Origin of the sequence: Bacteroides xylanisolvens XB1A (assembly GCF_000210075.1) — a bacterium.
GTDB lineage: Bacteria > Bacteroidota > Bacteroidia > Bacteroidales > Bacteroidaceae > Bacteroides > Bacteroides xylanisolvens.
This window is the reverse complement of sequence record NC_021017.1, coordinates 2,565,436-2,623,106: the sequence shown is the minus strand read 5'-3', so window position 1 is coordinate 2,623,106 and position 57,671 is coordinate 2,565,436. Positions and strand designations below refer to the sequence as shown.

Below are 57,671 nucleotides of genomic sequence, written 5' to 3'. Positions count from 1 at the left end.
CCTGTATTATTGCCAATATACATCTCTCCGTTCTTTCCTTGGGCTAAAGCCCAGTTTTGTAATCCCGCCTGATAGTCTTTGGCAGTATAGTTGGTAACGATGGGCATGAATGTAGATGCATGACTTATTACCGGGGATAAACATCCTCCTATGAAAATAAATAATAAATAGATAAAATCAGTGCGTCTCATAGAATACTCTCTCTATTATAGTGATGGAAAATAATTTCAAATATAATACCAAATAATTAAAAAATCCCAAATCAGCGAAAAAACATGCCAAAATAAGTGTCTACAAGCGATAAACGTACTAAAAACGTAGTGTTGTACAGCATAAAAGTAGTAGCGTAGTATGCGTTATTTTGCAAGAATTTTAAAAACTCCATTCCTTTGTTGCATTGATTTTTTAGCAACCTTATTATCAACTAATACGTAAAAAAATGAAGAGAAAGATTACTTTTCTTGTAGTTGCAGTGTTGTGTTTACAAACACTGCTTGCTCAAAACAAAACAATCAGAGGTACTATTGTTGATTCCTTTAGTGAACCGATCATTGGTGCGTCTGCTCATGTAAAAGGTACCTACACTGGTACTATCTCGGACCTTAATGGTAACTATACTTTGGAAAACGTTCCCGAAGATGCTGTTATTACCTTCTCTTATATAGGAATGATACCTCAAGAAATTGCTGTAAAAGGGAAGAATGTAATCAATGTTCAATTAAAAGATGATGTTCAGAAGCTGGAAGAAGTGGTCGTGATCGGTTACGGTTCAGCCAAAGCCAAGGACTTGACTTCTCCTATTACGGTAGTCAAGGGGGAAGCGTTACTTTCTACTCCCGCCTCTTCACCTATGGCTGCCATGCAAGGGAAAGTGGCCGGAGTAAATGTAACCAATAGCGGTACTCCGGGAGAAGGGCCGAAGGTAGCCATTCGTGGTAAAGGGTCATTTTCCAACAGTTCGCCTCTTTATGTTGTAGACGGTATGTTCTATGATGACATCAATTTCCTCAATAGTAATGACATTCAGGATATGTCCGTGTTGAAGGATGCTTCGGCTGCTGCCATTTATGGTGTGCGTGCCGCTAATGGTGTTGTTATTATCACTACCAAAAAAGGCCAACGTAATCAGAAAGCTAAAATTACCTATAACGGATATATAGGTGTACAGAAAGCTACAAACGTTTTAGAAATGGCTAATTCTCAAGAGTATTCTACTATGCTTCTCGAGGCTAATTATGATGCGTATGTATCTACCATGAAGGCTTCTATTGATAAATTCGGCGGTGACTATTCCGATCCGGATTTTCATAACTGGAAATTCGATTCAGACACAGACTGGTATAAGGAGTTACTGCGGAGTGCGCTTATCACTAACCACAGTTTGGGAATTAGTGGTGGAACAGAGAAAAGCACTTATTCCGTAGGTATGAGTTATTTGTATCAGGATGGTGTAATGGATGTAGAGAATAACTATAAACGTCTCAATTTCCGTGCAGCACTCGATTATGAAGCAGCCAACTGGCTGAAGGTCGGTTTTAATGGTGTATTTAGTAACTCTACCCAAGTGTTGCCACAAAATAAAGCTTGGCAGCAGGCATTTAATGCTCCGGGCATTTATCCGGTTTATGATTCGGCAAATGATAATACTTTCCCCGACAAGTATGCATCACCTGATGCAGTTGGTTTCACTGCTAACTTCTACAATCCTGTGGCAACAGCCAACTATTATGATTCACAAAATGAGAACTATCAGGTATTGACTAACTTCTATGCACAGTTCCAACTCTTACCGGAGAAGTTAAATTTCAGAACAAGTTATAGTTATGATTATTCAGCCATTCGCGGTCGTGAATATATTGCTCCCTACTATGTAAGTAGCTGGCAACAACAGGCCGTTTCAGAATTGACAAAGAAAGATACGAACTATTACAATTACATTTGGGATAATATATTGACTTATAATAATCAGTGGGGAAAACATAACTTTGGAGCCATGTTGGGTTACTCTATGCGGCAACAACAGTACAGATATATGTGGGGAAAAGCTAATAATGTACCGGAAGGAAAAGACGAATGGCTTTATTTGAGTCAGGGAAATGCTGAAGGTGTAACTCTTGGAGATGATGGTTACTGCTATCGCGGTCAGTCTTATTTCACCCGTTTAAGTTATGACTATGCAGGGAAATATCTGTTGACATTCACTATGCGTGCGGACGGTTCTTCCAAATATCAGGAACATTGGGGATATTTCCCATCCGTTGGTGCTGCATGGGTTATCAGTGAAGAAGATTTTATGAAAGATCAAAAGTTCTTTGATTACCTGAAACTGCGTGCCAGCTGGGGGCGTTTGGGTAATGACCACGTAGCTGCAAGTGATGGTTTTGCTTCAATTACCACAGGTAATTCTGCATCCGGTGTATTTGGAAACTCTACTTTCCCAGGCTATCAAAATACAACTTATTTCAGTTATTTGAAGTGGGAGCTGGTAGATGAAACAAACGTCGGTTTGAACTTCTCTACTTTTAAGAATCGTTTGAATGTAGATTTGGACTATTTCTATCGCCTGACAAAAAGAGCTGTTATATCTCCGCGTTTACCGTTCAGCAATGACGTACTTGCCGGAAACTATGGTAAGATTCTGAATTCGGGTTTTGATTTATCACTTAACTGGAATGATAATATCGGAAGAGACTTCAAATATAATTTAGGAGTGAACCTTTCATATTTGAAGAATAAGGTAAAAGACCTTGGAGGATTGAGCTCTATCAAGGGAGGAAAGACCATTAATATGGTAGGTAAAGAAATGAATTCATACTATGGATATAAGGTTGTAGGAGTTTATCAGACTTTGGAAGAATGTGCGGAAGATCCGATTGCCGTAGCCAACAATCTTGTACCGGGTGACTTCAAGTATGAAGATGTAAACGGTGATAACGTAATTGATGGTGATGACCGCCAAGTACTTGGCTCTTACATACCTAATTTTACATACGGCATTAATCTTGGTTTGAACTGGAAGAATCTGGATTTTGAATTGACTACGTATGGTCAAACAGGCGGACAGATATACAACCGTAAACGTGCTTTGCGTTATGCACAGTCTAATTATAACTTTGATAAAGCACAGTATGAGAATCGTTGGACCGGACCGGGTTCTACTAACTCGCATCCGTCTGCAGCAGCATTGGTAAAGGGCTGGAATGTATCCGACCAAAGAGTGAACTCTTATTTTGTAGAAAGTGCTGATTTCTTCCGTATTCAGAACATAACTCTCGGTTATAGTTTGCGTAATATCAAGATGGGAAATTACACATTGCCGGGTATCCGTTTCTCACTAACGGCAGACCGTCCGTTCACGACATTTAAGGCGAATTCATTCACTCCGGAGTTGAGTGATGCTGAAGGATGGGATACAGAAGTTTATCCTTTGACATCTACTTATAGCTTTGGAATCCAGATTGATTTCTAAGCCGGAATGGAAAAATTAATTTTAATCTAACAAAAGAACAAGAAAATGAGAATACTAAAGAATATCTTAATATATGCGTTGCCAGCATTAATGTTATGCAATACATCATGTGATTATCTTGATAAAGAGCCCGAAAATAAGGTTCCGGAAGAGAATGTAGACTTTACTCAAATTGAGAATATGTATCAAGCGGTTTCCGGAGTATATGCTAAAGTTAGAACAGGCGGTATGCATTGGGTGATATGGCCGTTGTCTGTCGTGCGTGATGATGATGTTTGGTCCGGACGTATAGATGACCAGGCAACCCTTGTTGATATGGGTAACTACAACTATGACAGTTCTTTCTGGGGGCTCAACGAGATGTGGAATCAGTACTATGGTATCATAAAAGTGGCCAATGCTGCTCTTGAATCGCTGGATTCCTACGCAGAAAATATCACGTCGGACGATGATATGACTAATTACCGTTCTTACTGTGGTGAAGTGAGGTTCCTTCGTGCTTATGCTTATTACCGGCTTGTACAGGCTTTTGGTCCGGTAACTATTTTGCGTAATAATACTCAAACCGACATGACCCGTTCAACGATCAATGCTGTATATAAATATGTTCTTGAAGATCTACAGTATACGATGGACCATACTCCGAGATTACGTCCGAATGAAATGGCCCATTATGGTGCTGTCACTGCTTTCTCGGCAGAGATGCTTGCAGCAAAGATACATCTGAATCAGGGTAATTATGGAGAAGTTGAAACATTGACAGATGATATTATCGGTAGCAAGAAATTTAAGCTTTATGATGATTACTATAATTTATTCAAGATTCCGGGTAAGGTTTGTGATGAATCGTTATTCGAATGTCAGTGTACTGATTTTGGTCTTGGGTCAGGTGATATGGTAGATGCTGATAACTGGTTTGTATTCCAAGGACCGGCGAACGACGGAAATATTTCAGGCTGGGGATTTATCGGTATATATAAAGATTTCCGTGATTGGGCAGCGGCTCGTGGTGAGACTATCCGTGCTACGACTTCGTTCCTGTTGGCTGGTACAACTACTCCAAGCGGTGATGTGATTCGTGAATTGCAGAACTCTACTCAAACAGATTGCTGGAATGGAAAAGCCTATACTCCGACAGATCAGTTGACACCAGGTCGTACTAAATATGGTGCAAATAACAATGTACGTATATTCCGTTACGCAGATGTACTATTGATGAATGCAGAAGCTAAGGTACGTTTGGGTAAGGATGGTGATGCACCGTTGAAGCTTGTGCGTGACCGCGCCAAGATGTCCGAGATTGATAATGCGACAGTAGACCAAATCCTTGATGAACGCCGTATGGAACTTGTTTGTGAGTGGGGAGAGCGTTACAACGACTTGATTCGTACCGGTAAGGCTGCTTCTGTGCTTGGTTCCAAAGGATGGACTGAAGATAAAACCTATTATCCGCTTCCTTTCGATCAGGTATCTAATATCCCAAGTCTGACGAACGAACCGATTGACGAGTAATTATGTCTAAATAAAATTAGGAAATGACAGGAATAGTAAAAAAGATATTACTAAGTTCTGGGATAGCGTTCTCTGCCTTGGCAGGGAACGCACTACCACCGGAAGATTCTATAAAAGTAGTAAAAGGACAGGTAAGTGACTACTATATCCCGGTAGTAAATCAATACGAAATAACCGGAACGGTTGTAGATGAACAGGGTAATCCGCTTGAAGGGGCTACCGTTATGTTTTTCTCGAGTCCGGTTCATTGTAACACGAACATAGAAGGCCGTTATACGTTGAAGGCTACTGATAACGATGTGCATCTTTATGCCTATTATCCGGGAAAATCTTTTGCCAATGTAAAACGTGCTGTTGACGACCGGCAAGTGAAAATCGTTATGCAATCAGGGAAGCATAAGTCTGTGCAGCGTCAGCCTGCTCAAGCTACAAGGTGGTATGACCCTGCGCATCCTGTCACTCGTACCTATTGTAATCCTATGAATATTAGTTATAACTATGAACCTTATAACAACAATGTTCAGTCTAACGGATCGTTCAGATCTTCTGCCGATCCGATGGGATTAACTTATAAAGATGAGTATTTCCTGTTTTCCACGAACCAAGGAGGCTTCCATTATTCGAAGAATCTAAGTGACTGGGAATTTGCTCCGGCCTCTTTCCAGCGTCGTCCTACGGATGACGATATGTGCGCTCCGGCAGCATTTGTAAGCGGAGATACGTTGTTCTATACCGGTTCTACTTATGAAGGATTGCCCGTATGGTATAGCACATCTCCCAAATCCGGGCGTTTCAAGCGTGCTATCGAACGTAATACGTTACCTTCATGGGACCCTTGCTTGTTTTTGGATGATGACGGTAAACTCTATCTTTATTACGGTTCGAGTAATGAGTACCCTCTTAAAGGCGTACAGGTCAGTCGTGATGATTTTCGTCCGGTCAGTAAGATTTATGATATCATGATGCTTCGTCCGGAAGAACATGGCTGGGAACGGTTTGGCATGAACAATGATGATGAAGTGACGTTGCGTCCGTTTACCGAAGGAGCTTATATGACGAAGCATAACGGAAAATATTATTTTCAGTACGGTGCTCCGGGAACGGAGTTTAAGGTATATGCCGACGGAGTATATGTCAGTGATTCGCCATTAGGACCGTTCACTTACCAGCAGCATAATCCGATGAGCTATAAGCCCGGCGGATTTGTACAGGGAGTAGGACACAGTGGCACTTTTCAAGATTTGAAAGGGAATTACTGGCATGTGGGTACCTGTATGTTATCTCTCAAATATAAGTTTGAAAGGCGTATCGGATTATATCCTACGGCATTCGATCCGGATGGAGTGATGTACTCTACCACAGCATTCGGCGATTATCCTTGCTGGAATGCCGACTACGATATTAAAAATCCGTCTGACCGGTTTACCGGCTGGATGCTCCTTTCTTATGAGAAACCGGTAAAAGTATCCAGTACCGACAGCATCTATTCCTCTTCCAATCTTACCGATGAAAATATGCGTACGTATTGGGCTGCTAAAACCGGGGAACCGGGTGAGTGGATAGAAATTGATCTTGGCGCCATGAAACACATCAAGGCGATCCAACTCAACTACTATGACCATAAAAGTGTGCAGCATAATCGTGCAAACGATTTATACTATCAATATCGTATCTACTCCAGTGATAACGGGACAGACTGGACACTGGCGGTAGATAAAAGTGATAACGATAAAGATGTACCTCATGACTACATCGAATTGGGTGAGACGCTGGATGCCCGTTATCTGAAACTGGAAAACATTCATGTTCCATCCGGCAACTTTTGCCTTTCGGAATTCCGGGTGTTTGGTTTTGCCGATGGAGAGAAACCTCTGCCTGTACGAAACTTCAAGGTAGCACGTGACAAACAGGATAAGCGCAATGCGATGATTTCGTGGAATCCTTCATCCGATGCCTACGGCTATAATATTTATTATGGCATTGCTCCCGAAAAGCTATATAACTGCATCACCGTGAACGGTGCGGATCATTATGACTTCCGGGGACTTGACCTTGGTACGACTTACTACTTTGCCATTGAAGCTTTGAATGAATCGGGACGGTCGGCGTTGTCGAAAGTCGTGAAACAATAATTATTAATCAGAAGAAATACTTTATATGATGATGGAATGGACAAGAACCGGCATATTTATTACTCTACTCGTAGTGGTATGCGCATGTACACAAAAGAACAAGACAGTGACCGATGCGGAGCCTGATCGCCCCGAGGCATTTGCGAACGACGATGAACTACTCGACTATATTCAAAAGACGCATTTCAACTATATGTGGGAAGGTGCGGAAAAGACTTCCGGACTGGCCTGCGAACGTATACATCTTGATAACGTTTATCCACAACAGGACCAGGATGTAATTACGATTGGAGGTAGCGGATTTGGAGTTGCCGGCTTGTTGGTGGCTATCGAACGAAACTTTATCAACCGGGAAGAAGGTGTAGCCCGGTTGACAAAGATTGTAGACTATCTGGCAAAAGCCGATCGTTTTCATGGAGTGTGGCCGCATTGGCTCCATGGTCCTACGGGCAAAGTGAAACCGTTCGGAACAAAAGATGACGGTGGCGACTTGGTAGAAAGTAGCTTCCTTATGCAAAGTCTGCTGTGTGTACGGCAATACGTAAAGGATGGCAACGAGAAAGAAAAAGCACTGGCAGCTAAAATAGACGAACTGTGGCACGGGATGGAATTCGACTGGTATCGCAACGGCGACCAGAATGTATTATACTGGCATTGGTCTCCTAACTATGGCTGGGAAATGAACTTCCCGCTCGAAGGCTATAATGAATGTCTGATTACCTATATCCTTGCAGCCTCATCCCCTACACATTCCGTTCCGGCAGCCTGTTACCATGAAGGGTGGGCGCGTAGCGGTGGCATCAAAAGCGCTTCCAAACCTTACGGTTACCCGCTCGAACTGAAGCATAATGGCGCAGAAGAGAAAGGCGGTCCCTTATTCTGGGCACACTACTCTTACATCGGCCTCGACCCGCGTAACTTGACCGATCAATATGCCAACTACTGGAATGTGGTACGCAATCATGCGATGAGTGATTATCAATATTGTGTCACTAATCCGAAAGGCTACAAAGGATATGGACCTGATTGCTGGGGACTTACAGCGAGTTACTCCATAAATGGCTATTCAGCCCACATGCCCGACAATGATCTCGGTGTGATAACTCCTACTGCCGCTTTATCCTCTTTCCCTTACACACCGGAAGAGTCAATGGCCGCCTTGAAAGGTTTCTATAAACAAGGATCATGGATTTGGGGGAAATATGGATTCTACGATGCATTCTCTCCGAACGAAAAGTGGACTGTTCCGCATTATCTCGCCATCGACCAGTGTACGATTGCGCCAATGATAGAGAACCACCGTACAGGACTACTTTGGCGGTTATTCATGAGTTGTCCGGAAATTCAGGACGGACTGAAAAAGCTAGGTTTCACTTCTACAACAGCCGAATAAAAACAGAAGAAAGAATAATATAAATACAAAACAGAATATGAGAATAGGTAGATTTTTGCTAACAGCAGTGATTACAGCGTCTGCTTTCACTGCTATGGCTGCCCCGCAAGCCGATAAAGATAAAATGGATCAGTTTATTGACAACCTGATGGGGAAGATGACTTTGCAGGAAAAGATCGGTCAGCTCAACCTTCCTGTGTCGGGTGAGATTGTCACCGGGCAAGCTAAGAGCAGTGATGTGGCCGGGAAGATAAGGAAAGGTCAGGTCGGTGGTCTTTTCAATGTAAAAGGAGTGGAGAATATTCGGGAAGTCCAAAAGATTGCCGTAGAGCAGAGCCGTTTGAAAATTCCTTTGTTGTTTGGTATGGATGTCATTCACGGATATGAGACTGTTTTTCCTATTCCTTTGGCACTTTCCTGTAGTTGGGATATGGAGGCTATCAAAGAATCTGCCTGTATAGCCGCAAAAGAATCCAGTGCCGATGGTATTTGCTGGACTTTCAGTCCTATGGTCGATATCTGTCGTGATCCCCGCTGGGGACGTATGGCTGAAGGCGGAGGCGAAGATCCTTATTTAGGTTCGGAGATTTCGGCAGCCATGGTAAAAGGTTATCAGGGTGATGATCTGACAGATAAGAACACCATTATGGCTTGTGTGAAACACTTTGCCTTGTATGGTGCACCCGAAGCCGGCCGTGATTATAACACAGTAGACATGAGTCACCTAAGTATGTTCAACAATTATTTCCCTCCTTATAAAGCAGCTATTGATGCTGGTGTGGGTAGTGTGATGACTTCTTTCAATGTGGTTGACGGTATTCCTGCTACCGGCAACAAATGGCTGATGACCGATGTCTTGCGTGACCGTTGGGGATTTGATGGTTTTGTTGTGACAGACTACACAGCTATTTCCGAGATGATTGCTCACGGAATGGGAGATCTTCAACAGGTATCTGCCATGTCACTTAGTGCCGGAACCGATATGGATATGGTTGCAGACGGTTTCCTTACTACTTTGGAGAAATCTCTCAAAGAAGGGAAAGTGACAATGGCTGAAATAGATAAAGCCTGCCGTCGTATTCTTGAAGCGAAATACAAGCTCGGATTGTTTGATGATCCTTATAAATATTGTGATGCAAGCCGTGTGAAGAAAGATATCTTTACGGCAGAAAACCGTACCGTAGCCCGTAAAATAGCTACTGAAACATTTGTGCTTTTGAAGAATGAAAACAACCTGCTTCCATTACAGCGTAAAGGCAAAATAGCTCTTGTTGGCCCGCTTGCCAATACAAAGGCCAATATGCCGGGTACATGGAGTGTGGCAGCTGCTTCTGACAAATACAATTCCCTGTATGAAAGCATGAAGCAATCATTGGCAGGTAAAGCGGAAGTGCTTTATGCCAAAGGTTCAAATCTGATGTATGATGCTCAAAGAGAGGCGGAAGCTACTATGTTCGGTCGTGAAATGCGTGATCCGCGTAGTGCGCAGGAGTTGCTTGATGAGGCTTTGAATGTAGCTTCCCAAGCAGATGTGATTGTGGCGGCAGTTGGTGAATCGTCTGAAATGAGTGGTGAATCCAGCAGCCGTACTAATCTTGAAATGCCGGATGCGCAGCGTGATCTTCTGACAGCATTGAAAAAGACAGGCAAACCGGTTGTACTGGTCTATTTTGCCGGTCGCAGCACTGTGATGACTTGGGAACAGGAAAATTTCCCGGCTATACTGAATGTATGGTTCGGAGGCAGTGAAGCAGCCGACGCGATTTGTGATGTAGTATTCGGAGATGTTTCTCCGAGTGGAAAACTGACTACGACCTTCCCGAAGAACGTAGGACAAATTCCTTTGTATTACAACCATTTGAATACAGGTCGTCCTTTAGAGGCAGGAAAGTGGTTCAGTAAATTCCGTAGCAACTATCTTGATATAGACAATGATCCTCTTTATCCATTTGGATATGGATTGTCATACACCACATTCCGTTACGGTGATCTTCAACTTAGCAATAACTCAATGAATGAAAGGGGGAAGATAACCGCCTCTGTCACTGTCACCAACACGGGCAACTATGATGCTGACGAAATCGTACAAATGTATATTCGTGATATGGTAGGGAGTGTAGCACGTCCGGTGAAAGAATTGAAAGGCTTCGAACGTATCCATTTGAAGAAAGGGGAAAGCCGCACTGTCTCTTTCGATATCACAGCAAAACAATTGAAATTCTATAACAGTGCGCTGAATTGGGTATGTGAACCGGGAGAATTTGAAGTGATGGTTGGTGGAAATAGCCGCGATGTACAAACAAAGAAATTCAGTTTGCAATAATACATATATGCTAAAATGACGTTTTCACTAAGGTTAGTCTAGGTATATTCATCAAATATGGTCAAACGATAGAAAGAGAATGAAGTCTCAATTTATTGTTTGACCATATTTTAATAAGTATTTTAAATCAGAAGTTGCTTTATAAATTCAAGGCTTTTCAAATACTCTATTCTTTTTAAGTCATCCGGTACAGAATTATTAGTGGTTACTTTTTAGTCTATTCAAGTTTATTGGACCTCAAAACTCCCCTTCAACCGTATATCCTGTGAAGAAGCTCCCACCATCACCGAGAAACTTCCCGGCTCTACCGTAAACTGATTATTCTTGTCCCATAATCCCAAGTCTTGAGGAGTAAGGGTAAAGCTGACGGTTTGTTCTTCACCCGGTTGCAAATGAATACGTTCGAAACCACGCAATACTTTATCGTAGGTGGTAACGCTGCTGAAATCATCCCGGATATAAAGCTGGACTACTTCATCTCCTGCTTTCTTTCCTGTATTCTTCACAGTACATGAAAGAGTGATATTTTCCTGCGGACCGATCACCGGTTTAGATATTTTCAAGTCTGAATATCCGAAGGTCGTATAGCTTAAACCATATCCGAAAGGATAAAGTACACCGTCTACACGGACTTTCCCTTTAGAGTCAGAACCCGGCTTGAATGGGAATGCAAAAGGAATCTGTCCCACAGATTTCGGGAAAGTGACAGCCAGACGCCCTCCCGGATTATAGTCTCCGAAAAGAACTTTAGCGATGGCATCTCCCATAAATTCTCCGGGGAACCAGGCATGGATAATGGCAGGAACGTATTTGTTTGCCCAGTTGATGGTTGCTGCCCTTCCGTCCACCATCACTAGAACGACAGGTTTACCTGTTGCATAAACCGCTTCCAATAATTGTTGTTGCCGTCCGCAGAGGTCAAGATTGGTACGTGAAAACTCTTCCCGAACCGTTTTCTCATTTCCACCCAGTACAAGAATAGCGATATCCGAAGCTTTTGCTAATTCTACCGCTTCATGAATCATCGCCTGCTCTTGTGTATCTAATGGAACATTGTACAGTTCGCTCTCCGGGAAATATTTATCAATAATGTCACAGCCTTTTGCATAGCGAACTTCCGAGTTAGGCAGATATTCTTTGATTCCCTGATATACAGTCTTAATAGACGCATTGGCAGGACCATATCTGCAAGTCAGCTCCTTCACTTCTTCCGCATTCGGACCAATCACAGCTATTTTTTTGAAGTTCTTGGATAACGGAAGCATCTGATTCTTATTCTTCAAAAGAACGACAGACTCCAAAGCGGCTTTCATAGATACTGCTTTATGAGCGTCATTGTGTACGACTGTCTCCGGACGGCGGTCATCACCGGGATATGGATTATCAAAAAGCCCCATCATAAACTTGACACGCAGAATCTCACTGACGCGTTGATCGAGCGTATGCAAAGAGACTTTACCTTCGTCGATAGCACGACGCAACGGAAGAATGAAATCTTGCGGGGGAGTAAAGTTGGTACGGATATTCAATCCTGCATTGACCACTTGTGCCGCCATCTCTTCTTCAGTCGGGGTGATACGATGTTTGGTGTGCAGAAACTCTACCGCCTCACTATCCGATACTACATATCCTTTGAATCCCCATTGCTGACGCAGAATCTCCGTGAGGAAATGATAGCTTCCGGAAACTGGCTCCCCGTCATAATCATTATACGAACTCATCACTCCTAGAGCACCCGCTTCCTGAATACCTTTGCGGAAAGGTTCCAGATAAAGAGTCTTCATCTCACGCGGGGCCACGTGCGGATCCGTACGCGTACCTCCGTCGCGTCCACCGACCGGGATGCTATACACGGCGAAATGCTTGGGAGTAGCAACAATACCTTCGCTTTGCAGACCGAGGATCATCTGTTTTCCCAATTCGCCCGCCAGATACGGATCTTCTCCGTAACTTTCTACCACACGTCCCCAGCGAGGATCTTGTGCAATATCCAGAATAGGAGAATAAATATTGGTATATCCCAATGCTTTTGCCTCATTTGCAGTGACTTTCGCAATTTCCCGGATCAGTTTCTTGTTCCACGTGGCACCTTGCCCGCATTGAGCGGGAAACATGGTAGCCCGGTCGTGACATAATCCGCGTATTCCTTCATTGGTGAAGTCCACCGGAATGCCCAGTCGTGTCTGTTCCACAAACCAGCGTTGAATGGTGTGTCGGTTCTTTACGCTGTTGGCATACGGATAGGAGATTTCAGAACCGAATTTACCCAGTCCGTTCGCCTGCTCATCAATATTTCCGATACCGTCCTTCCAAATTTCCGCTGACCATCCGGCAGTAGGCCATGCATCTTTCAATACCCGTCCCGAACCGTAGAGAGTAGCCATCTGACAGGTTTTCTCTTCCAGTGTCATTTGCGAAAGCAAATCCGCGATGCGGGCTTCGATAGGAGCGGAGGGATCTTCGTATACATCCTTTATACCGTTTTTATTGAAGTCGATCCAGGTTTTTTTGTATATGTCCTTTGAGTTGTTGCCGGATTTGTTATCAGTAGGTTTGTTGTTTGCCGAGATACTTTCGGAGTAGATACTTCCGGCAGATACTAACAGTGCGAGACATAGTAATTTCTTCATAATTTATTTTTTTGCAAGAGTACTTATCTATTTTATTTATGTTGCAAGTATACAAAAAGAATTTGATATGAGAGGATAGAATAGTCTTTATAATCACCTTTACTCTCACACCTGTAATGTCGATGGATAAAGAGATACAGGCAATGGTGGGGGTGTGAGGGTAAAAGTGATCTAAACTTTTGTTTAGAGAAATTAATTTGGAAATACTCTACAATGCTTGTTGAATACTCTACTCAATTATTGTCGAAAGCCGGAAAACCGCTTCATGGCTTTTCGTTGGCTCGCAGACCGAAAACTTTTCCTGTCATCTGATTGATACGTACTTGCCATACTTTGACATTACGTACCGCAGGATCGGAATAGTTGAACTCACTATCTGTGTAATGACGCATGATAATATCCAATGCACGGCGTTTCTCGTCTATCTCTTCGATGAATTCTACTTGCCCCCGACACATCGCGCTTTCCGAACGCATACTGTAACTGCAGGCTACCTTTTCGTGTTGGTAGACAAGTTTATGTCCAACGCTGAAAGTGATGCATACATTATTATTATGTTCTAGCATCTCCAACTTGCTGCCTTCAGGACCCGAATGAAGATATATGATGCCATTCTCATAACCGAAGTTCATCGGAACTACGTAGGGATTACCTTCCAAATCAGTAATGCCTACAAAACAGGCATCGCAATGGAGAATAATGGACTCGATTCGTTGTTTATCTTCAATAATGACAGTTTTCATAATGGCTGTTTGGCTTACCACAGAGGACACGGAGTACACGAAGTCTTTTTACTTCCTGATTTCTTAGCGTACTCTGTGGTGAATTTACTTTTCTATTAATTCAAAATCCAATTGTTTCTTTTCCAGATTGGCACGAGCTACCCGAACAGTAATAGCGTCTCCCAAACTGTATATTTTGTTTTTGCGGCGTCCGCGAAGACAATAGTTCTTCTCGTCGAATTCGTAGTAGTCATCATCCAGATCACGAACAGGGACCAGACCTTCACATTTGTTTTCGTTCAATTCTACATAAAGTCCCCACTCGGTTACGCCGGAGATTACACCGTCGTAAATCTGCCCCAGACGTTCGCTCATAAATTCCACCTGTTTATATTTGATGGAAGCACGTTCGGCATTGGCTGCAATTTGTTCCATGTTCGAGCTGTGGTCGCAGAGGTCTTCGTACTTAGCTTCGGATACGCTGCGTCCTCCGTCCATATACTTCGTCACCAAACGGTGTACCATCATGTCCGGGAAACGGCGGATGGGAGAAGTAAAGTGAGTGTAATATTCGAAAGCTAGTCCGTAGTGACCGATGTTATGGGTTGAGTAACGTGCTTTTTGCATGGCGCGGATGGATACGGTTTCTATCAGGTTCTCTTCTTTCTTTCCGTGTATGTCGTCCAATAAATGGTTGATGGATTTTGAAATATCAGTCTTCGTTCCGCTTGTACGCACTTTGTAGCCGAAGCGTGCGATGAACTGTGACAAGTTCTCCAACTTCTCCGGATCGGGTAGGTCGTGGATACGGTAAGGAAGCACTTTGGCTTTCTTGTTCTTCGGCACACATCCTATCTTTTCTGCTACGGTCTTGTTAGCGAGCAACATGAATTCTTCCACTAGTTTATTGGCATCTTTTGACTCCTTGAAGTAAACGCTGATTGGTTTTCCTTTTTCGTCAATTTCGAACTTCACTTCGTAGCGGTCGAAGTTGATAGCTCCTGCAGAGAAGCGTTTTTCGCGCAGTGCTTTGGCAATCGTATCTAATGTGAGTACTTCTTCTTTGAAGTCTCCTTCTTTTGTTTCTATGATTTGTTGTGCCTCTTCGTAGGTGAAGCGACGGTCGGAGTTGATAACCGTATGTACGATGCGTGAGTCTCTGACTTCTCCTTTTTCCGTAATATCGAAGATAACGGAGAAAGCTAGTTTTTCTTCGTTCGGGCGGAGTGAACAAATGAAGTTACACAACCGTTCGGGAAGCATCGGGATGGTACGGTCTACCAGATAAACGGAAGTTGCCCGCTTTTCTGCTTCCTTGTCGATGATGCTGCCTTCTTTTACGTAATGTGTCACGTCGGCAATGTGTACACCTACTTCCCACAATCCGTCCTTTAGCTTACGGATGGAAAGTGCGTCGTCAAAGTCTTTGGCATCTTTCGGGTCGATGGTGAAAGTTGTTACCTTACGGAAATCTTCGCGTTTGGCAATCTCTTCTGCTGAAATCTCGGCAGGAATCTTATCTGCTGCTGTCTCTACTGCTTTTGGATATACATACGGCAGACCGAATTCCGCAAGAATTGCGTGCATCTCTGTGGTATTGTCACCGGCCTGACCTAATATATCTATTACTTGTCCGATAGGATTCTTTGCCTTGTCCGGCCATTCGGTTACTTTCACAATGGCTTTATCTCCGGTCTTTCCGCCTTTCAGCTTATCTTTTGGGATGAAAATATCATTGGCTAATGTACGGTTCTCTGTCACCAGGAATGCGTATGACTTAGCTACTTCCAGTGTGCCGACGAATGTATCGTTGGCGCGTTCCAATATTTCGATGACTTCTCCTTCGGCCTCTCTGTTCTTCCGTTTGGCATAGAAGGTGATCTTTACCTTATCGTTATTCATCGCATGTGCGGAATTACGTTCGGCCACGAATATCGGGTCGCCCCCTTCTTCAGGAATAAACGAGTTCTTACCGTTGCTCTTCCGTTGGAAAGTACCTGTCATCTCCGTTCCGTGACTGTTCAGGCGGAACTTTCCTTTTTCTATTTCACTGATATAATCGTCAGCTAAAAGGTCATGTAATATATCGACGCATAACATTTTTTGCGGATGGGTAGTGAGACGCAGTTCCGAAAATATATATTTCATACTCAAGGTCTCGCTGGATTTGGCATGGAAAAAGTCTATTAATAGTGCTGCCAGCTCTTTCTTACTCATTCTCTTGCCGGCCTTTTTCTCTTTCTTTTCTTTCTTTTTTGCCATAATGTAGTCTTTTAAAATATCTAGTTACAAAGATATATAATAAAATGGAAGAACATTCAGAATTTGTTTTATTTCGTGATATTGGATATCGACTAATTATATGTTTGAGTGAGTTGGTAACTAGGTGTAAAAAGATATATTAAAAGGGAAGCATATCTCTCGACATACTTCCCTTATCTTTAAGAGAGAATTTATTAATTCTGTAATGAACTAATTGATAAATGTTTATCTACAATATAGTTAATCTTTTACGCAACGTACTGAAAGGCCACGTTTTACTTGTATTCCTCCTTTATCAGAAGAATAACCTAACCCATAACTCATATTACTGAAATATACAGTTCCTGCTCCGTAAGTAGCTTGGTCTGTGCTCCAAAAGTCTGTTCTACTCTGTGACTTAGGCATTTCAAAACTTCCGCTCTGATAACATTGTCCGGCAGGTATAACATTAAAGCCATAGGTGTCACGTGGACCTTTAGCGAGATCAGGATTTTCATCTATCATGCCGGATTCTCCCCAACCGTCAGCATCCAGTTTTCCTGTCAATGCTGACCAGACGTTTTTGCAGTCTTTATCGGAGTATTTATTTCCTTCATCATCTGTCCATACATTACCTTCAACTGGTGCTAATTCATCTGCAACAAAATTTTCTAGTTTTTTCCACTCTGCTTTGCTGGGTAGATGCCATCCGTTAGGACAGATTCCTTGAATACCACTTGGTATGGCATCCGCATTTCCACCGGTTGCGTTCTTTTGGTTCATAGCGGCATACCAATTATACAAGACTCCGTATGTCTTGTATTCTTTCGTGGCTTTAGCTGCATTTACATCTTTGCCATCATAGTTGAAAACAAAATAGAGCGGATCTCCATCACTGGTAGCGGCATCTTCCGGTTTGCTAACTGATGGTAAATAAGCCAAGTTCTCTGCCATCCATATTTGTTCACCAATTGTAACAATTTTGTATTCATGATTATCCCGTGGGTCAATCATCTTTCCTTCTTCCGGTTCTGGGGTTGGTTCGGTCTTTTTTAGTGTGACATTTACTTCACTTGTCGCCATGGCACCTTGATCGCCTTTGACGGTCAGTTCAATTTTTAGTGCTCCTACGGCTTGACTGGCTTCGAATGTGTATTCATAACTAAATGGAACAGAAGTTACTTCTGAAATTTGTTTGTCTCCGATTTTAAGAGTAACATTCGATATTTGACCAATGTCAACAGTTGCTTCTCCTTTGATTGTCATCTTTTCAGCTATGTCTATCGTTGCTCCTTCAGTAGGAGAAGATATGGCACATGTTACATGTTGTTCTGGAGCGGGATCATTGTTGTCATCACCGCAAGCCGTTAGTCCTAAGACTAAAAATAAAAGGAATCCTAACTTCTTCATAATTGTATTTTTATTTAGTGAGTAATAATATATGGTTAATCTTTGATACAACGAACGGGGAGTCCTACTCCCGGATTAAATTCTGCATTGGTTACAAATGTGTGGAGGTCTGACCACATACGTACGGTAATACCAAATTCTGGTCCCATTTGTACTCCCGCTGTCGAACTCCACCAACCCGCACTGTAGGCTGAATGCATCCAATCTTCGTCGCCTGCACAAGCACGGAAACCTATAGGCAGACCATTGAATAAGGTTGCATTATTCTTTTCCATCTCAACTCCAACCCAGGTTGGCTGTGGTTCTATTTCTGTGTATTCCGGCATCATCCACATCGTTGTTGAAGCTAGAGCCTTTGCTAGGGCTGTTTCATCTACTTGACCATCATTCATAATTGCTGCCATTCCGGAATCTAATACATATTGAGATAATTTTTGCCATTCTTTTTGAGAAGGAATATGCCATCCATCAGGACAAACTCCTTTTATTATACGTGTTTCATCGGGACCTAAAGCCGTTTCGTTTTGTAGAGCAGCAGGTAGGTTGTAATAGGCTCCATATGCATTCAGGAAACCTTTTCCAAGTTCTGTTTTTGCATCATTATCAAACATTACGTAATATCTTGGTTCGGTTGAGGACACATCAAACTGTTGCTCTGGTAGATAGCGTAAATTTTCTGCCATCCATAACTGGTCTGCAAGTTGTACGGTTTTGTATGTATTTCCATCACGGGTATCGGTTAGCACTTCTCCATATTGAGGGGGAGCAGGCCTGTTTCCTTGTTCTGTTGTCACTGTAATAGTTGCCAAGGCACTACCTTCGTGATCTCCTTTAACTGCTAACTCAATTTTCAGTTCTCCCGGTTCGGCATCTTTGGAGAAGGTATACTCATAATAGAATGGAACTGAAGTGATGTCAGTGATAATCTCTTCCCCGACTTTCAGTTCTGCAGAAATGATTTTACCATAGTTTGTAGTCCCTTCTCCTCTGATAATCAGTTTGTCTGACATAATAACGGTTGCGCCATCAGTTGGCATAAATATCTCACAGCTTACCTGTTGGTCCGGAAGTATTTCTCCTCCTCCGCCTGCTGTGCTATTGTCATCTTTACAGCTTGCACCAAGTAATCCTAATGCCACGATAAAGCTAGTTAATAGTATCTTTTTCATATGTTATTGGATTATGTCTTCTTTAAATAGAATACAGTTAATAAAAATGGACAGATTGTCTATAACCTTCTGTAGTTTTGCATCTTCATATACCCGGAAAACAAAACCGAAAGGATCACTCTCTTTTATTCCGGAAAAAGCGAAAACGAATGTTCCGTCTGTTAACATTACGGGGCCTAATGAGATTGTTACAGAAGGATCTTTTACATAATATAGGTCAGAGCTAAGAATTTCGAATGAGAGATATAAATTGTCCTCGAAGACTCCTAGGTTTTGACCGGCTCCAAAAGCCAGGCAATTGTCTATGGCTTTTGCTTTCAGTTTATAAGGCAATCCGGTTAGAATGTTTGAAAGCAGGTATGTTCCGTCTTCCTGTTTTTCAATGGTGACATCTTTCAAACCGTAATTCATTTGCCCGTCTGAAAACATGCCTTGCCAGGTTCCGGTAAGTTCGTCAACATCATATTGTATTACCTGATAAGAAGCCGATCTGTCTTTTGCTGCCACATTGACAATAGCTCCTCTCATTTTTCCGGAGGTATTTTCTTTTACCTTGAAATTTATTCCCTTCGCATTCTGTTCAAATGACAACCATTCTTGAGCTTCTGCGGGTATGTCTATTGTATAATCGAAAGAACTTTGTAGTTTTATTGGCAGAGTAGCTGCTTTATTGTCGGTACGGAGCATCCATTCGTCTTTGCCGAAGATGAAAACAGCTCCGGATTGATTGATGTTGAATGCTTCTGTCTCTACTCCGTTACTGATTGTCAATAAAGCATTTCTACCGGAGTACCCGGTATTTTCTTTTACTTCGAATACCACTTCATTAGGATTTACTTCTTTCAGCACACACCAATCGACGTCAACATCTGCTGTTATATTTCCTGTTGACTGAAGTTGTATGTATCCTTTTCCGCCGGTAGCTTGGAAATTAGTATTTACAGCTTTGATTTCTAACTTGAATTCGCTGCTTTCCGTATCATTGCATCCCGCTATTGCTACGATGCAAAGTACAAATAAGAATATATTAAAAAGCTTTCTCATAATCGTATTAATTACTTTCGTTTTCTTTTACCATTAAGATTGAGTTATACCAGCTCCAGTAACCCATTAGTCCGGAGGTTGAATATTCATCAGATGAATAAGCCCAGATTATCAATGATGTAATTTCCTGGCTTGCTTTATCCGCAAAGTAAAAAGTGAAAGGGTTGCTGTTTGTCGTCACATTTATCAATCCGTTGCGTAGGCGTGATGGCAGACTTAATTCTGTGTGGGCATAGCCTTCCACACCTGCCGCGCACGCAAAGTAATAAGACGATGAAGAAGTCGAACTTATACTTTGTGAATCTAAAACTAGTTTTCCGCTGGCTTTGTCATACTGGAGGGTGAAGTTGAATCCGCCAATACTTTTCAGTGTATAACTTTCTCCTCTGACTTTAGGAGAGATGGTTACAGATTGCGAAGTTGGCCCTTCGTCATAATCGTCAATCGTTGCAGTGTAGGTACCGATATAGTCTTCATATTGTAGATAGTTTTCGGGATAATATTCTTTAAGTACGATGTCAGTTGCTCCTGCGTCGGTACAAACAAATAGTCTGGACTTTCTATCCCATTTGAAGTTTTGGACTTCAAGTCCGTTGACATTGTACGGGGATTGTAACTTTAATCCTTTTTCTGTGTAGATATAGGGTAAACTTCTTGCACTACTATAATCGGCGCTGTAAGCGGAGAATGTAGCCATTGTGCCATTGTTGCGTATAAAGTAATTCAGTACTTGTCCGCCTTTCTCCATGCGGTATGTATTTAGAAAAGCATCTTTCTCAATGTTAATGATATCTTCAATCTGAATACGCCATGGTATATCTTTGGGCATAGGCGTCATCTCCATTATGTTTTTGTATTTTTTTCCTTGCAGAATTACTTTGTCGGGAGTTGCGCTCATTATAATAAACTCGTAATCCCCTCCTAGGTTCATGTTCAGGCCTAAAGGACCTGAAAACATATGGATCAGTGGGTTGTATGAGTCGAAAGTGAGCATTGTGCTTTGTTCCGATTTTACTTGATACAGAGAGGTTATTATAGTTCCCGGTTTATAGCTTTCTGCGCCTGTTTCCGAAGCCATTTCTACCTGCTTCCCGTCAAATTTCATTAGTAAAGTGACTGCACCTGCAGAATAGTTGCTTCCTATGTAATATTCCAGTTTCCAGCCGTTCGGCACATCTTTAAGAATCTCCTGGCATTTGATTACATCGGCTGTGGCCCTATTGGCAGATGATTCGTCGAATATTTCTTCTTCGGAGAAAAGACAAGATTGCAAAACAATGCAGGCCAATGCCAGAAGTGTGTATATGGATAGATATTTCTTCATAATTTTCATATTTTATTCAATAATACTTAAGTCTACATAGCCGTTTGCTATGTCATCCTGGCGTCGTAGAACAATCTCGCGTAATTCGTCCAGATTGATTCCCCAGGTTTGTTCCATATAACTATAGACTATTTCGAATTTCTGCTTTATGAGTGCACGGCCGTTTTCACCGGCATTTTGCAGCATGTTATTCCAGTAGTCTTTGGTATTTGTGACATACACTGCGATGTTCTCCACAAAATCTTCACGTGATTCACTCATTGCATAAGGAGTGACAAATCCTTGTTGCCATGCATTGCGGTCGGCTCCCACCATATACCAGTCGCTACCGATGTAGGCATTTTCCGTAATACGGTCAAAGGCCGGATCGTAATTTTTGGTTTGATGCAGAATATGTGCGAACTCATGGTGCATTGTCTGGAAATAGTAGTCGTTTAACAGGTTAATATCTATTTGGTCGGGATTGATGTCATTTACATTGTATAATGTAATTTTCATGCCGCCTTCAGCTGTTCCTAATACCATAGTTCCATTGTCTTCATAGGCGGGGGAACCGATAAAGTGGATTGTCTTAGGAATATATTGGCGTAAGAAGTTCGGATTGCCTGTTGCTTCATCGTATGCTTCCAGCCACACATGTTTGATAATTTTAGCCAGTACCACAGACTTTTTGTATTCGGCAGGTGCTAATATGTGTGTCATGTCACTCTCGTTATCTTCCATGCGATATTTTAATGCAATGTTGTATGGATGGGTATAATTGCCTAATATCCACTTGTCGAATGGGCTACGATCTACTTCTTCTGTGGAGAAAATGCTGTTTGCTTTGTCTACGTCTTCGTCATTGTTGCAAGCACCCAGTCCACAGGTCAATGTCATGATTAAACTATATATGATGTATTTCTTCATATTTTTTTCCTCCTAAAGTTATTTAGTCATTTCTTGGATTTGGTTGCATACCTGCTGTAATGACACTGGCCGGTAGCTGAATTGCACGTCTGGGGTCATTCGTGTCCATCTTGTCGGTGATATTCACCAAGGTATAACCTTCATAATAGCGGCGGTAGATTATAATACCATAGCGTTTTATATCTTGCCATCTAAGCCCCTCTTCTAAGGTTAGCAGACGTCTTGCATGTAGAATACAATGTATTAGATTCTCCTGCATTCCTTTTTCTACTACAAAATCCGGATGCAATTCCTTTTTTACTGTCGGAGCTTCCGGTGTGTAATATTTTAGTCGGGCATAAAAATCATTGATTGTCTCCTTGGTCAAAGTTTGGGTGTTTTTTGTAAAGGCTTTCTGCCAGGCATCTATATCAGCGGCAGCTTCGTCATAACGTTTTAGTAACGTGTAGGCTTCAGCTCGGCAAAGCAATGCTTCGTCGGTGGTAAAAGCAGGATACAGCATGTAGCCGATCCAACTGTTGCCCGACGTGAATTGCTGATAGATAACTAAGCGGCGGAATCCGTTCTTTATAGAGCCACCGGGTGAAAATGGGATCTGATGATAACTTGACTGATCTCCCCATGGACCTTCGGATTTACAACTTTCCGAAGCAGTAATATTGTTCATGCAATATCTTTCGCAGTTGGCATAACCCGGATCGGAAACCAATGGCCAATATGAAGCTGCTGATATTACCATTAGATTGGCACGGTTATCTGCATCTACATAAGCGTTCGGCTGTATATTCTTGTTGGGAGATAAAGCTCCTAATGCAGCCCAGTCACGTAAATATTGGGACGCATTATTACCGAGTACTATATTGGCATAATTGATAACTTTCTGACAGTTGGAAAAATCCGGTTGTGTATAATATAGATAAAAGCGGGCTGCAAATGCATAAGCGGCCTTCTTATTAAAATGATATTTTACCCGTGAGTAAATATTGTCATCAATTAAAGGCAGTCCTTCTTCTAAATCGGCTGCAATATTTTCGTATACTTCAGCAACTGTTCCGCGTGAGTATTGTGGATTTACAGATGTTTCCGGTTCTTTTATGTAAGGTATACCCAAGTCTTTGTCTCCATTTGTACCATACGCTTTGCAGAATGTGGTAGCTAATACAAAATGATTGTATGCACGGCATATCAAAGCTTCGCCTTTTTGGGCTGATAATGATTGAGGATTTCCCATCTGCTCAATAGCCGCCAAGGCTTGGTTGGCTGATGCAATGGAGTTATAACAGTCATTCCATAAAGCATGAGGAGAGTCCTGATTTTCTTCAGTCGTTTGTTGCCAACGGTACAAATGTTCGTTTAATCGGAAAAGGTAGCTGTATGCTCTGCTATTTTCATCGATATTGTCACTGTAAAATTCTCCTATGTGGCAGTTGGTAGTCATAGGATATGCAGATACCAGAACTTTAGTAATACTTTCTTCAGTAGTCAATTCGGTTCGGTTATCCGGCATTTCATCTAAAAAGTCACTACAGGAAGTTGTTCCCAAGCATAGAGCTGAAATGAGTGTTGTATATAAGACGTTTCTGTATTTCATCATTTTTATAATTATCTGAGTGGTTAAAATCCTAATCTAAGAGTCAATGTAAACTGACGAGGTACAGGGGAAGCTACTCCACCGGTATTGAAGAATTCCGGGTCCTGTCCGTTGAGTTTTTTATCTGCATAAATCAGGAATAAATTGGTAGCCTGAAGTTTCAAAGATAAATTAGATATCTTTGCTGGTGCAATCCATGATTGGGGGAAGTCATAGGACAAGGATATTTCCTTCATACGGATAAAGTCTCCCTTGGCAATTCGTTCTGTAGAATAATTGTAGGCATTATATGCATACATTAAATCTTTATTATCTTCATATTGGCGTTTCGAGATAATAGCGGGGATATTCGTGCGTTTTTCATCACCTGGCACTGTCCAGCGATTCTTGAATTCGCGTGGCATAGAAGATAAGTCACTGTATTGATAGCTGAAACATGGATTCAAACGTACTACATTACCAAATGAATAGGTGATGAATACATTCAGTTTGAATGCTTTATAAGTGAAAATATTACCAAGACTTCCTGTTATGGTAGGATCAGTAGGACCTTCATATTTTAGGTAGTCTATGTTGTCACGTGTCTGAAAATCAATATCGGTACTGGTTATTTTTCCATTGATATTATACATCGGGATACCATTTGAATTTAGGCCGACAAATGGAATGGAAAACAAACCACGTACCGGGTAACCCTGACGGGCAAAACCGTAACCTGAAACTAAATCCATTACGCTGGAACGGGCATTCAGTTCTGTAACTTCATTTTTTGCTTTGGAAAAGATGAAGTCTGTATGCCATGAAAAGTCTTTCGACTGGATATTCTTACTTGAGATGGTGAACTCGATACCATGTGATTTCATGGAAGCTATATTGGCATATTTGTAGATAGAACCGCCTACTCCTTGTGTCGGGGTAATACCAATCAGGTCATAGTTGTTGCGTTTATACCAGTCGATCGAAAAATTGATCCGGTTGTCTAAGAATCCCATGTCGGCACCGAGGTTCAACTCATGCTTTTTTTCGTAGGTTAATTCACTGTTTTCAGGATCAGATACATAAAGTCCTGTTTCCTGTCCGCTGGTGAAAGGACGAAATGGTGAATAACTAGTGATTATGGCATGTGAGTTGGTCACATATTCCGGTCCTCTATCGGCTGTTAAAGAGTAGGATGCTTTGAATGTTAAGTGTGACAGTACAGAGCTGAATGTCTTGAAGAAATTTTCTTCATGTACATTCCATGCTCCTGACATATTCCATGTAGGAAGCCAGCGGGAAGAACGGCTTTTTCCCATGCGATTGGTGCCTTCATAGCGGAATGTTCCGTTTACTGTATAACGTCCATCATAAGAATAAGTTGCGTTGGCAAAGCCTGCTACACTTCTTGTTGTTGTATGGTTTAATCCATAATAGCTTTCACCGGATTCAATGCCCTTCTTGAAGAATTCATATACATACGATGGTATTTCACCCATTGTATATTGCATTCCCCATCCTTGAAAATAATTTTGCATACGTTTCAAATCATTTACTTCCATACCGGCGAAAAGATTGGTTATATGCTTTTCTGCAAATAAATGATTCCAGGATGCTGTGGCACGGAAGTCTACCCCCAACATACGATAGTCCTTACGCTGGTAAATACCTCCTTCCGGTAGTATACTGATAGGCAAAGCATACGGATTATCCGGATTGGTATACAATAAGTTGTTTTCGTCACGAATGGTAGCGTCGTCCATTCCTGTGCGATAAGCGGTTGCCTGATTCGAGTGATCTTTGATATTGTGTTCTTGTGAAGAAGCCTGATATCTGACTGCTCCTAATGCACTTAGTTCTAACTCCGGAAGTGCTTTCCATTTTATTTCTCCTTGAAACTTAACATCAGCTACATTCAAATCCATATAATTGTTATCCAATTCATGGAGGATATTGAACGGTGCATAGTTGGCTGTATAGTCAACTGTTGGATCTAATGCACGTGATGTATTTAGTGCATACGAATAGGGATTGATGTCAAACTGACGGGTAACTTCTCCACTTGCTGCATTAACCTCTGAACTTAGTGTCCCGGGGGCTTTCTGTTTACGGTAGGAAGCACTGGAGATCAGGTTTATAGATAAATTCTTATATATATTATATGTTGTATTTAAATTAGCAGTATAACGTTTTACTTCGCTTTGTTTATACCATCCCGGATCTGACATCGCACTTAATGAAGCATAGAATGAAGACTTTTCAGTTCCGGAAGTGATGCTGACCGAATGGTTTTGTGTAACGTTGTTGGAAAATAAGGTATTGAACCAGTCGGTATTTCTCATTTCCGCTTCGCGCAGGTAAGCATTACGTGCTTCCGGCGTGTTGGCAAGTCCGAATTGTCCTGTAACCGGGTTATATTGATTGATTAATTGATACATACGTCCATATACACCACTATCTTTGGCACGGTAAGTATCGCTGTTATTAAGCCATCCTTTCTGCTCCATCTCTTTGTAGATTCCCATTTGTTCCTGCGAATTCATAATGTTGAATTCTTTATAACTGGGAATCATACGGGTTGTAAATTCACCGGTATAGCTCATTTTGCTAACGCCGGCTTTTCCCTTCTTGGTTGTTACTACAATAACCCCTGCCATGGCTCGTGCGCCATAGATAGAGGTTGCTGATCCGTCTTTCAATATTTGAAAGCTCTCGATATCATCTGAATTCAACCCGGCAATGGCTGAACTGATTAGCGTCTCTGCATCTCCTGAAGATAAGTCATCCGGACCTACGTCAATAGCATCCTCCATGATGACTCCATCTACTACCCATAATGGCTTTGAACTACCGAAAATAGATGTGGCACCGCGTACCCGAATTTTCGGGGCAGTACCAAACGTGCCGGAAACATTTTGTACAGATACGCCTGCGGCGCGTCCTTCAAGTCCACGGCTGATATCAGGCAAACCATCTAGTTTCACTTCATCTGCGGACAATTGTTTGGTTGCTCCTGTAAACAGGCGTTTATCCATTTTTTGCATACCTGTTACTACTACTTCTGATAAAGTTTGTACATCAGGCATTAATGTAACATTCATAGTTGGGGTAGGAGTCAGATCTTGTGGCTTCATTCCTATATAAGAAAATTGTAACAGGGATTTATTGGATACATTTTCTATCGAAAACTTTCCGTCTATGTCTGTTAATACACCGGACTTGCTTCCCTTGATGACAACAGTTGCACCGATGAGAGGCTGTCCGTCATCACCGGAAATTACCACTCCTTTTACATTGAATACTTTCGCTTGTTTGGAAGGACCTTTGGAAGTAATTGTGATAAATTGATCTTCAATATGGTATTCTAGTGGCTTATTGGCTAAGATAATATCGAGAGTCTGCTCTATACTCTTATCTTTGACAGAGCCGGAAACGGTGAATTTCTTGACATCGTCATACGTAAATAGGATTTTGTAGCCGGAGAGTTTTTCCAGACGTTTAAGTACGGACGGCAATCGTTCGTTGCTAATCTCAATCGTGATTTTCTTTTGTGATTGCGTTTGAGCATTAACTTGGTAAGGCTGGAAGCACAATACGCATAGAAAACACACAATAAATAAGTTCCAATTATTTCTCATACGTTTGTTTTTAATAACACTATTTGGATATGTTTATATAACTAATGCGTATGAGAAAAGAAAATGGATACCCCTTTTGCGATTTATTTTTTAATAAAAGTGATATTTTGTTGTTTATTGCATAGATTTGTTATACTTATGCAATAAAAACCTAGTCTATGGTAAGCGTATTGCCTTGCAAGGTGACAGTGACTTTTTTCATTCTATTAAGCAATGAGATTGTATGCTCTAAATCTTTAGTGCGATCGGATATGAAGTGCATTTTATACGTCATTGCTTCTTTGTTTCTGAATTCTATGTTTACATTGTACCAGCGTCCTAAGTTTTGCATAATATCTTTCAATGTAATATTGTCAAAATAGAAATAGCCGTCCTTCCAATAGACGTAAGAGTCTAAGTCTACTTCTGTTAGAACGAAATTTCCATCAGATTGCAGGTGGGCGTCTTCTCCCGGATATAGTCGGGTATATGATCCTCCTTTTGTGTTACTTACTTCTACTTTCCCGTTAATAAGTACTACATGAGTATCTTCGGGAGTATAGCTACGTATATTGAATTCCGTGCCGAGAACGCGGGTTTGGACTGACTTGGTTTTTACAATAAAGGGATGCTTGGCGTCTTTGGCCACCTTGAAATAAGCTTCGCCTTCTAAAGTAACGATACGCTCGTTGCCAATAAAGGCTGTAGGGTAAACAAAATTACTATTAGCATTCAGCCAGACTTCTGTGCCGTCACATAATACCACTTTGAAACTTTCACCTCGTGGTACGGTAAGTACATGTGTCTGTGTAGTTGTTGAGATGACTTGCCTATAATCCAGCTCTTTCTTTTCAGACTTTGCAATGGCGGTTTTAGGCAGGACTTGATTGTTTGACTGCGGTTCGTCTAACACAACTTTTTCTCCGTCATCTTTTTGCAAAACAATATGTTGGGGAGTAGTATCAGCAGTGAATACAGTGATTGGTTCGAGTGCAGGGGTTGTCAGGCTATTAATTAAATAGTAACTCCCGAATAGAACGGTAATCATGGCGGCTATTCCGATAGTTATCTTCCAGAGATTGGAACGCATTCGTGTTGAATGTTGTTTTTTCTTAAATCGCTCCAATTCCATTTCTACATTAGGAAGCTCTATTCCTCCTTTTTGTTGTAGGAAAAGACTACTATCCATGATGTCGCGACAAGCTTGCAGGACTTCTTTATCTTTAAGCATCTCCTGCAGCTGTTCGTCGTTTATCTCTGAAGAACTCTCCATGATGTCGAGCGCCTTCTCTACAGATTCATCTGTATTATTTATATTGTCAATATCTTTATTCATCACTGTTTGACTGTATCATACTTATTTATATTACGTTTAATCATAAAATAAAGATACCTGATTTATGATTTTTTTTGCACATTCTTCACGTATCACCTGTAATGCTTTCACAATATGCTTCCTGACTGCACTGACACTGATATTTAATTCTTCTGCCACTTCCTGATATTTCTTGCGTTGAATATAACATTCTTCTAAAATATGCCTGGTATGTGGAGTCAGTTTTTCCATTGCCTTGCTGATATGCATCATTCTTTCATCCTGCTCCAGATATTCCGTTTCAACATAACTTTTGGTCAGTTCGGAATAGATTTGTACATACTGTTCATGTATATTCTGATGTCGCAGGAAGTCAATGCTTTTGTTGCGAACGTAAATGTATAGATAAGATTTAGCCGTGGCTTTATCTATTTTTGCATAATTGGCCCAAATAAATTCGAAGGCGTCGCTTACGATATCCTTGCTAGCCTCCATATTATTAATCAGGTGAAATGCATAATAATAAAGTTGAGGATAGTACTCTTTAAAAAGAAAATCAAAATCGGCCTTATCTTCCACGTGCTTTAAAAGTGTTGAATAGTAAATAAATCGCGTTGCAAATAAACAAATAATAATTGAGAAAAGCAAAATGGCTTTTATTTTATATTTATCGTATCTTTGTGGCATCATATTTTTTCAATTAATATTCATGTAGGACCTGAAAAGTAATAATGGAGAGTATTTTAATTACAGGCGCGAGTGGTTTTATCGGCAGTTTCATCGTGGAGGAAGCGTTGAAGCGAAAGTTTGGTGTGTGGGCCGGGATTCGTTCTACGAGTAGCAAGCGGTATTTGAAAAACCGGAAAATCCACTTTCTGGAACTGGATTTTGCGCACCCTAATGAACTTCGTGCCCAACTCTCCGGGCATAAAGGCACTTACAACAAATTTGATTATATCATTCATTGTGCCGGTGTTACAAAGTGCCCCGACAAGCACTCTTTTGACTATGTAAATTATCTTCAGACCAAATATTTTATCGATACGTTGAAGGAGCTGAATATGGTTCCGAAACAGTTTATCTATATCAGTACATTGAGTGTGTTCGGACCTGTACGTGAGAAGGACTATACTCCGATAAAAGCGGACGACCCTGCGGTACCCAATACTGCTTATGGATTGAGCAAACTGAAAGCGGAGTTGTATATTCAGAGTATGCCCGGTTTCCCTTATGTCATTTATCGTCCTACAGGAGTCTATGGACCTCGTGAAGCTGATTACTATCTGATGGCAAAGTCTATCCGGAAACACGTTGATTTCTCGGTAGGTTTCCGTCGTCAGGACTTGACCTTTGTGTATGTAAAAGACATTGTGCAGGCTATTTTCCTGGGAATAGAGAAAAAAGTAGTTCGTAAGGCGTATTTTTTGACAGACGGGAAAGTTTATAAAAGCCGTGCCTTTTCGGATCTGATACAAAAAGAATTGGGTAATCCGTTTGTTCTTCACTTGAAATGTCCATTAATTGTGCTAAAAGTTATATCTTTGTTCGCTGAATTCATTGCTACACGTTCCGGGAGGAGCAGTACCCTGAATTCGGATAAATATAAGATAATGAAACAACGCAACTGGCAATGCGATATAACCCCGGTAATGGATGAACTGGGGTATGTGCCCGAATATGATTTGGAAAAGGGAGTTCGGGAAACCATTGCCTGGTATAAAAATGAAGGATGGCTTTAGACTTATTTAAGCGCGTAGAAACCCGGAAAGGGTTGTTTGCTGTGGAAAAGATTACATTGATTTATAATCTGTTGACTTCCATATTGATTCTGTTCCTGTTTCAGCGGATGGATCATCCATGGCACATGTTGCTGGATAGGGCTATGATCGCGGCTATGACTTTTTTATTGATGTATCTTTATCGTCTTGCTCCCTGTAAATTTTCGGCGTTTGTGCGTATTGTCATTCAGATGAGTCTGCTGTCTTACTGGTATCCGGATACTTTCGAGTTCAATCGTTTCTTTCCGAATTTGGATCATGTATTTGCAACTGCCGAACAGTTTATTTTCAATGGTCAGCCTGCTATTTGGTTCTGCCATACGTTTCCACATCTTATAGTCAGCGAGGCATTCAATATGGGATATTTCTTTTATTATCCGATGATGCTGATTGTGGCTCTATTCTATTTCATTTATAAATTTGAGTGGTTCGAAAAGATGTCTTTTGTGCTTGTCACTTCTTTCTTTATTTACTATCTGATTTATATATTCGTTCCTGTTGCAGGCCCTCAATTCTATTTTCCTGCCATTGGTATTGATAATGTATCTAAAGGTATTTTTCCTGCTATCGGTGATTATTTCAATCATAATCAGGAGTTACTTCCCGGACCGGGCTATCAGCACGGATTTTTTTATAGTTTGGTGGAAGGCTCGCAGCAAGTGGGTGAACGTCCTACGGCGGCATTCCCCAGTTCGCATGTAGGCATTTCTACTATTCTGATGATTATGGCTTGGCGTGGCAGCAAGAAGTTGTTTGCCTGTCTTATACCTTTCTATATGTTGCTCTGTGGGGCTACCGTATATATTCAGGCGCATTATGTGATTGATGCCATTGTTGGTTTCTTCTCTGCATTCCTATTGTATGTAGTCGTAACCTGGATGTTCAAAAAGTGGTTTGCGCAGCCGATGTTTAAATAGAAACCAAAGACCTTGACGTTTTAATTAGATCATGTTATTCTTCAGGAACAAGTACAAGTTCCTGAAGAATAGATATAATAGGTGCTGATTTAAATTTCCGGATTTTCTTTGCGTTGGGAAGTGATTTCATCAAATATCTGGAAAAGCTCTTCTTTTGTTTCTGCTCGTAACATCGCAATACGTGTGTTGCGGAAGTTAGGGATTCCTTTGAATAACGGGCTTGCGGCCAGATGACGGCGTACATGCAAAATACCTCTACGCTCATCGAGCAGATTAACGCTGTCTACCACTTCCTGACGAAGTACTTCCATACACCATTCAAAACTAAGTGGAGGTAATTCTTCACCTGTCTCTAAATAGTGTTTTACTTCCTTGAATATCCATGGACGACCGAAGCTGGCGCGACCGATCATTACAGCATCTACTCCATAACGGTCAAAACACTCTTTACAGCGTTGAGGACTGGTCACGTCTCCATTGCCGATAATGGGAATATGCATTCTCGGATTATTCTTCACTTCGCCTATCAGTGTCCAATCCGCCTCTCCGGTATACATTTGTGCGCGGGTACGGCCATGTATGGTCAATGCGGCAATGCCACAATCTTGCAACTGTTCCGCTAATTCTACAATTACTTTATTGTTTGCATCCCATCCCAAACGAGTCTTCACTGTTACGGGTATTTTCACCGCATCTACGACAGCACGGGTGATCTCCAGCATCTTGGGGATATTTTGTAGCATACCTGCTCCAGCGCCTTTTCCTGCTACTCTTTTCACCGGACATCCGAAGTTTATATCCAGAATGTCAGGTTGTGCCTGCTCTACAATCTTGGCAGCTTCCACCATCGTCTCTGTATCTTTCCCGTATATCTGGATGGCGACAGGACGTTCTGCGTCACTGATACTTAGTTTCTGTGCAGTCTTGCTGACAGCACGTATCAGTGCGTCACTCGATACAAACTCGGTGTACACCATATCTGCTCCGAATTTCTTGCATATCAGGCGGAAAGCCGGATCGGTTACGTCCTCCATTGGAGCAAGTAAGATGGGATATTTACCCAGATCTATTTGGCCTATCTTCATATATGAGTCTGCTATTTACTGTTTATGATTGAAGTAACTTCTTGTTTTCGCTGCAAAAATACGGAAAAAAGCCTACCTTTGTACGCATTCATTTGCTTAACTGATACAAATAAGTAATATATTCTATGAGTCTTAGTTTGAAAGATTTTGAAGTAATGGCTCCTGTGGGTTCGCGCGAATCTCTTGCTGCGGCCATTCAGGCAGGTGCCGATTCTATCTATTTCGGTATAGAAAACCTGAATATGCGTGCCCGTTCGGCTAATACATTCACGATTGATGATTTGCGGGAAATAGCCCGTACGTGTGATGAACACGGGATGAAGAGTTATCTGACGGTCAACACGATTATCTATGATAAAGATATCCCTCTGATGCATACCATTGTCGATGCGGCCAAGGAAGCAGGAATTTCTGCGGTAATTGCAGCTGATGTGGCAGTGATGAATTATGCCCGTCAGATAGGGCAGGAGGTGCATCTTTCCACCCAGTTGAATATCTCCAATGCGGAGGCTTTGAAATTCTACGCGCAATTTGCAGATGTGGTAGTATTGGCCCGTGAGTTGAATCTGGAACAGGTGGCCGAGATTTATCGTCAGATACAGGAAGAACATATTTGTGGTCCGAGCGGCGAACAACTTCGTATCGAAATGTTCTGCCACGGCGCGCTTTGTATGGCAGTATCGGGTAAATGCTATCTCTCTTTACATGAGATGAATCATTCGGCCAATCGCGGTGCTTGTATGCAGGTATGTCGTCGTTCTTACACGGTTCGTGATAAGGAAACGGATGTGGAACTGGATATTGATAACGAATATATCATGTCTCCCAAAGACTTGAAGACCATCCATTTTATGAATAAAATGTTGGATGCCGGTGTACGTGTATTCAAGATTGAAGGCCGTGCCCGTGGTCCTGAATATGTACGTACGGTGGTTGAATGTTACAAAGAAGCTATCAAGGCTTATTTGGATGGAACATTCACCGATGAAAAGATTGCGGCTTGGGATGAACGCCTGAAAACCGTATTCAACCGTGGCTTCTGGGATGGATATTACTTGGGACAGCGTTTGGGCGAATGGACCAGGAATTATGGTTCGGCAGCTACGGAACGTAAGATTTATGTAGGTAAAGGTATCAAATACTTCTCCAATATCGGAGTTTCCGAATTCTTGGTAGAAGCTGCTGAAGTAAGTGTAGGCGATAAGCTTCTCATTACAGGGCCGACTACCGGTGCCCTATTTATGACTTTGGAAGAAGCCCGTGTTGACTTGGAATCTGTGCAAACAGTGAAAAAGGGACAGCATTTCTCCATGAAATCGGATAAGATACGTCCTAGTGACAAGCTGTATAAACTGGTATCGACCGAAGAATTGAAGAAGTTCAAAGGACTCGATATTGAGCAAAAAAGAGGCTAACTGTTATTTCTCAACTTTTAATTCTCAATTCTCAATTCTCAATTTAAATGAACTATATCTATGAATTGGAAATGAAGGTTCGCGATTACGAATGTGACCTTCAAGGTATTGTCAATAATGCCAATTATCAGCACTATCTGGAACATACCCGTCACGAGTTTCTGACTTCGGTGGGTGTCAGTTTTGCTGCACTTCATGAGCAGGGAGTCGATCCGGTAGTGGCACGCATTAGTATGGCATTCAAGACTCCATTGAAAAGCGGAGATGAGTTTGTCTCGAAACTATATATGAAAAAGGAAGGTATCAAATATGTGTTTTATCAGGATATCTTCCGTAAGAATGATAATAAAGTAGTAGTGAAATCCACTGTTGAGACGGTATGTGTGGTAAACGGACGTTTAAGTGACAGCGAATTGTTCGATAATGTCTTTGCGCCCTACCTGAAATGAACAGCTCCGAAGAAGAACAAATTTATAGTATTGCTCTGACAATGGTGCCCGGTATCGGGCACATAGGAGCAAAACATTTGATAGATGGAATGGGTAATGCCGTTGATGTCTTCCGTCTGCGCAAAGAAATACCGGAACGTATTCCAGAAGTAAGTCAACGGGTGATAGAGGCATTGGATTGTCCGCAAGCTGTGCTCCGCGCCGAACAAGAATATGAATTTATCCGGAAGAATCGGATCTCCTGTCTGTCCTTTCATGATGAGGCTTATCCTTCCCGTTTGCGGGAATGTGAAGATGCTCCTGTCGTTCTTTTCTTTAAAGGAAATGCTGATCTAAATTCCCTTCATATCCTGAATATGGTAGGAACCCGTAATGCTACTGATTATGGGACACAAATCTGCGCCTCTTTTCTGCGGGATCTGAAGGCGCTTTGTCCTGATGTGCTTGTAGTTAGCGGCCTTGCTTATGGAATCGATATTCATGCGCATCGTGAAGCTTTGGCTAATGAATTACCTACAGTAGGTGTTTTAGCTCATGGGCTGGATCGTATTTATCCTCATGTCCATCGGAAAACAGCTGTTGACATGCTTGAAAAAGGGGGATTACTGACCGAATTTCTGTCCGGAACGAATCCCGATCGCCATAATTTTATCAGTCGAAACCGTATTGTTGCCGGTATGTGTGATGCTACCATCGTCATTGAGTCGGCAGAAAAGGGAGGTTCATTGATTACGGCCGAACTTGCTGAAGGTTATCATCGCGATTGTTTCGCTTTCCCCGGTCGCATGAGTGATGAATATTCAAAAGGATGCAATCGGTTGATTAGGGATAATAAAGCATCCCTGTTATTATCTGCCGAAGATTTTGTGCAGGCTATGGGCTGGAATATACCGATGACTCTTTCGGAAAAGGTAAGTGTGCAACGTAGTCTTTTTATCGAATTGTCTGAAGAAGAGCAGAAGATAGTTGCTATTTTGGAGAAACTGGGAAATCTGCAAATCAATTCTCTTGTGGTAGAAGCAGATATTCCCGTAAATAAGATGACTGCCCTACTGTTTGAACTGGAAATGAAAGGGGTGATTCGTGTATTGGCAGGAGGAATGTACCAATTATTGAATTAACTCACATGAACTAATCTCACATATAGACATAAAAAAAGGAGCAACGCCTTGCTCCAACCTTTGTTAACCTTAAATCTAATACTATGAAAAAAATCACATGACAAATGTAAGCGTTCAACTGATTCTTTCCAAATAATTCTGTTGTATTTGTTTCTCTTTTAAATTCTTTCACTGATTTTCACTGTTATCGGACACGACGTACTTCTAGTGGATAAAATATGGCACATTTATGGTAAATAATGGAGAGAAATGCAAGCCTTCTTGAATATGTTTTCATAGTCATTCGAAGGGCTCGTGAAATGAGACTTAAAATAAGTGCTTTGTTGGTTTAAAAGGAACACCCCGTTGGTTTAAAACCAAGGCATCGTTCCTTTAAAACCAACGAGGTGTTCCTTTTAAAGGAAAATGTGAACCTGTATATCGCTGTGTATTTGCGCTTTACAATTTACGATTTTAGGTTCTCACTAATACCATTATTTACTAGAGTAATAACAATAAAAAATGATGAAATCTTTATTTTAATGATTCAGTCAATATTGCATCTTATATTAATTATTGTAATAGTAATTTTGAGTATAATAAAGCCCTTGACAAGTGGATTATGCCTGATGGTTATCTTGGTTTGTTTATACCTACTGATGATTTTGAGAAGCGATTTGCTTTTGTACAAACTTTGGTATAAATAAACTTTCTGGTATAGCTTCAGAAGCCGTTAAACGTCAATGAATGAAGGTGATGAAGTATTTGGCAATCTTAAAGGAATGATATATGTACGAACATAAAACAATTTGATTTGTTATTTATAGTGAATGGATCTATATAGAGGTGGTTTTCTTGCATTATGATATTAAACATCTCTTTATATCTATTTTTTAAGGTGATTGTTTGACTATATGTCAGTTTAAACCTTTATATTTGTATATGTGAAGTTAACCGAAGAAAAAATCACTTATTATTGGCTATGATGAAAAAGGAAATTAAATTCAGTCTTGTTTATCGGGACATGTGGCAATCTTCCGGTAAATATCAACCTCGGGTTGATCAGCTTGTCCGTATCGCTCCTTTGATTATTGAGATGGGCTGTTTTGCCAGAGTTGAAACGAATGGCGGTGCTTTTGAGCAAGTGAATCTGTTGTACGGCGAAAATCCTAATAAGGCTGTCCGTGCTTTTACCGCACCTTTTAAAGAAGCGGGTATTCAAACGCATATGCTCGATCGCGGATTGAATGCGTTGCGCATGTATCCGGTTCCGGCAGACGTACGTAAATTGATGTATAAAGTCAAGCATGCGCAAGGAGTGGACATCACACGCATCTTTTGTGGACTGAACGAAACGAGGAATATCATTCCTTCTATTAAATATGCTTTGGAAGCAGGTATGATTCCGCAGGCAACTCTTTGTATCACCTATTCTCCCGTACACACTGTTGAGTATTATGCCCGAATTGCCGATCAACTGATTGAGGCCGGTGCACCTGAAATATGCTTGAAGGATATGGCGGGTATCGGTCGTCCAGGTATGTTAGGAGAATTGGTCAGGACTATCAAGGAGAAACATCCGGATATATTGATTCAATATCATGGTCATAGCGGACCAGGATTGTCTATGGCTTCTATTCTTGAGGTTTGCGAAAATGGTGCGGACATCATTGATGTAGCTATGGAACCGATGTCTTGGGGCAAAGTGCATCCGGACGTAATCTCTGTGCAGGCTATGTTGAAAGATTTAGGTTTCCAGGTTCCCGACATAAATATGAAAGCATATATGAAAGCTCGTGCCATGACGCAAGAATTCATTGATGATTTTCTGGGTTATTTTATGGATCCTACCAATAAATACATGTCTTCACTTCTACTGAAGTGTGGTTTGCCGGGTGGTATGATGGGTTCCATGATGGCAGACTTGAAAGGAGTACATTCCGGTATCAATATGATATTAAGGAGTAAGAATGAGCTGGAACTTAGTCTGGATGATTTGCTTGTGATGCTTTTTGATGAAGTGGAATATGTATGGCCTAAGCTGGGTTATCCTCCTTTGGTGACTCCTTTCAGCCAGTATGTGAAGAATGTTGCATTAATGAATCTTATGCAGCAGGTAAAAGGAGAAGATCGCTGGACAATGATAGATAACCACACTTGGGATATGATTTTGGGTAAAAGTGGACGTCTTCCGGGTAAGCTCGCTCCGGAGATTATAGAGTTGGCGAAATCTAAAGGATATGAATTTGTCGATACCGACCCGCAGTTGAATTATCCGGATGCTTTGGATGAATATCGAAAGGAAATGGATGAAAATGGCTGGGAATATGGAGAGGATGACGAGGAGCTTTTCGAACTGGCCATGCACGATCGTCAGTACCGTGATTATAAGTCCGGGGTTGCCAAAAAGCGTTTTGAGGAAGAGTTACAACATGCTAAAGATGCGGCAATGGCAAAGAACGGATATTCGGAAGAGGAAATTAAGAAATTGAAGCGCGCCAAGGCAGACCCGGTCATTGCTCCTGATAACGGGCAGGTACTTTGGGAAGTTTCCGTAGAGGGACCATCCATTGCTCCATTCATCGGACGTAAATATCAGCATGACGAAGTTTTTTGTTATCTTTCTACCCCGTGGGGAGAATATGAAAAGATTCTGACCGGATTTACCGGAAGGGTTGTGGAGATATGTGCACAGCAAGGTGCCAATGTACATAAAGGAGATGTAATAGGTTATATTTTACGGAGTGATATTTTTGCGTAGACTCTTATAAGAGTTAGGGTATAGGTAACTCAATAAAGAATTTTAGGGACTGTCTAACAAGTCTTTTTTTAACGATTTCACCCTTGTCAGAGTTTGAACTCTAACAGGGGTGATTTCTAATTTTAGGGATTTGTTAGACAGCCCCTTTCTTTTGCATATAAATTCTGTAAAGACGATCATGGAAATTCTTATTTGTTGTAACTGAATGGATATTTATCGGTAGTAGAATGGAATGTTTAATATGGAATGAGCGTATTTTGTAAAAAATGCGATGATCAGAGCAAAAAAAACGGACTTATTTTGTTCTTTCTATAATTAAGTACAATTGCTTGAATTTCACGATTGGACGGCCAAGGTAGCTGGAGGTGCTGTAACCGTTCGCTTTTGCCCAATCTACGACTTTGTTACGCTGCTTTTCCGGATAGTAGATTGTAAGTAGTTTTTTCTCTATTTGCTCTCGCCATGATTCTGGTAAACTTATGTTGTTAAGGTGGCTAATTGAGGCAATGCCAAGAGCGAGAGCAACGACACTATGGGTGAAGTCTCCACTTTCGGGTGTGGGCTCTATCTGTAAATTTTGTTTCACTCCATCCACGAGGCTCTTGATAGCAAGAATATCTTGGGTGAGGTTGAGTTCTGAGATGAAATCAACCTCTACTTTTGCTAATTGATGAAATAGATCTCCTTTCTCTGCGCCAAGTAGTTTTAAACCCCAATCAATTTGGAAACACAGAGATTCTACAGCTCTCTTTATACTGAGAGCATCTTTTTTCTTTGGATTTTTTTTGTATGCCATGACGAATAGAATGTTAAAATGAGTGTGCAAAAATAATGGTGAAGTATGCAGAAACATTGCACACATAAAAAAAATTGCTATAAATTAATATATTTAGGTGGTATGCAGTATTTTTGCATACAAAAAAGTTAACTTTGTACTAAATAAGATTATGAATTCTACCCTATAAAACATGCTATCAAGATATCTAAAGTAGGAAAAACAATTAGATGAGATATACAAAAAGGGTTTAAGCAATTGAATAATAGAAAATAGTAATAATATTTTGAAAATCACGGAAGTTTAGAAAATGATAAGTAAAACCTTCAACCGCTATATCTGGTTGCTCAACACGCTGCTTCAGCATCGCAGATTAACTTTTGAGGAGATAAGCTGTCGATGGAAAGATAGTTGTCTCGGTGATGGTAGACCGCTTGCATTACGTACATTCCACATGCATAGAGAAGCTATTGCAGAACTTTTTGGTGTAGAGGTCGAATGTGATACATCCAGCTATGAGTATTATATTTCTTCTTCTAGTCAACTGAAAAATGACAAGACTCGTCAGTGGTTGCTTAACTCCTTCACTGTGTCTAACATGATAGAAGCAGGGCGCAACATGAAAGATCGAATTTTGTTTGAGGAAATTCCTGAAGGAACTGAATATCTCCAAACAGTCATAGATGCAATGCAACGAAAAAAGGAATTGAAGATTGATTATAAACCTTTCAATGGTCATCAGTCAATATTTCACTTGCAGCCATACGCTATGAAGGTTTACCATCAGCGTTGGTATGTAGTCGGCTATCTCAAAGAGCAGGAGGGAATAAGGAATATTGCCCTTGATCGTATTTTGGAAATGGAATTGACAGATGACTCATTTATACTTCCCAATGATTTTGATGCAGAAGAATATTATGCTCATACAGTTGGCATATTTGTCAATGGCAAATTGAAGCCACAGAAAGTAGTTGTTCGGGTATTCGGTGTTCATGTAGAGTATATGCGTTCTCTGCCACTGCATTTCTCTCAACAAGAGATAAAAACAGAACACAAAGAGTACAGCGACTTTGAATACCAACTTTGCTTAACTCCAGAGCTAACAAGTCAGCTACTTGCTATGGGTGAAAAGATCGAAGTTATGGAACCAATAGGGCTGCGTGAAGAAATTAGAAAACGACTTTTTGCTGCCATAAATAGATATAAATAGGAAAATAATGGCGTGCAGAGTCTTAGCAGAGATCAATAATACATAGTTATAAACTCTAAATGAAGAAATTGAAAATGGTTAATAATTACACAATAAAAACAACCTATTACGATAGGAAAATGGATGAAAAGTTGCTAACCCAAATAAACGAGCGGTTTCCTTGGATCATCAGTTATGTTAAATCACATAATTGTTTAGATTTCCAGACTGGAAATGATCCTAAAACTAATCGTTCTTGGTTTTCTATATATAGAGGTACTGGACGTATACTAACCTTTCGTAGTCATTCGGGTAAAGTTAATGAAATATGTGATGTAGCCGAGGCTTACAAAGAATTAATGCAACCAGATTTTTTTAGAAATCCAACACCGGATCAGTTTGACACATATTTAGCGAAAATCGCTTCCACGGAAAAGTTCAAAAGATACTATGAAGATACAAAAGAAGTTCGCAATGAAGGATATTATCAGACATTAATAGGACGTCGTTATACGTTCGAAGTTAAAGATTCTGATGATTTTATTCTTTTTGACAAGGAACTAGTTATCGGTTTTAAAACAAAAGACATAAAAGATGAATGGAATAAGGAAATCGTAGACCAACAAACATTGAAAATTGAACAATTAAGAAAGACGTACAATGGAACACTCCCTGAAGAAATAAAACCTGAGTATGGTGAATTTGACTTCCTTGGTCTAAATACTAATGGAGATATATTGATAATGGAACTTAAACAAAATGATCCTACTAAGACTGCATTGTCGCCCATTCAAACTTCATATTACTATCTACAGTTTCAAAAATTAGCTAGAGAAGATGATAAGTTGTACCAACGAATAAAAGCAATGATCGAGCAAAAAATAGATTATGGACTTATCGGTTCCAGTTACAAAAATAAAATACCATTAAAGCTTTCCGGAAGAATAATACCGTGTGTAATTGTGGGAGAAGACAGTAATTTGTCTAAAACAATCTGCGAAAGATATAGATTTATTCGTGATTTATTTTTGCCGGAAATGAAAGCATACACATACATACGCGAGGAGGGTACTCTCGTTACATCAGAAAAATTAGAAACAGAATGAATCTTATTATTCATCGTGGGGCTGACCAGATAGGTGGTTGTATTACAGAAATATCGACTGAGAATTGTAAAATTCTTATAGACTTCGGTAGCAATCTTCCTGGTTGCAAAAAAGAAGAACTGACAGAAGAACAAGTAAAATCAATCATAGGAAATGCTGATGCCGTATTCTATACACATTATCATAGTGATCATGTTGGTTTGCACCATCTGATACCAACAAATGTCCTTCAATATATAGGAGTAGGAGCAAAAGAAGTTATGCTCTGCAAATATGACGCTTTGAGGGTTCACGGAGATTACTCCAAACAGATTGAAGCAATAGAGCGTATGGAAACCTATTGTGCGGCAAAACGTATTGATGTCAGTAAGAAAGGGAAGATTTTCGTTACTCCGTATTTTGTTAGTCATTCTGCTTTTGATGCATATATGTTCTTAATAGAATGTGAGGGAAAGAAGATATTGCACACAGGAGATTTTCGCAGACATGGCTATATTGGCAAAGGTCTTTTTCCTACTTTGAAGAAGAATGTGGGAGAAGTTGACATACTTATAACAGAAGGAACAATGTTAGGAAGAAGTCAAGAATGTGTGATTTCAGAGAGCGAAATACAGAAGAATATTATAAAGGCATTGCGTGAACACAAGTATGTCTTTGCCTTGTGTTCGTCAACTGACCTTGACCGGCTTGCAACATTCCATGCGGCGTGTAAAAAGACTGGACGTATATTCTTAGTTGATGAGTATCAAAATAGGGTTCTTAATGTATTCACGAAATATGCAGGATGCAAATCTGATTTATTCCAGTTTAATGCTTTCAAGCTAATCAATTATAGAACTGTCAATGTTAGAAACAAGCTACAGAAGGAAGGGTTTTTAATGCCAATTCGAATGAGCAGTGGCTATTTGCTTAAGGGAATGCTCGATATATATAATGATGAAAAACCGTGGTTGATATATTCTATGTGGGGTGGCTATACAAAAGAGGGTAAAGACTACACAAATAGCGATGTTATAAATATCCGTAATCTGTTTGGCGATAGAATATTAGATGGAACAATGGATGGTGTTCACACAAGTGGACACGCTGATGTTGAAACATTAAAAGAAGTCTGTCAAACTGTTCATCCTCGTATTGGAGTCATACCTATACATAAAGATGAGAACTCACGATATGATAGCATTAGTGGAATTTCTTCATACTTTATATTCGACGAAGGTGATGTTGACATACATGACATTCATATTTCTATAAAATGAAAATACTTCAAATTTCTGATACACATAATCAGCATCGGCAGTTGACCGATCTTCCAGCTGCTGATGTCATTGTACACTGTGGCGATTTTACGGACAATGGTACAGAGGAAGAAGTGCTTAACTTTCTCAACTGGTTCATCGAATTACCCTATTCTCACAAAATCTTCATAACTGGTAATCATGACCTTTGCCTTTGGGAGGCTGAAGGCATTGAAGATTTGCCTAACAATGTATACTTCCTTCAAGATTGTGAATGTGAGATTGATGGTATTAAGTTCTTTGGTTTGGCATATAACCATCCTGAGACTTTGATACCAAATGATGTTGATGTGCTCATTACTCATGAACCTCCTATCATGATACTTGATGAATCAGCAGGAATTCACTGGGGAAATGCATTACTTCGAAACAAGGTTTATGAGGTAAAGCCACATTATCATTTGTTCGGTCACGCTCACGAAGGATATGGTACATTCAAGGATGAGCACATCATTTTCTCAAATGGGGCAATACTTGATGACCACTACAACTCTTGCCATAAACCTAAACTGATTATCTATAAATAGGCCAAATTATAGTTCTCCTGATGGTTATAAACAACAAAAAGTGTATATGCTAAGGTTAACTGGAAAGATGAAGTCGGATTATATTTTGATCGTATTGGCATTGACATATATTCTATTTGTATTTTATTGATAGTTAACTATATCTATTCCTGTTCTGGTATCATTCCTAAAATGATATGCCTTTCCTCTCCTGATTCTGGAAGACGGAAGGATAGGCGATACATCGTCTTAGGGATTTCTCTAGGCGTATAATCACTATAAGAGCACTTTATTTTCTAAAAGCTCTATACGTTTATATAACATGTCAAGGAGCCGACTGTTTGCTTTTATTAGCTCACGAAGATCATCTGCCGCTTCGATATGCACGCTACTACAGTCTTTAGCGACTCCAATATTAGTTCCGATAGTACCGGAATTATTGACATACACATTCCCGTCTATTTTATTAAATAGTTCTAATGCAGACATATTCAGTACTTCTGCTATTTTATTTAGCCTGGTTAACGTGAGGTCAGTTTCACCATATTCAATCTTACAATAGGCACTTGTTGATAAGTTCAACTTTTCTCCCATTTGTTCTTGTGTAAGATTCTTTTCCATACGAAGCATTTGCAGCCGATGTCCTACTATCTTCTTTAAATCTGTTTCCATGTATCTTGTTATTGGGAAGCAATTTATTATTGGACAAATGTAACAATTTTAGTGGATATAACAAATGCTATTTTATACTTATTCGAGAGAACTGTGGAAAATGCGATGGCGCAAATAGCTTGGAGATGGGAAAACGACCTCGTTTTATTGAACATACCACTCTTTTCCCTTTTCTCATTGATATTTGGAGATAACTATTCGTTTAACGGATGGTTGTAGTAAATATTGTGTATACAATGCACCTTAATGTGTGCTTAACTTTGCAGTCAGAGAAAACACAATCATTCATAACAGTAAATCATTATTGAAAAAAGAACATTCTATATTGTATTAAAAGAGCGAAATATTGCACTAAAAAACAAACATAGCATTAATAATAAATAATAAACAGACATGAAGAAGATTTTACTATTGTTCTCTATTTGCCTAATTCCAATGTTAGGCTATGCACAAACCGATGAAAACGGTAAAGAAAGAGTCTATATTGATTATTTCTCGCGTCCCGGTACTATCAGTAATATTTTGGCGGAAGCATTGCGTAATAAAGTAATAGAAGGTATCCAGAAGATGGATCGTGTAGAACTTATTGATGTTGATTCTAATGAAGCATTGAAGACTGAAGCGAAAAGACGCCAAGAGGCTTCTGCTATGGGAGATGCCGTTTGCAGAAGCGAGGTCATGACAACGTTAGGCGCCCAATATCTTATTCAGGGAAATATTACCAGTATGCAGGGAGTTAAAAAAACAGATAGTAAAGGGAAGACCTATTATCAGGGGAGTGTTTCTTACACGTTGAAAATAGTAGACCCTTCTAACGGTACACTCAAAGGAACCCAGACATTCACTCACGAGGGGCTGACCGGGAATATTGGCGATACTCCTGATGAAGCTATCATTAAGACTTTGGATTATGTAGTAATAAGCATGGACGATTTTGTTGACGAGTATTTCAAAATGAAAGGAACGATTGTACAGATTGAGAGTACCAAAAAAGATAAAGCACAAACTGTATATATCGATCTTGGAACCAAGAGAGGGGTACAAAAAGGCCAGAAATTTATCGTTTACATAGAGATGGATATTGCCGGAGAACTGTCATTGAAAGAAGTCGGACGCTTGAATGTGAAAGAAGTATTGAGCGGAACGCGTTCTTTATGTACCGTGAGCAAAGGCGGTGAGGAGATAATGAAAGCATCGAAAGAAGAAAAGAAATTGATTATTCTTTCTCGAAAAAATACCTTTTTAGGCGGACTTGGACTATGATGAAGTTACGAATACTGCTTTTGAACCTGCTAGTTGTATACACTATTCATTTCATGGCACAGGAGTCATATTCCAATGACGTAACTTGTGTGAAGGCAGATGATAACATAGCCGTTATCACCGCTTCCGGAACAGCCGAAAAAAAGAAGGATGTATATAATATGGCATTGAAGTCGATCTTTAATGCTATATTCCTCAACGGCATTGACGGAGTGGAAAACGGACAGCCGCTCGTCGGGAAAGAAGATTCTTACTATATGAATCAGTTTTTCAGTTCACGTTATATGCTCTTTGTGAAGAACTATGAAACGGTAGGAGACCCGGTACAGCAATCTTCCAATCTATACAAAGGTACAGTAACGGCTCAAATCTTATTAGGTGCGCTTAAAAAAGACTTGATACGGAATAAATTGATGACGAGACCCCAGGAAGAAATGTCGATGGAGGAAACTCGGCAACAAATGGCTTTGCCGACAATCATGGTAGTCCCCTATAAAAGCAATGACCGAAGCTCATACGCCGATATTCTGAAAAATGATTTTGATCTTCGTATAGCCGTAAGTACGGTAAAGGAGGGATTTGTTAAGCTTGGCGTGAAGACGGTGGCTGCCGAGGGAAAACAGTCAGGAACTTTGCGCGCTTCCGAATGGGAAAGTAAGAATGCTGATTCCAATGATAAGCAGTTGTTGATGAATTCGGGAGCGGACGTCTATGTGATTGTTGATTTACAAAAAGACATATCTGCAGCTTCGGGAAGTAGAGTCTCATTGATTATGACTGCTCGTGAAACGGCTACCGGAGTAGATTTGGCTAGCCGGAAAAGCTGGACGAACCGCTTTAGGACGACGGACGTGGATAAGTTATGCGCATACGCGGCACAAGATGTTCTGGATGGTTTTCTGAAAGATATCTCGAAAGAGTTTGCCCGGAAAGTTCAACAGGGGAATACGGTTGTTCTTCGGGTTAGTCTCGCAGATAATGCTATCAATACGATGAATAGCCGGATAAACGGTAGTACTACTCTTTCGGCGCATATACGCAATTGGGTACGAAAAAATGCCCAGGGAGGACGCTACCATATTCAAGGTGTTGTGGACGATAGTCTGATATTTGATTCGATACAGATTCCTGCAAAGGACAGCGACGGCTTGCCGATGGATTGCATCACGTTTGCGGATAATCTGGTTAATTATCTGAATGATTCCGGAATAGATAGTGAACATAGAGTGGATGGAAGTACCATCTATTTGACTATTCAATAAATCAAGGACGTATGAAACATTGGCTTTTATTTATTCTTGTGATTTCATGGTTTTGCTTTCCGCTTTCCGGTCAACAAACGAACCGTCCTGACTGGGTGAAACAGCATCCTGTTAGTGGTTTAAGTTACATCGGAATAGGAATGGCTGAAATATCGGAAGGAGATTATCAGCAAAAGGCAAAGCAAAACGCTTTGTCTGATCTTGTATCTGAAATTCAAGTGGTGATTGCCGCCAATTCTTTGTTGAATACGTTGGAGGACGATGGTAATGTGAAACAAACCTTCGCAGAAAGTATTCGTACAGAAGCCCGGGCGGAAATAGAGAACTTTCGTCTGGTGGATTCCTGGCGAAGTGACAATGAGTATTGGGTTTATTATGAACTGAATAAGGATGATTATGCGGCTTTGGTGGCAGCACGTCGTCAGAAGGCAATCCGTAACGGCTTCGATTTCTGGTATAAGGGACACATTACCTTACAACAGGGAGATTTAATGACTGCCATTGAATTATTCTCGAATGGAATGGAGGCTATACGCCCGGTACTTAATCAGGAATTGTTCTGCTCTTACGAAGGAAAGACAATTAATCTGGCGACTGAACTATATGCGGCTTTGGCTGGAGTATTTGATGGAATAACGATTGTTCTGAATCCGGTAACCGTTTCAGTCACGCCGTTTCAAGGTATAAGGGAGCCTATTGCTATAGGTGTTTACCGTAATGGAAATCCGTTAAGGAATATCCGGTTGAAAGCCGAGTTTGTTTCCGGGGCGGGAGATTTGTCTTCCATGTCTCCCACCAACGAATCGGGAGTTGCCGCTCTTTATGTGCGCAATATTACTTCTAAACAGGCACAGCAGGAAATTGGAATTTCATTAATTGATGATGTGTTCAGCTTGTTCCGGAAGGGAAGTTATGCAGCTTTATTCAAGCAAATGCTTTCTTCTCTTCCCGGAGCAACGTTGACTATCAACACGGTGCAGACACAGACTTCAGCTTATGTTAGAAGTGCGCAGAGCGATATAGAGGCGGTGGAACGAACTGTGAAGAGTTTGCTGAACAATCATTTCTTTAACGTAGTTGCATCTCCTTCTGAAGCCGACATTATCGTTACATTGGATAATAAGTGTCGTAAAGGCAATACCGTTCCGGGTGAACTGTACAACTTCATCGAATTCTTTTCTACGTTGGGGATTAAAATAGAAAATAACCGGACGGGGCAAATCCTATTGAATTATTCTATTAATGATGAACGGACATTAGTACCTGAAAATAAGTCCGCTTCTCAAGGCAAGAATATGGCGGCGCGTGAATTGATAAAACGGTTGAACCGGGAGTTTGCACGTGAATTGAAGAAAATAACATTCGACAGAACCGGAAAGATTCCGGAAAGACAGAAGATGTTGCCGGATGTTCCTGTTCCGATAGTCGGTGCTTCCGTACCGGAAAAAGAAGCTGATCCGGTTATATCTGTCCCTGTTGTGGTGCCGGAAGTTATTCCTGCTCCTTTGGTTCCGGTTAAGTCCGCCAAACCAGAGAATCAAAAGGCAATTCGGGTTGAATGGTTGGATGGTGTCTTTGTTGAATTTGACAAACTTGCAACTTTAGGAGACAAATCGAGGATACATCTTAAGATTGTGAATACAAATGCTGACGATTGCGAAGTGGACTTATATAGTGGAAATCTGACGGTTATAAACGAAAAAGGTGAAGAATCTCCGATTGTCAGTGTCAAACTGGGTTCTAAGTTCAATGACCGCAGAGTCACTGCGCTCATTGTGCCTGATCTGCCTACGGAGATGGTTATTGAGGTAAGTAAGTTGCAATCTGTGGCACTGCTGCAATTGAAGGATTTCAAAAATAATATAGTGAAGTTGAGAGGCTTGAAATGAATCATATATTAACATTAAAAAAGACTTGAAATGAAAAGAATTAATTTATTGGGAACAGCATTGCTAACCATTGCTGTTATGACAAGTTGCGGTAGTTCAAAACCTGTAACACAAACAGTGCAGCAACCGGCAGTGCAACAGGACGTAGAAATTAATGTTCCTTGTTCGGGACCGGAATTTCAAACGAACAAAGAGTATTTTAGAGCTAGTTCGATGGGACTTTCTACGGATATGTCTATTGCAAAGAAAAAAGCGATGACGGAGGCCCGGGCTGAAATTGCTACTGCTATCAATGCAAAAGTGAAATCGGTAACCGATAGTTATGTTTCCTCTTATCAGCAAGGTGAAAATGATGAAAGCAAAAGTCGTTATCAATCATTGACCCGTACGGTAGTGGAACAGGAATTGAGCGGTACGCGTGTAATTTGTGAAAAAACCATGAAGACTCCTGATGGTAAATACAAAGTATATGTCTCTCTTGAACTGGCAGGAGAGGAAATCATGAATGCTATGGCAAATCGTATTAAGAATGATGACAAATTGCGCATTGACTTTGAATATGAAAAGTTCAAAAAGGTATTTGAAGAAGAAATGAGTAAAAACGCCCAATAAGCAGCTTGTTTAAAACATTGCGGATAGTAATGATCTCTTTAATAACTACCCAACTATTTGAAGATTGAATGATGAAACTTAATTTGTCGGATATAAGATATAATTGGGTAGTTATTTTTATTATCCAGTTGCTTTTGTCTCCCGGTATTGATGTGTTTTCACAGGCAATGCCTGTTGATACAGTTTATAACCAATCTTATGACTGGAGACCGGGACAGCGGGAGACTTTGCCGGAATGGGTGTTTGCTTCTCAACGGAAAGGCCGGGTAGTTGGTATATCTGATCCTTGTATGAAATCCGAAGCTGCAAGGATGCTTGCTTTGCAAAGAGCGGCTTATCTGTATTCATTGCAGCAAGGGGTACAATTGAGACTTCTCTCGGACGTTTTTTCCACCATGGAGACTGCCAGTAATACATACGAAGACCAAAGAAACAAAATGCTTGTACTGGGAGTGATCGAACATCCCGTTCAACATGTTTCCTACCGGATTGAGCATGAATATACTTCTATATTTGGAGAGAAATTTCTGGAGGTATCTTTTACTCCATCGAATGATAGTTGCGATTTTTCTTATCATTCCATTAGTGAGTTGATGCTTTTGTTTACGAAAGAAAGGGTTGAGGAAGAAGAGGTGAAATTCAATTTATTGTTGGAATCGGATAGTTGTAGGGAGCAATCAGACCAGTCATGGTTTCAGCTTAAGGGAACACAGTCATCTCCTCAAATAATTTCATATATGAACGGAGTTGAAATTTGTTCTTCACAGGAAGGCTGTTGGTATGAAGATGCCGGTTTTGGAGGTCAGGACGGATTGGAGAAGATGGATATGAGGAATGCCTTTTGGAATGCCTATATGTCTTCTTTAGTGAAGGCGCTGTTGTTATATCCGTTTTCTGATGTAAATGTCAAGCAGGTGGACGATCGTTTCAATGGCGGCACTGATTTCGGTTGTGGTTTGTATCGGGAGAAGGTTGTCGCTGTCTTGTCCATTTTCCCCTTTATCAAAGATATACGGAATAATAAGCTGTGTGTGGATTGGCAGATAACAGAACAACAAAATATAATAAGGAAATGAGGAAAAATAGGATACGAATACTATCTATGGTAGTTTTTTCATTGTGTTTGCCGTTTAGTCTTTTTGCGCAAATAGATAAAGACATGAAGGAGTTTGACGATTTTGTGAAGCAGCAGCAAAAAGAGTTTGATGATTTTGTGAGCGAACAGAATAAGGAATTTGCCGAATTTCTGAAAGAAATCTGGAAAGAGTATGACTTGCAGAAGCCGGTGGTACGTCCTCAAAGACCAGAGCCTGTAAAACCGGTCAGCTTTGACCATAAGAAGCCGGCAACAAAACCGCAAGAGGTTAAAGTAGGGGAGGTGACCCGACTCCCCATTCCGACAGTGACTCCAAGTGCGACATTTTCTCCTTCAAAAGGGAAAACACCGGTTCCGGTTATACCGGGAGGTAAAGATGTGGCTGTAGAACCGGAAAAGGATTCTGCGGTGCTCCCTGAAATAAAACCGGAAGTGAAGCCTGAAGAAACCGTTCCGGCCAAACGCTCACTTTCCGGTGTAGAGTTTTCGTTCTACAGTAAAGATTGTGTTGTCAATGCTTCATTGAAGAACCGGCTCACTTTAAAAGGGATTGCAGAGAAAGATATTTCTGCCGGATGGGAGACGTTATCGCGTAGCAACTATCAGCCTTTGATAGACGACTGTTTGGCTTTTAAAAAGGATAATGCCCTGAATGACTATGGTTATCTGCTGTTGACGAGGAAAGTGGCTACTGAACTATGTGGAAGTACTCATTCCGATGAAATAGCTCTTATGCAAATGTTTCTCCTTTCTCAATCGGGATATAGGGTTAAGGTGGCGCGTATGGATAACCGCCTTACTTTATTCTATGCTTCGGGTAACATGATTTATGCTACCTGTTTTATTACTTTGAATGGAGTAAACTATTACAGGTTTGATACTACCCCGAATAAAACTAATTCTATTTACACTTACAACCGTGATTTCGCCAATGCGAAGAACCCGGTAAATATGAATATCACTACTCCCCAACCCTTTTCAGGAACTTACGTGGAGAAAACGTTGCAAGCGAAAGCTTATCCATCCGTCAAAGTCTGCTCGAAAGTAAATTCGGGACTTATTTCTTTCTATAAGGATTATCCGCAATGTGACTTTTCTGTCTATGTGGGAGCTCCTGTCAGTCAGGAAGTACAACAGACGGTGCTTCCATCATTGCAAGCTGCCATACAAGGGAAAAAACAATCGGAAGCCGCTAATATACTGATTAATTTCGTGCAGACAGCTTTTGATTATAAGACAGATGGTGACCAGTTTGGTTATGAAAAGCCTTTCTTTGTGGATGAGCTGTTCTACTATCCTTATTCCGATTGCGAAGACCGTGCTGTGTTATACTCTTATTTGGTACGTACTCTTATGGGGCTTGATGTTGTATTGTTGGAATATCCCAATCACATGGCAACAGCGGTCTGTTTTGATGAAAACATTGACGGAGATTATATAACTGTAAGCGGAAAGAAGTACATTATTTGTGATCCTACTTATATCGGAGCTTCTATCGGGCTTGCCATGTCGCAATTTAAGAACGTGGCAGCCAAGGTGTTGAAATATTAATTTTATTATATTATGAAGAATATTAAAAAGTATTTGTGTGCCATTGTAATGATGGTTATTTCGATGACTGCATTTGCGCAGGAAGATGTTTTTAACGGTGACTGGCTAGGAGCAAATAAAGAAGGCGATTTAAAGGTTGCGTTCACATTGAATTGTGATGGTAATTGGCAATTGAATCCTTATAATGAGAATGCCAGATGCAATGGATTTATGGAAGTGAATATGCTGGAACCCGGTGGAAGGGAATCTTTGATGGCAACTTATGAGTTTTACGTCGAGAGTATGAACGGGAATGAACTGACTCTTTCTTTTGTAGGCGGACGTCCGGAGGTTGATGCCGGGATTTCCGGTCAATGCAAAGTCGTTTATAAGGATGATAAGTTGTCGTTTACCGGACTTGATAAAGGCGGAAAAGATGCTGCCTTTAATGGATTGACACTTGTAAAAAGCGGTAGTGGAGCTGATGCAATAGCTGATGCTGCGGCGGATGACGGAGTTCCTTTGGGAGTAAAGATATTGGCTGTTCTCCAACTGATTTTGTATATTGCCGTTGTTTTATTTATTGTGGGGCATATGTTTTTTGTATGGTATAAGGGCGCACGTTATAAAGAGGTTTTTACGGTAGAAGGAATGTTGAATAAACGCCTTGCAGCCGGAATGCCGGAGAAAATGACGGATGAAGAGATAACGGAGGCGTGGAAACTGATGGATGAGGCATTCGCTACTTGGACGGTGATTGAAAAAACAGATGATGATGAATTCAGAAAGCCGACAAAGATGAAGCAAATTAAGAAATCTGTTCTTTTGATTGATCAGGTTATCGGTATGTGTCCTACTGACGCTGATGTCATAGAACGCTTAAACTCATTGACTGATGTGATTAATAGTGGTGAAGAACGTCATTTTGATGGTTCCAGGAAATTAATCTGGTTAGGTGTCATTGTGGGTATCTTGATGTATTGGATGATGGGAGTCGGTATGATGTTTTCTACTTTAATAGCTACCGGTTTGTATGTGGTAGCGAGCAGGACGCCTCAATTCTTAATTGATAAGCGGGCACTTCGTGGCGGTGGAAACATTCATAATGGTATTTTTGCCGGAGTGTTCGGGTTATTGGCAGGAGCGCAGACAGTGCGGACAATATACAAGTTTAATGATGGTCATAAAGAATATTCTGATGATCATTCACAACATTGGATTGCTTTGGCAATCGGACTTGTCGTTTTGTTTGTATTGGCAATGATGATGGCGTTCTGGGCACTTCTGAACTATTTACGTAATTATGTTCTGTACTTTTGATGGATAAAACTAACATGATTGTTAATAATGGATTCGGCAGCATAATTAGGCTATTTATGTTTTGAAGTAGAATTTAGAGTAGTAGGTGTACAGGGGATCGATGAAAATTTGATGACCTGTGCATCTTTTTTTAATTAGTGATACCACAAAATATGATTAAGAATTTGCTAATTCCAATATTAATTTTAATATTTGCATTATAACAATAGTGTCAGTTGAAAACAAAAGATGAAATAATCGCTATTCTCCGGAATTTTAAGGAAGAATTTGGGGAGAGATATGGAATTGAAAAGTTAGGACTTTTTGGTTCTGTGGCTCGTGGTGAGCAGAAAGAGGATAGTGATATTGATATTTGTGTAAAGCTTCAAGATCCGGATTATTTTACTCGAATGGAAATAAAAGAGTCATTAGAAGAGCGTTTTAATGCAAAAGTGGATGTCGTGTCTTTAACCGCAATTATGCGTAGTTTATTTCGCAATCATATAGAGAAAGATGCAATCTATATCTAATGCTGACATATTGGATATGCTTCTTTTTGTAGAAGAGCGTATTAATACAACTATAGAAAGATGTGGTAGTGTCATTTCTGTAAATGATTTCTTAGCTTCTCCTGATAAGATGGATATTTTTGATGCAACTTGTATGCGTTTGCAAACCATAGGTGAGACTGTTAAGAATATAGATAATCTGACTAATCATGAATTATTGATAAATTATGCCGGTACTCCATGGAGGAGCATCATTGGACTGCGCAATATTATTTCTCATGAATATTTATCTATTGACCCCGAAGAAATTTTTAAAATAGTAAAAGTGCATCTGCCTGGATTGCTTCTTGCAATTCAGCAGATCAGGAATGATATTGCTGCTAGTATATGAGACCTTTGTAGCTTTCCTATTTTTTTATTATGCAAACGGTAGTCTTTAGGTGCCACTCCTATCCGCTTTGTAAACTTCTTATAGAAATGTGATCTATTCATAAACCCACTTTGATACATGATTTCTTCAATGGTGAGTGAAGTGGTCACAAGAAGTCTTGATGCAAAATTGATCCGTTGTTCTTTAATGAAGTTTTTGGGTGGGGATAAAATATCTCGTAGAAAATTCTTGGCGACTCCCGATCATAGCTATTTCCCGATTTGTATGGAGGCGATGAAGCTTGGCATCCATGTGTATGTGGAAAAGCCGCTTGTCAGAACTTCCTATGAATGTGAACTGCTGATGCAGGCGGAACAGAAGTACGGTGTTATCACGCAGATGAGTTACCAAGGACATTCTTTCTGTTTATTATTGACCTTAAACTCTCAAAACTTGCAAAATCGTTTCAATCGTTTCACAGAATCTTTCATGTCTTGATTTTTGTTTTAAAAGTATGATTCGGTTTGTTTTCTAACTTCTATATTTGTCAGCAGAAACGAACGACAATGAAACATGGTATCTATATATTGGCTATTCTTATGGTTTTATTAGGCCTTCCAGAAAGTGGGTATGCTTCGATTCCATTTTTCGCTGTTGCGAATGATACAATCCGGCGGGTAATGATATATTTTGATGCGAATGATGCGGGAGTGAATTCATGTTATAAAAGTAATAATCAGGCAATTGCAACTTTGGATTCTTTGCTTTCCGGGAATTTGGGTACGAAATATGTAACTGCGCTTAATGTGAAAACTTTTGTTTCTCCTGATGGCAATGAGTCTTATAATAGAGGTTTGGCTGCCCGAAGAAATGATTCGATAAAGGAATTCTTACAACGGTATAATTCGGATGTTAGTGTTGATAAGATTCATTTTTTTTTCAGAGGGAGAGGATTGGTCGGAGTTTCGTAAGTTGGTGGCATCCGACTCCAACTTGCCGGATCGGGAAGAAGTGCTGATGTTGATTGATTATCATAAGAATGATATCGACAAACGGAAGCAACTGTTGCGAAAATTGAATCGGGGAATTGCTTACCGATACATTGTTCACAATATCTTTCCAGAGCTGCGGCGATCGGTCATTACGATTGTTGGAGAAACTTCGAAATTAGGTAAAGAGGCTTTTGAACCGGTATCTTCTGTCTCCGGGTTGTTTGTTTCAAAGCAGGAAGAGGCGCTTCCGAAAGATCAACCTGATAAGCCTGTGGGAGAAAGTGAAAAAAAACAGGCCTGTGAGGTCGATATATCGGAGGCAGAAGGGCCGGTGAAAAGCCAAACTGTACTTGCAGTGAAGAATAATCTGTTATATGATTTGGCATTGGCGCCAAATATAGAAGTGGAAATTCCGATAGGCAAGAGGTGGTCTTTGAATACTGAATATAAATGTCCGTGGTGGCTGAATAGCAAACATGATTTCTGCTATCAGCTTCTTTCGGGAGGGATGGAAGGACGTTGTTGGCTGGGAAACCGTCAGAAACGTGACCGATTGACCGGACATTTTATCGGACTTTATGCTGAAGGTGGGATATATGACTTCCAGCTGCGTGGAGACGGCTATCAAGGTAAGTATTACGGAGCTGCGGGAGTGACTTATGGATATGCACGGCAGTTGGCACGGCATTTTTCTCTTGAATTCAGTCTAGGCATAGGGTATTTGACAACAGAATATAAAAAATATACTCCTTATGAGGGAGATATTATATGGACAAATAGTGGACGTTATAACTTTATTGGCCCTACCAAGGCGAAAGTTTCTTTGGTATGGTTGATAACAACAAAGAAATAGGAGGGCGTAATGCGAAATACAAGATATGGGTTTCTTGTGCTTTTGTCCTCGCTGCTGATGCTAACTGGATGTAGCCGTCGCGATATATTGGATGATTATCCCGTAAGTGGGGTAGATATAAAGCTGGATTGGGATGGAGTGACAGATCAACTGCCGGAGGGAGTTCGGGTGATTTTTTATCCGAAGAACGGAGATGGCAGGAAAGTAGATAAATACCTTTCGGTACGAGGTGGAGAAATGAAAGTTCCTCCGGGACGGTATTCGGTAGTAACTATGGGTTATAACTTTAACTCGGATCGTATACGAATTAGAGGAGAAGAGTCCTATGAATCTATAGAAGCTTATACAGAATATTGTAATGATTTGGGGATTGCAGGAATGGAAAAGATGGTTTGGTCACCCGATTCGTTGTATGTATTGAATATAGATGAGCTGAAAATAGAGAAGAGTGAAGAAGTGCTTCATTTAGACTGGAAGATGGAATCTGTGGTGAAGAAATATTCTTTTGCAGTAGAGGCTAAAGGTTTGGAGTATGTTGCAACAGTGGTAGGGAGCATTGATGGATTATCCGATTGTTACTGTATAGGCAAAGGTCGTGGAGTGTGTAGCTCACAACCTATCTACTTTGAGGTAAAGAAGGGAGACAATAAGGTAACGGCATCTTTCACCGCTTTCAAACAAGTAAAGGAAATGACAATGCCGACGCGAATGTCAATATCAGAGAGGGAAACTTCTAGTGAGAAAGATGCTATAATATTAATATTGAAATTTATCAAAACAGATAATACAGTTCAGGAAGCAACAATTGATGTTACTGAAATAATAGGTACACTTGAAAATGCTGGAACAGGGGAAGATGGAAAACCAACTCCACCACCGGAAATTGAGTTACCGCCTGATGATAAGATTGAAGTTGATAAGCCGGAAACACCACCGAATCCTGATGGAGGTGGAGGAATGGGTGGCAATGTTGATGGATGGGGACCCGAAGATAATGTTGAGTTACCCGTGAAATGAAATAGATGCTATAAACAAAATATAACAATATTATAAACTTAAAAAAATACAGTTATGAAGAAGATTTTATTGGCAGTAACAGCTGCTTTGGCAATTACGGGTTGCTCACAGAATGAAGAGTTTGAAGCCCCTTCACAGAAGGCCGAAATTAATTTTAATACGGTGGTAACTAGAGCTACTGAACTGGATACAGACGGTTTAAAGATTTCTGGCTTTCAGGTTTATGCGTATAATACGAAGGCAGAGGAGATGAGTGCTGCGGTGACTCTTTCGACACCATGGATAAATGGTTCTGCTACTTATTCGGATTCTAAATGGACGGTATCTGGAGGTCCATATTATTGGCCTCTTGCAGAAAATCTGCAATTCTTTGCATACTCTCCAAAAGACGGAGTTACATATACAGCTCCGAATGGTACTACTGATAAAGGATATCCTAAGTTTACTTATACAGTGGGAAATACAGCTGCCCTTCAAAAGGACTTAGTGATTGCATCTGTGGCAAATGCTCAAAAGAAGACAAATGAAGCAGCAACAGATGTTTCTTTAACTTTTAAACATGCATTGACTCAAGTAAATATCGAGGTGACAAAAGAGGCTGGTTATACCTATACTATATCTAAAGTGGAATTGACTGGAATTAAGGGAAGTGGAACATTTACATATGCAGGTGTTAACGCAGGGACTTGGACTGCAGGTACAGAGACAAGTGTCTCTTATGCATATGAACTTGGGGCTTTTTCAGATGATAAGACAGCTGTAAAAGCAGGTAATGCGTTGATGTTAATACCGCAAGCTCTTACTGATGCAAAAATATCTATAGAATATACCGTAGAGAAAGATGGAAGTAAGATTGCTGAAAATAGTAAGGAAGTATCTTTGACAAGTACTGCTGCATGGGCGTTTGGAAAGAAAATACTATATAAACTAACATTGCCTATTGGTGCTCAAGAAGTTGGTATCACTGCAACTGTTACTGGTTGGGATGCTGAAGATCCTGTAACTCCAACTGTTGACTAACACAAGATTAAATCTATGGAACCGATGTAATTTGTATGTTACATCGGTTCTTCTTGTGTTTTGGAATTATGATAGAAAATATAGCCTAGTTTCTCCAGAAAAAGACTGAGAATTTTAATTCTATATGTTAC

Annotated in this window: 44 protein-coding genes and 1 pseudogene (1 of these 45 running past the window's edge); 28 read left to right on the top strand and 17 right to left on the bottom strand. The window is 40.6% G+C overall.

Annotated features, from left to right (window positions below; translation table 11 throughout):
* Positions 1 to 191: the 5' end (the start) of a helix-turn-helix and ligand-binding sensor domain-containing protein gene (locus BXY_RS10520; protein WP_008643904.1), read on the bottom strand. The gene continues 2,665 nt to the left of window position 1, outside the view; 191 of the gene's 2,856 nt are visible here — the first part of the coding sequence; its start codon is at positions 189 to 191; the stop codon falls past the left edge of the window.
* A gap of 248 nt (positions 192 to 439) precedes the next feature.
* On the opposite strand from BXY_RS10520, the gene BXY_RS10515 reads away from it, so the two are divergent.
* From BXY_RS10515 to bglX, 5 genes are read left to right on the top strand one after another with little or no spacing between them, the layout of a single operon-like run.
* Positions 440 to 3,469: a SusC/RagA family TonB-linked outer membrane protein gene (locus tag BXY_RS10515; protein WP_008643905.1), complete on the top strand. Its 3,030-nt coding sequence runs from the start codon at positions 440 to 442 to the stop codon at positions 3,467 to 3,469.
* Positions 3,470 to 3,514: 45 nt separating this feature from the next.
* Entirely contained in the window at positions 3,515 to 4,981 is a 1,467-nt protein-coding gene (locus BXY_RS10510; RefSeq protein ID WP_008643906.1) for a RagB/SusD family nutrient uptake outer membrane protein, read from the top strand.
* Between the two features lie 23 nt (positions 4,982 to 5,004).
* Positions 5,005 to 7,113: a family 43 glycosylhydrolase gene (locus BXY_RS10505; RefSeq protein WP_008643907.1), complete on the top strand. Its 2,109-nt coding sequence runs from the start codon at positions 5,005 to 5,007 to the stop codon at positions 7,111 to 7,113.
* Between the two features lie 28 nt (positions 7,114 to 7,141).
* Positions 7,142 to 8,506: a glucoamylase family protein gene (locus BXY_RS10500; protein ID WP_008643909.1), complete on the top strand. Its 1,365-nt coding sequence runs from the start codon at positions 7,142 to 7,144 to the stop codon at positions 8,504 to 8,506.
* Between the two features lie 37 nt (positions 8,507 to 8,543).
* Positions 8,544 to 10,829 carry a beta-glucosidase BglX gene (bglX, locus tag BXY_RS10495; protein ID WP_008643910.1) on the top strand — a complete coding sequence of 762 codons (2,286 nt, stop codon included), beginning with the start codon at positions 8,544 to 8,546 and terminating at the stop codon, positions 10,827 to 10,829.
* A gap of 227 nt (positions 10,830 to 11,056) precedes the next feature.
* Here the strand turns inward: bglX and BXY_RS10490 are convergent, their stop codons facing one another.
* From BXY_RS10490 to BXY_RS10435, 12 genes are all read right to left on the bottom strand, one after another.
* The gene (locus BXY_RS10490) at positions 11,057 to 13,459 is read right to left on the bottom strand and encodes a glycoside hydrolase family 3 N-terminal domain-containing protein (protein WP_008643912.1); all 2,403 of its coding nucleotides are present in this window, start codon (positions 13,457 to 13,459) and stop codon (positions 11,057 to 11,059) included.
* 263 nt (positions 13,460 to 13,722) lie between these two features.
* Complete coding sequence (locus tag BXY_RS10485) at positions 13,723 to 14,202, bottom strand: pyridoxamine 5'-phosphate oxidase family protein (RefSeq protein ID WP_004298553.1); 480 nt, start codon at positions 14,200 to 14,202, stop codon at positions 13,723 to 13,725.
* A gap of 84 nt (positions 14,203 to 14,286) precedes the next feature.
* Positions 14,287 to 16,443 carry a ribonuclease R gene (gene rnr, locus BXY_RS10480; protein WP_008643914.1) on the bottom strand — a complete coding sequence of 719 codons (2,157 nt, stop codon included), beginning with the start codon at positions 16,441 to 16,443 and terminating at the stop codon, positions 14,287 to 14,289.
* Positions 16,444 to 16,683: 240 nt separating this feature from the next.
* Positions 16,684 to 17,832, bottom strand: a complete 1,149-nt coding sequence (locus BXY_RS10475; RefSeq protein ID WP_008643920.1) for an FISUMP domain-containing protein — start codon at positions 17,830 to 17,832, stop codon at positions 16,684 to 16,686.
* A 35-nt stretch (positions 17,833 to 17,867) separates the two neighbouring features.
* Complete coding sequence (locus BXY_RS10470) at positions 17,868 to 19,001, bottom strand: fibrobacter succinogenes major paralogous domain-containing protein (protein WP_008643925.1); 1,134 nt, start codon at positions 18,999 to 19,001, stop codon at positions 17,868 to 17,870.
* Positions 19,002 to 19,004: 3 nt separating this feature from the next.
* Positions 19,005 to 20,045, bottom strand: a complete 1,041-nt coding sequence (locus tag BXY_RS10465; protein WP_015531855.1) for a BACON domain-containing protein — start codon at positions 20,043 to 20,045, stop codon at positions 19,005 to 19,007.
* Positions 20,046 to 20,052: 7 nt separating this feature from the next.
* Entirely contained in the window at positions 20,053 to 21,369 is a 1,317-nt protein-coding gene (locus BXY_RS10460; RefSeq protein WP_008023439.1) for a DUF4302 domain-containing protein, read from the bottom strand.
* 12 nt (positions 21,370 to 21,381) lie between these two features.
* The gene (locus BXY_RS10455; RefSeq protein ID WP_015531853.1) at positions 21,382 to 22,278 is read right to left on the bottom strand and encodes a zinc-binding metallopeptidase; all 897 of its coding nucleotides are present in this window, start codon (positions 22,276 to 22,278) and stop codon (positions 21,382 to 21,384) included.
* Positions 22,279 to 22,300: 22 nt separating this feature from the next.
* On the bottom strand, positions 22,301 to 23,869 hold the full coding sequence (locus BXY_RS10450) for a RagB/SusD family nutrient uptake outer membrane protein (protein ID WP_004317017.1): 1,569 nt from the start codon (positions 23,867 to 23,869) through the stop codon (positions 22,301 to 22,303).
* A 23-nt stretch (positions 23,870 to 23,892) separates the two neighbouring features.
* The gene (locus BXY_RS10445) at positions 23,893 to 27,483 is read right to left on the bottom strand and encodes a SusC/RagA family TonB-linked outer membrane protein (RefSeq protein ID WP_061447875.1); all 3,591 of its coding nucleotides are present in this window, start codon (positions 27,481 to 27,483) and stop codon (positions 23,893 to 23,895) included.
* A gap of 151 nt (positions 27,484 to 27,634) precedes the next feature.
* A complete protein-coding gene (locus tag BXY_RS10440; protein WP_008643931.1) occupies positions 27,635 to 28,798 on the bottom strand; it encodes a FecR family protein in 1,164 nt (387 codons plus the stop codon).
* 36 nt (positions 28,799 to 28,834) lie between these two features.
* A complete protein-coding gene (locus BXY_RS10435) occupies positions 28,835 to 29,464 on the bottom strand; it encodes an RNA polymerase sigma-70 factor (protein ID WP_208946918.1) in 630 nt (209 codons plus the stop codon).
* Between the two features lie 44 nt (positions 29,465 to 29,508).
* Here BXY_RS10435 and BXY_RS10430 point away from each other — a divergent pair, with 44 nt between their 5' ends.
* Both BXY_RS10430 and BXY_RS10425 read left to right on the top strand, forming a co-directional pair.
* Complete coding sequence (locus BXY_RS10430; protein ID WP_008643933.1) at positions 29,509 to 30,516, top strand: NAD-dependent epimerase/dehydratase family protein; 1,008 nt, start codon at positions 29,509 to 29,511, stop codon at positions 30,514 to 30,516.
* Entirely contained in the window at positions 30,507 to 31,472 is a 966-nt protein-coding gene (locus BXY_RS10425; RefSeq protein ID WP_004302696.1) for a phosphatase PAP2 family protein, read from the top strand. Before BXY_RS10430 ends, BXY_RS10425 begins: the two co-directional genes overlap by 10 nt.
* Before the next feature lie 89 nt (positions 31,473 to 31,561).
* Here the strand turns inward: BXY_RS10425 and dusB are convergent, their stop codons facing one another.
* Complete coding sequence (gene dusB, locus BXY_RS10420) at positions 31,562 to 32,557, bottom strand: tRNA dihydrouridine synthase DusB (protein WP_015531850.1); 996 nt, start codon at positions 32,555 to 32,557, stop codon at positions 31,562 to 31,564.
* A 125-nt stretch (positions 32,558 to 32,682) separates the two neighbouring features.
* On the opposite strand from dusB, the gene BXY_RS10415 reads away from it, so the two are divergent.
* The 4 genes from BXY_RS10415 to BXY_RS10400 all read left to right on the top strand — a co-directional run bounded on the left by BXY_RS10415 (position 32,683) and on the right by BXY_RS10400 (position 38,282).
* Positions 32,683 to 33,972: a peptidase U32 family protein gene (locus BXY_RS10415; RefSeq protein WP_008643938.1), complete on the top strand. Its 1,290-nt coding sequence runs from the start codon at positions 32,683 to 32,685 to the stop codon at positions 33,970 to 33,972.
* A 47-nt stretch (positions 33,973 to 34,019) separates the two neighbouring features.
* A complete protein-coding gene (locus BXY_RS10410) occupies positions 34,020 to 34,421 on the top strand; it encodes an acyl-CoA thioesterase (protein WP_007757582.1) in 402 nt (133 codons plus the stop codon).
* Positions 34,418 to 35,542 (top strand): DNA-processing protein DprA, encoded by a 1,125-nt coding sequence (gene dprA, locus BXY_RS10405; protein WP_015531849.1) that lies wholly within the window; start codon positions 34,418 to 34,420, stop codon positions 35,540 to 35,542. Before BXY_RS10410 ends, dprA begins: the two co-directional genes overlap by 4 nt.
* Positions 35,543 to 36,506: 964 nt before the next feature.
* Positions 36,507 to 38,282: an oxaloacetate decarboxylase gene (locus BXY_RS10400; RefSeq protein ID WP_203462987.1), complete on the top strand. Its 1,776-nt coding sequence runs from the start codon at positions 36,507 to 36,509 to the stop codon at positions 38,280 to 38,282.
* Between the two features lie 295 nt (positions 38,283 to 38,577).
* Here the strand turns inward: BXY_RS10400 and BXY_RS10395 are convergent, their stop codons facing one another.
* Complete coding sequence (locus BXY_RS10395; RefSeq protein ID WP_008997593.1) at positions 38,578 to 39,078, bottom strand: hypothetical protein; 501 nt, start codon at positions 39,076 to 39,078, stop codon at positions 38,578 to 38,580.
* A 289-nt stretch (positions 39,079 to 39,367) separates the two neighbouring features.
* Here BXY_RS10395 and BXY_RS10390 point away from each other — a divergent pair, with 289 nt between their 5' ends.
* The 4 genes from BXY_RS10390 to BXY_RS10375 are packed head-to-tail and all read left to right on the top strand — an operon-like array spanning position 39,368 to position 43,177.
* Positions 39,368 to 40,267 carry a helix-turn-helix transcriptional regulator gene (locus BXY_RS10390; RefSeq protein ID WP_008770528.1) on the top strand — a complete coding sequence of 300 codons (900 nt, stop codon included), beginning with the start codon at positions 39,368 to 39,370 and terminating at the stop codon, positions 40,265 to 40,267.
* Positions 40,268 to 40,326: 59 nt separating this feature from the next.
* Positions 40,327 to 41,352 carry a hypothetical protein gene (locus BXY_RS10385; protein WP_008016076.1) on the top strand — a complete coding sequence of 342 codons (1,026 nt, stop codon included), beginning with the start codon at positions 40,327 to 40,329 and terminating at the stop codon, positions 41,350 to 41,352.
* Positions 41,349 to 42,611 carry an MBL fold metallo-hydrolase gene (locus tag BXY_RS10380; RefSeq protein WP_004317047.1) on the top strand — a complete coding sequence of 421 codons (1,263 nt, stop codon included), beginning with the start codon at positions 41,349 to 41,351 and terminating at the stop codon, positions 42,609 to 42,611. Before BXY_RS10385 ends, BXY_RS10380 begins: the two co-directional genes overlap by 4 nt.
* Positions 42,608 to 43,177: a metallophosphatase domain-containing protein gene (locus BXY_RS10375; RefSeq protein WP_004317049.1), complete on the top strand. Its 570-nt coding sequence runs from the start codon at positions 42,608 to 42,610 to the stop codon at positions 43,175 to 43,177. The genes BXY_RS10380 and BXY_RS10375 overlap by 4 nt, the downstream gene beginning before the upstream one ends.
* Before the next feature lie 255 nt (positions 43,178 to 43,432).
* Here BXY_RS10375 and BXY_RS10370 read toward each other — a convergent pair whose 3' ends face one another.
* Positions 43,433 to 43,828: a helix-turn-helix domain-containing protein gene (locus BXY_RS10370; RefSeq protein WP_004298505.1), complete on the bottom strand. Its 396-nt coding sequence runs from the start codon at positions 43,826 to 43,828 to the stop codon at positions 43,433 to 43,435.
* Between the two features lie 393 nt (positions 43,829 to 44,221).
* On the opposite strand from BXY_RS10370, the gene BXY_RS10365 reads away from it, so the two are divergent.
* The 9 genes from BXY_RS10365 (at position 44,222) to BXY_RS10325 (ending at position 53,679) form a co-directional block, all read left to right on the top strand.
* Positions 44,222 to 45,091 carry a hypothetical protein gene (locus tag BXY_RS10365; protein ID WP_004298503.1) on the top strand — a complete coding sequence of 290 codons (870 nt, stop codon included), beginning with the start codon at positions 44,222 to 44,224 and terminating at the stop codon, positions 45,089 to 45,091.
* Entirely contained in the window at positions 45,088 to 46,353 is a 1,266-nt protein-coding gene (locus BXY_RS10360) for a DUF6175 family protein (RefSeq protein ID WP_015531847.1), read from the top strand. The genes BXY_RS10365 and BXY_RS10360 overlap by 4 nt, the downstream gene beginning before the upstream one ends.
* Positions 46,354 to 46,364: 11 nt before the next feature.
* Entirely contained in the window at positions 46,365 to 48,242 is a 1,878-nt protein-coding gene (locus tag BXY_RS10355; protein WP_015531846.1) for an LPP20 family lipoprotein, read from the top strand.
* Between the two features lie 30 nt (positions 48,243 to 48,272).
* Positions 48,273 to 48,854, top strand: a complete 582-nt coding sequence (locus tag BXY_RS10350) for an LPP20 family lipoprotein (protein ID WP_004317057.1) — start codon at positions 48,273 to 48,275, stop codon at positions 48,852 to 48,854.
* A 68-nt stretch (positions 48,855 to 48,922) separates the two neighbouring features.
* Positions 48,923 to 49,930 (top strand): hypothetical protein, encoded by a 1,008-nt coding sequence (locus BXY_RS10345; protein WP_015531845.1) that lies wholly within the window; start codon positions 48,923 to 48,925, stop codon positions 49,928 to 49,930.
* Complete coding sequence (locus BXY_RS10340) at positions 49,927 to 51,501, top strand: hypothetical protein (protein WP_208946800.1); 1,575 nt, start codon at positions 49,927 to 49,929, stop codon at positions 51,499 to 51,501. Before BXY_RS10345 ends, BXY_RS10340 begins: the two co-directional genes overlap by 4 nt.
* 12 nt (positions 51,502 to 51,513) lie before the next feature.
* Complete coding sequence (locus BXY_RS10335; RefSeq protein ID WP_004317061.1) at positions 51,514 to 52,800, top strand: hypothetical protein; 1,287 nt, start codon at positions 51,514 to 51,516, stop codon at positions 52,798 to 52,800.
* 215 nt (positions 52,801 to 53,015) lie between these two features.
* Positions 53,016 to 53,309: a nucleotidyltransferase family protein gene (locus BXY_RS10330; RefSeq protein ID WP_004298496.1), complete on the top strand. Its 294-nt coding sequence runs from the start codon at positions 53,016 to 53,018 to the stop codon at positions 53,307 to 53,309.
* Complete coding sequence (locus BXY_RS10325; protein WP_004317062.1) at positions 53,293 to 53,679, top strand: HepT-like ribonuclease domain-containing protein; 387 nt, start codon at positions 53,293 to 53,295, stop codon at positions 53,677 to 53,679. Before BXY_RS10330 ends, BXY_RS10325 begins: the two co-directional genes overlap by 17 nt.
* Here BXY_RS10325 and BXY_RS10320 read toward each other — a convergent pair.
* Entirely contained in the window at positions 53,643 to 53,852 is a 210-nt protein-coding gene (locus tag BXY_RS10320; RefSeq protein ID WP_232286457.1) for a helix-turn-helix domain-containing protein, read from the bottom strand. The two genes, BXY_RS10325 and BXY_RS10320, sit on opposite strands and share 37 nt — an antisense overlap.
* Between BXY_RS10320 and BXY_RS10315 the strand changes: the two genes are divergently transcribed.
* From BXY_RS10315 to BXY_RS10300, 4 genes and pseudogenes are all read left to right on the top strand, one after another.
* Complete coding sequence (locus BXY_RS10315; protein ID WP_004312271.1) at positions 53,797 to 54,156, top strand: Gfo/Idh/MocA family oxidoreductase; 360 nt, start codon at positions 53,797 to 53,799, stop codon at positions 54,154 to 54,156. The two genes, BXY_RS10320 and BXY_RS10315, sit on opposite strands and share 56 nt — an antisense overlap.
* A 68-nt stretch (positions 54,157 to 54,224) precedes the next feature.
* Positions 54,225 to 55,503, top strand: a pseudogene (locus BXY_RS10310) (DUF3575 domain-containing protein).
* 9 nt (positions 55,504 to 55,512) lie between these two features.
* Positions 55,513 to 56,520, top strand: coding sequence for a DUF5119 domain-containing protein (locus tag BXY_RS10305; protein WP_229128420.1), 1,008 nt, complete (start codon positions 55,513 to 55,515; stop codon positions 56,518 to 56,520).
* A 54-nt stretch (positions 56,521 to 56,574) separates the two neighbouring features.
* Positions 56,575 to 57,540: a fimbrillin family protein gene (locus tag BXY_RS10300; protein ID WP_015531841.1), complete on the top strand. Its 966-nt coding sequence runs from the start codon at positions 56,575 to 56,577 to the stop codon at positions 57,538 to 57,540.
* The last annotated feature ends 131 nt before the right edge of the window (positions 57,541 to 57,671 follow it).

What these genes read in the sequence shown, in the direction of transcription:
- BXY_RS10515 (WP_008643905.1), top strand. Translation starts at nt 440, where the DNA reads ATGAAGAGAAAGATTACTTTTCTTGTAGTTGCAGTGTTGTGTTTACAA.
- BXY_RS10510 (WP_008643906.1), top strand. Translation starts at nt 3,515, where the DNA reads ATGAGAATACTAAAGAATATCTTAATATATGCGTTGCCAGCATTAATG.
- BXY_RS10505 (WP_008643907.1), top strand. Translation starts at nt 5,005, where the DNA reads ATGACAGGAATAGTAAAAAAGATATTACTAAGTTCTGGGATAGCGTTC.
- BXY_RS10500 (WP_008643909.1), top strand. Translation starts at nt 7,142, where the DNA reads ATGATGGAATGGACAAGAACCGGCATATTTATTACTCTACTCGTAGTG.
- bglX (WP_008643910.1), top strand. Translation starts at nt 8,544, where the DNA reads ATGAGAATAGGTAGATTTTTGCTAACAGCAGTGATTACAGCGTCTGCT.
- BXY_RS10490 (WP_008643912.1), bottom strand. Translation starts at nt 13,459, where the DNA reads ATGAAGAAATTACTATGTCTCGCACTGTTAGTATCTGCCGGAAGTATC.
- BXY_RS10485 (WP_004298553.1), bottom strand. Translation starts at nt 14,202, where the DNA reads ATGAAAACTGTCATTATTGAAGATAAACAACGAATCGAGTCCATTATT.
- rnr (WP_008643914.1), bottom strand. Translation starts at nt 16,443, where the DNA reads ATGGCAAAAAAGAAAGAAAAGAAAGAGAAAAAGGCCGGCAAGAGAATG.
- BXY_RS10475 (WP_008643920.1), bottom strand. Translation starts at nt 17,832, where the DNA reads ATGAAGAAGTTAGGATTCCTTTTATTTTTAGTCTTAGGACTAACGGCT.
- BXY_RS10470 (WP_008643925.1), bottom strand. Translation starts at nt 19,001, where the DNA reads ATGAAAAAGATACTATTAACTAGCTTTATCGTGGCATTAGGATTACTT.
- BXY_RS10465 (WP_015531855.1), bottom strand. Translation starts at nt 20,045, where the DNA reads ATGAGAAAGCTTTTTAATATATTCTTATTTGTACTTTGCATCGTAGCA.
- BXY_RS10460 (WP_008023439.1), bottom strand. Translation starts at nt 21,369, where the DNA reads ATGAAGAAATATCTATCCATATACACACTTCTGGCATTGGCCTGCATT.
- BXY_RS10455 (WP_015531853.1), bottom strand. Translation starts at nt 22,278, where the DNA reads ATGAAGAAATACATCATATATAGTTTAATCATGACATTGACCTGTGGA.
- BXY_RS10450 (WP_004317017.1), bottom strand. Translation starts at nt 23,869, where the DNA reads ATGAAATACAGAAACGTCTTATATACAACACTCATTTCAGCTCTATGC.
- BXY_RS10445 (WP_061447875.1), bottom strand. Translation starts at nt 27,483, where the DNA reads ATGAGAAATAATTGGAACTTATTTATTGTGTGTTTTCTATGCGTATTG.
- BXY_RS10440 (WP_008643931.1), bottom strand. Translation starts at nt 28,798, where the DNA reads ATGAATAAAGATATTGACAATATAAATAATACAGATGAATCTGTAGAG.
- BXY_RS10435 (WP_208946918.1), bottom strand. Translation starts at nt 29,464, where the DNA reads ATGCCACAAAGATACGATAAATATAAAATAAAAGCCATTTTGCTTTTC.
- BXY_RS10430 (WP_008643933.1), top strand. Translation starts at nt 29,509, where the DNA reads ATGGAGAGTATTTTAATTACAGGCGCGAGTGGTTTTATCGGCAGTTTC.
- BXY_RS10425 (WP_004302696.1), top strand. Translation starts at nt 30,507, where the DNA reads ATGGCTTTAGACTTATTTAAGCGCGTAGAAACCCGGAAAGGGTTGTTT.
- dusB (WP_015531850.1), bottom strand. Translation starts at nt 32,557, where the DNA reads ATGAAGATAGGCCAAATAGATCTGGGTAAATATCCCATCTTACTTGCT.
- BXY_RS10415 (WP_008643938.1), top strand. Translation starts at nt 32,683, where the DNA reads ATGAGTCTTAGTTTGAAAGATTTTGAAGTAATGGCTCCTGTGGGTTCG.
- BXY_RS10410 (WP_007757582.1), top strand. Translation starts at nt 34,020, where the DNA reads ATGAACTATATCTATGAATTGGAAATGAAGGTTCGCGATTACGAATGT.
- dprA (WP_015531849.1), top strand. Translation starts at nt 34,418, where the DNA reads ATGAACAGCTCCGAAGAAGAACAAATTTATAGTATTGCTCTGACAATG.
- BXY_RS10400 (WP_203462987.1), top strand. Translation starts at nt 36,507, where the DNA reads ATGAAAAAGGAAATTAAATTCAGTCTTGTTTATCGGGACATGTGGCAA.
- BXY_RS10395 (WP_008997593.1), bottom strand. Translation starts at nt 39,078, where the DNA reads ATGGCATACAAAAAAAATCCAAAGAAAAAAGATGCTCTCAGTATAAAG.
- BXY_RS10390 (WP_008770528.1), top strand. Translation starts at nt 39,368, where the DNA reads ATGATAAGTAAAACCTTCAACCGCTATATCTGGTTGCTCAACACGCTG.
- BXY_RS10385 (WP_008016076.1), top strand. Translation starts at nt 40,327, where the DNA reads ATGAAGAAATTGAAAATGGTTAATAATTACACAATAAAAACAACCTAT.
- BXY_RS10380 (WP_004317047.1), top strand. Translation starts at nt 41,349, where the DNA reads ATGAATCTTATTATTCATCGTGGGGCTGACCAGATAGGTGGTTGTATT.
- BXY_RS10375 (WP_004317049.1), top strand. Translation starts at nt 42,608, where the DNA reads ATGAAAATACTTCAAATTTCTGATACACATAATCAGCATCGGCAGTTG.
- BXY_RS10370 (WP_004298505.1), bottom strand. Translation starts at nt 43,828, where the DNA reads ATGGAAACAGATTTAAAGAAGATAGTAGGACATCGGCTGCAAATGCTT.
- BXY_RS10365 (WP_004298503.1), top strand. Translation starts at nt 44,222, where the DNA reads ATGAAGAAGATTTTACTATTGTTCTCTATTTGCCTAATTCCAATGTTA.
- BXY_RS10360 (WP_015531847.1), top strand. Translation starts at nt 45,088, where the DNA reads ATGATGAAGTTACGAATACTGCTTTTGAACCTGCTAGTTGTATACACT.
- BXY_RS10355 (WP_015531846.1), top strand. Translation starts at nt 46,365, where the DNA reads ATGAAACATTGGCTTTTATTTATTCTTGTGATTTCATGGTTTTGCTTT.
- BXY_RS10350 (WP_004317057.1), top strand. Translation starts at nt 48,273, where the DNA reads ATGAAAAGAATTAATTTATTGGGAACAGCATTGCTAACCATTGCTGTT.
- BXY_RS10345 (WP_015531845.1), top strand. Translation starts at nt 48,923, where the DNA reads ATGATGAAACTTAATTTGTCGGATATAAGATATAATTGGGTAGTTATT.
- BXY_RS10340 (WP_208946800.1), top strand. Translation starts at nt 49,927, where the DNA reads ATGAGGAAAAATAGGATACGAATACTATCTATGGTAGTTTTTTCATTG.
- BXY_RS10335 (WP_004317061.1), top strand. Translation starts at nt 51,514, where the DNA reads ATGAAGAATATTAAAAAGTATTTGTGTGCCATTGTAATGATGGTTATT.
- BXY_RS10325 (WP_004317062.1), top strand. Translation starts at nt 53,293, where the DNA reads ATGCAATCTATATCTAATGCTGACATATTGGATATGCTTCTTTTTGTA.
- BXY_RS10315 (WP_004312271.1), top strand. Translation starts at nt 53,797, where the DNA reads ATGATTTCTTCAATGGTGAGTGAAGTGGTCACAAGAAGTCTTGATGCA.
- BXY_RS10305 (WP_229128420.1), top strand. Translation starts at nt 55,513, where the DNA reads ATGCGAAATACAAGATATGGGTTTCTTGTGCTTTTGTCCTCGCTGCTG.
- BXY_RS10300 (WP_015531841.1), top strand. Translation starts at nt 56,575, where the DNA reads ATGAAGAAGATTTTATTGGCAGTAACAGCTGCTTTGGCAATTACGGGT.